The sequence below is a fragment of the Achromobacter sp. T5-5 genome (assembly GCF_055397965.1).
Genome location: NZ_AP027919.1, coordinates 4,905,140 through 4,961,436, shown reverse-complemented (window position 1 = coordinate 4,961,436; position 56,297 = coordinate 4,905,140). Strand labels below are relative to the sequence as shown.

Below are 56,297 nucleotides of genomic sequence, written 5' to 3'. Positions count from 1 at the left end.
GTGCGCCGGCGCACGAAGCGACAGCCCTGTCGGAATCGACGGAGATCATTCATGCGTAAACTTTGCCTCGCCATGGCCATGGCGGGAATGCTGGCCACCGGATTGGCGCAGGCCCAGTCCACCTTGCGTATCGGGCTGCAGGACGACCCGGACGTGCTGGATCCGGCCCGCGCCCGCACGTTTGTCGGCCGCATCGTGTTCGCGTCGCTGTGCGACAAGCTGGTCGACATCACCCCCGACCTGAAGTTCGTGCCCCAGCTCGCGCAGTCCTGGACCGTCGGCCCGGACAAAAAGACGCTGACCTTCAAGCTGCGCACGGATGCCGTCTTCCATGACGGCACGCCCGTCAACGCCGCCGCCGTCAAGGCCAACCTGGACCGTGCCCGCACGCTGCCGGACAGCAACCGCAAGAGCGAGCTGGCCACCGTCGCCAGCGTGGACGCGCCGGATGACCAGACCGTGGTGCTGAACCTGTCGGAGCCGGACGCCTCCCTGCTGTCCCAACTGTCCGACCGCGCCGGCATGATGATTTCGCCCGCCAGCTTCGACAAGGATCCCGGCGGCAAGCCCGTGTGCTCGGGTCCGTACCAGTTCAAGGAACGCGTGCAGAACGACCGCATCGTGCTCGAGAAATTCCCCAAGTACTGGGACGCGGCCAATTACCACTTTGACCGCCTCGTCTACACGCCGATTCCGGACAACACCGTGCGCCTGAACAACCTGCGCGCGGGCGACCTGGACATCATCGAGCGCGTGGCGCCCAGCGACGCCAAGGCCGTCAAAGACGATCCCAGCCTGCGTCTGGCGCCGGTGACCGGCCTGGGCTTCCAGTCCATCTCGGTGAACATCGCCAACGGCGCGCGCGCCGACCATCCGCTCGCCAAGGACAAGCGGGTCCGGCAGGCGCTGGATCTGGCCATCGACCGCGACGTGCTGAACCAGGTGATCGGCGAAGGCATGTTCCAGCCGGCGTACCAGCCGTTTCCGCCGGCCAGCTTCGCCTACAACAAGTCGTTCGACCGCGCGGGCCGCGATCCCAAAAAGGCGCAGGCCCTGCTGAAGGAGGCCGGCTATGACCGCGTCAAGTTCGAGATCACCTTCGGCAACAACACCACGATGCAGCAGGTCTTTGAACTGGTGCAGGCAATGGGCGCCGAAGCGGGCTTCGACATCACCCTGCGTCCCGTCGAGTTCGCCTCGCTGCAATCCTCGCTGGCGCGTGGCGACTTCCAGGTCGGCCAGAACGGCTGGTCCGGCCGTGTCGATCCCAGCGGCAATATCCACCAATACCTGAGCTGCAAGGGCAACCTGAACGACGGCAAGTTCTGCGACGCCGGCATCGACAAGCTGCTCAACGATGCCCGCGCCGAGGCCGACACCGCCAAGCGCCGCGCCATGTACGACCAGGTGCTGACCGCGATGCAGGACCAGCGTCCCATCATCTATCTGTTCTACCTGCCCTGGACGTTCGGCGTGCAGAGCAAGGTGGAAGGATTTGTGCCCTATCCCGACGGCCTGATCCGCCTCAAGGGCGTATCCAGGAAGTAAAGCCCCAGGCCCGCAGATGCGGGCCTCTTCACGCGCGGCGCACATTGCAGGTGTCTGACACCCACCCGCCCACAACAGGACCCACCATGTTTACGACTCGCCCGGAAATCCTCGGCACCTTCGGTGTCGTGACGTCCACCCATTGGCTGGCCAGTTCGGCCGGCATGTCGCTGCTGGAGCGCGGCGGCAATGCGTTCGATGCCTGCGTCGCCTCGGCGTTCGTGCTGCAGGTCGTCGAACCCCACCTCGTGGGGCCGGCCGGCGAAGTGCCGGCCGTCTTCTATTCCGCGCGCACCCGCAAGGTCGAGGTGCTGTGCGGGCAGGGCACGACGCCCGCCGCCGCCACGCTCGAGCGCTACCGCGCCGAAGGCCTCAAGCTCATTCCCGGCAACGGCCTGCTGGCCACCGTGATTCCGGGCGCCTTCGACGCCTGGATGCTGCTGCTGCGCGACCACGGCACGCTGCGCGTGCGCGACGTGCTAGAACCCGCCATCTACTATGCCGAGCACGGTCACGCCCTGATGCCGCGCATCTCCAACACCATCGCCGGCCTGAAGGACTTCTTCCAGACGCACTGGCCCACGACCGCCCAGGTGTACGTGCCGGGCGGCCAGGTGCCGCAGGCCCGCAAGCTGTTCCGCAATCCGGCGCTCGCCCGCACCTGGACCCGCGTGCTGCAAGCGGCCGAAGCCGCCGGCGCCGACCGTGAACGCCAGATCGAGGCCGCGCGCGACGCGTTCTACCGCGGCTTCATCGCCGAAGAAATAGACCGTTTCGCCCGCAACACCGACGTCATGGACGAAAGCGGCACGACCCACCGCGGCGTCATCACGGCCGACGACCTGGCCGGCTGGTCCGCCAGCTACGACACGCCGCTCACCTACGACTACCACGGCTACACGGTGGCCAAGGCGGGCGCCTGGAGCCAGGGCCCCGTGTTCCTGCAGACGCTCGCCATCCTGAAGGACATGGACCTGGCCGGCGTCAGCCCCACCAGCGCCGAGTTCATCCACCGCGTCACCGAGGCCATGAAGCTCGCCTTTGCGGACCGCGAAGCCTATTACGGCGATCCGGCCTTCATCGACGTGCCGCTGGACCATCTGCTTTCGGATGCCTACAGCGCCGAACGCCGCAAGCTGATCGGCGAGACCGCATCGCGCGACCTGCTGCCGGGCCGGGTGCCCGGCTTCGAGGCCCAGGTGGCCCGCGTCATGGACACGCTCGAACGCCTGTCGCCGGTGACCGCGCCGGGCAGCGCCACCAACGAGCCGACGCTCGCCGACATGCGCGCCTCGGCCAAGCGCGGCGACACCACGCATGTGGACGTCATCGACCGCTGGGGCAACATGATCTCGGCGACGCCTTCGGGCGGCTGGTTCCAGTCCTCGCCCGTCATTCCGGCGCTTGGTTTCGGCCTCAACACCCGCGCCCAGATGTTCTGGCTGGAAGAGGGCTTGCCGGGCACGCTTGCGCCGGGCAAGCGTCCGCGCACCACGCTGACCCCGTCGCTGGCGCTGCGCGACGGCGTGCCTTATCTGGCGTTCGGCACGCCGGGCGGCGACCAGCAGGAACAGTGGCAGCTGCTGTTCTTCCTGCGTCACGTGCACCATGGCCTGAACCTGCAGGAAGCCATCGACCTGCCCATGTCGCACACCATGCATTTCCCCACGTCCTTCTATCCCCGGGACCGCAAGCCGGGACACCTGGCGCTGGAGGCCAGCTTCGGCGCCGAGGTGATCGAGGCGCTGCGCCGCCGCGGGCACCAGATCGAGGAAGTGCCGGAATGGTCGGTGGGGCGGCTGACCGCGGCCTCGCGCGATCCCGACGGCCTGCTGCACGCGGCGGCCACGCCGCGCCTGATGCAGGCCTACGCGGTCGGGCGCTGAAGGGGCGGCTCACGGCTGCTCACGGCGGCGGACGGCGGCCCACGGCGGCCCACGGCGGCCCATGGCGGCGCGCGGCGATTCATCGGGACTTGAGGCGTCTTGTAGTGTCTTGTGGCGTTTTGTGGCGCCTTTCGGCATCTTTTGGGATGTTTTGGCGTCTTGCGGCGGCTTACCCGCATAGGGTATGTTTGTGGCATGACGCCATCCGAGCAGAGCCTGGCTACAGCGGCTCGACCCCTCACGGGAACAGAACCTCTTTTCATCGTCCTCAACACCGGATCGGGGCGCGGCGACGCGCAGGTCCTGCAGGACACCATCCGGCGCATCCTCGACGAGGCCGGGCGGCGATACGACCTGATGTCGGTGGACGATCCGTCGCGCCTGACTGACGTCGCGCGGCAGGCGGTCAAACGCGCGCAGGACGAGCAGGGCGTCGTCATCGCCGCGGGCGGCGACGGCACGCTCAACGCCGTCGCGGCCACGGTCCTGGGGCAGGGCGTGCCCTTCGGCATCCTGCCGCAGGGCACCTTCAACTATTTCGGCCGCACCTACGGCATCTCGCAGGAGACCGAAGTCGCCCTGCGCGGCTTTCTGAAAGGCCGCATCCAGCCGGTGCAGGTCGGCCTGCTCAACGGCCGGCCGTTCCTCGTCAACGCCAGCCTCGGCCTGTATCCGCAACTGCTCGAAGACCGCGAAGCCTACAAGCAACGCTACGGCCGCAGGCGCTGGGTCGCCCTGTGGTCGGGCCTGGTCACGCTGATGCGCGAACCGCGCCAGCTCAGCCTGCAGCTCGAGTTCGAGGGCAAGGCGCGCAGCCTGCGGTCGCCAACGCTCGTGGTGGGCAACAACAAGCTGCAGCTCGAGCACGTCGGCATCGACAACGAAGAGCTCGACCACAACCGGCTGGTCGCCATGGCCGCGCGCCCCGTGGGCACGCTTGCCCTGTACGGTCTGTTGCTGCGCGGCCTGCTCAGCCGGCTGGGCGAGGCCGAGCATGTCATCAGTTTCGCCTTCGACACTATGACGGTGCGCGTGCGCGGGCGCCGGCGGGTCAAGGTCGCGATGGACGGCGAGATCTCCTGGATGGACACGCCGCTCGAATTCAAGGTGGCGGACGATCGCCTGCCCCTGGTGGTGCCGACGGACGCCGAGTACCTGGACCGCTCATGACGCGGATCCTGCATCTGTCAGACACGCATTTCGGCACTGAGCGCAAAGCGGTCGTCGAGGCCGTGCTGGACGTGGCCCGGCAGGTGTCGCCGGACCTGGTCGTGCTGAGCGGCGACATTACCCAGCGCGCCCGGCGTGCCCAGTTCGCCGCCGCGCGCCGATTCATCGAACGCCTGTCACTGCCCGTGCTGGCGGTGCCCGGCAATCATGACATCCCGCTGTTCAACGTCTTCGCGCGGGTGCTCAACCCCTACGGCAATTACAAGCGCGCGCTGGGCCCGATCCTCGAACCCGTGTTCGAAAGCCCCGGCGTGCTGGCCATCGGCGTGAACACCACGCGGCCCAGGCGCCACAAGGACGGCGAAATCTCCGACGCCCAGATCGCCCGCGTCGCCCAGCGGCTGCGCCAGGCCCGTCCCGGGCAGTTGCGCATCGTCGTGGCGCACCATCCCGTGCGGGCGAAGGTGGAATCGGACCTGTCCAATCTCCTGATCGGCCGCGAGCGCGCGCTCGCCGCGTGGGCGCAGGCCGGTGTCGACCTCGTGCTGGGCGGTCACATACACTTGCCCTACGTGTTGCCGCTGACGGCATCGTCGGGGCCGGCGGGCTGGATCGTCCAGGCCGGCACCGCCTGTTCGCAGCGTGTCCGGGGCAGCGTGCCCAATTCGGTGGGCCTGATCACCCGGTCGGTCGAAGACGGCCAGCAGGTCTGCCACGTCGAGCGGTGGGACTATGCGGCCGGCGCAAGCGCCTTCGCACCCGTCGACAAAACGCTGGTCACGCTGGTGCAGTAAGCGCGCACTTCGCGCATTTTTTCAATTTGATGGCGTACTCATGACCGATGTCTATGCGGCATGGGCCGCGGCCCATGCCCTCCAATTGTTTGTCGCGCTGCCGCTCGTGGCCGGCGCTGTGGCGCTGCTGTTCATGCGCTGGCACGCCCGGCTGTCCGCCGGCGGCCGCAGCGCGCTCTTCGCCGCCACGGCCCTGGCAGCGTTCGGGACGTTTCTGGCGTTGGCCGTGGCCGTCGACAGCCGCGGGACGATCGTTGCCTTCGACAGCGCGCTGGCCGACGCGCTGAGCATGTCCATGTCTACGTCGATGCTGTGGCTGCTGTCCTGGATTACCTATCTGGGCGACCGCAACCTGCTCACGGTCTTCAGCGTGCTGATGACGCTGGGCCTGCTCTGGCGCGGGATGTGGCAGCTTGCGCTCTTCTGCGCCATCACAACCGGCCTGGGCGGGGCGCTCAACTGGCTGCTCAAGCACACCTTCGAACGCGTGCGGCCGGAACACGACCACGGCTACGCGATGGCAAGCGGCTGGAGTTTCCCCAGCGGTCATTCCTCGGCCGCCATGGCCGTGTACGGAACGGCCTGCTACCTGATGTGGCGGCTGGCCCCGCCCGCGTGGCGCATGCCCTGCGTGGCCGGCATGACCGCGCTCATCGTGGCGATCGGCCTGAGCCGCATCCTGCTGCAGGTGCATTTTGCGAGCGATGTGGTCGCCGGGCTGGCGGTGAGCCTGGGGTGGCTGGTGCTGTGCGTGGCGGCCTGCGAACGGCTGCACGTGTCAGGGGCGGCGGTTCAGCGCGTCCAGTAGGCGCGACCCGGCCCGGTCGTCGGCATCGGTCGGCAACGGCGCGCTCGTGTAGCGCCCGCCCGCGCGGGCGATGGCCCGGTCGAGTTGCCGCATCCGGTCGTCGGGCGGCGGGTCCAGATCGATGATCAGCTTGCCGGCGATGGGCGCCGTCACCTGGCCGTCGCTGAACCGCTCCAGGGTGCGGTCGATCTCGCGTTCCCGGGGCAGGGCCAGCACGATGGTGTCCGACTCCGCCAGCGCCTCGCGCGCCGACGTCGCCAGCGTCGCGTTGCCGCGGAACGCCTCGCAGCGCGCCGCTTTGACATCGTAGAGCGTCAACGCAATGTCGGGATCGGTGGCCAGCAACTGCCGCGCCGCCCGCGTGCCGATGCTGCCCATGCCGACGATGCTGACGCGCCGGCTCATGGCTTGGGCACCGACCACGTGCTCACGATATGGGCAAGCGGCTCATCCGAGCCATCGCCCGTCAGCACGACTTCCCCCGCGGACAGCCGGCCCACCTTCAGCAGGCGGGCATGGGCATGGATGGCGCCCGCCGGACTCTTGCGCAGGAAATTGATGGTCAGGCTGGCCGTGACGGCGTGGGCCTGGCCGGTCGCGCCCACCACGGCCGCATACATGGCCAGGTCGGCAAGTCCCATCAGCATGGGCCCGGCGACGATGCCTCCCAGTCGCTGGTGCGCGTCGCGCGCGGGCAGGACCGCGTGCGCCGTGCCGCGCCCGATATGGAGGACGTCGATGCCCAGCAGCATCGAGAACGGATGCTGTTCGGCCAGCAGTACATGAAAGTCGGCCAGGCTGATCAGCGGCGCACGGGTGTCGGGGGGCAGGGCGGTTGCGGTCATCGTCGTTCCAGGGCGTGGCAATAGTTGTCCAGCAGCGGTTCGGCCTGCTGGCCCAGGGACTTGAGGCGTCGGGTGTGCAGCAGCAGCAACAGCCCCATCAGATACGTAAAGACGTTCATCTGCTCGGTTTGCACGGCTTCCGCCTCCCAGGCCTTCGTGCGCGCCAGCGCATGCCCGAGCAGATCGATGCATTGCCGCAGCCGGGCATTGAGTTTCTCGTCCATGTCCCGGCCCAGTCCGCGCGGACCCAGCCCCTGGACCAGATACATTCCCAGCGAAAAGTCCGTGCGCCGTTCCGCGTAATAGCCAAAGAACGCGAGGATCGCGCCGCGCGCGGCCGTCTTGTCCTCATGCGCGGCGGCGGCCCGCTCCAGGTGCGCGTGCAACCGCTGCAACGACCCATCCAGCAATTCCCCATAGATCGCTTCCTTGCCCGCGAACCAGGGGTAAATGGCGCCCGTCGTGCAGCCGGCCTCCTTGGCGATCGCGCGGATCGTGGTCTTTTCCAGCCCATCGCGCTCGAAGACCCGCAAGGCGGCGTCCAGGATGATCTGCCTGCGCAGCGCACTCAGGCGTTCGTTGCGTTCGGCGCGCGGGGAGGGGATGGACATGGCGGTCTGGCTCGATTCGATGCCATCGATAATATCGACGATTTTTATTAATAACAACGTTATTCGCCCCGCCTGTGATTACGATGGTCTTCAGTGCCGGAGTCATCCCGGCCGCCTCCGATTTCCCTCGGACGGCAGCGGGAACCGTGAAGAAAGTCGCTTGACGAATGGGTTTTGGAATTGCCCGGAAAATTGGGGGCAGGGCCGAAAGTCGCATGGTTGCGCGCTCGGGCTGTTCGATAAGGGTAAGCCCTAGCGTTGCTCCGCCAGCATCAGTGGGATGTTGCAACTTCCCAACATGCCTGTCGCAAACCTGCACTTTTCTGATGCCGACCGTAGCCAGTCCCCCTGATTTTTGATGCAATAGCGTCAACTTCCCTTCGCGGAGTTAGGGGGGCGGCAGGCTGGTTTGCTGGATTGCTGCTCTTGTCACTCAAATCAACGGAGATTTCTTAAATGAAAAAGACTCTGCTCGCTGCCGCCCTGCTCGCCGGTTTCGCCGGTGTCGCCCAGGCAGAAACGTCTGTCACCCTGTACGGCATCATCGACACGGGCCTCGGCTACAACAAGATCAGCGGTGGTCCCGATGCCGTTAACGGCAGCCGCTTCGGCATGATCAACGGCGTCCAAAACGGTTCGCGCTGGGGTCTGCGTGGTTCGGAAGATCTGGGTGACGGCCTGCGCGCTGTTTTCCAACTGGAATCCGGCTTTGATTCGGGTAACGGCAAGTCGGCTCAAGGTGGCCGTCTGTTCGGTCGCCAAGCCACCGTCGGTCTGGCCAGCGACAGCTGGGGCCAACTGGACTTCGGCCGTCAAACCAACATCGCTTCGAAGTACTTCGGTTCGATCGACCCGTTCGGCGCTGGCTTCGGTCAAGCCAACATCGGCGTTTCGATGAGCGCTGCCAACACGCAACGCTACGACAACATGGTCATGTATCAGACCCCGTCGTTCAGCGGCTTCCAGTTTGGCGTTGGTTACTCGTTCAACGCTGACGACAACAACACCGCCCAAACCGGCTGGAAGACTGCCGACAACACCCGCGCCATCACGACCGGTCTGCGCTACGTCAACGGCCCGCTGAATGTCGCTCTGTCGTACGACCAACTGAACGCTTCGAACCGTCTGCCGACGGAAGCCACCGACGCCACCCCGCGTATGTACGCGATCGGCGCTTCGTATGACTTCGAAGTCGTGAAGCTGGCCCTGGCCTATGCTCGCACCACCGACGGCTGGTTCGCTGGCCAAGGCGTGAACACCGGCACGGGCTCCCTGAGCATCGGCACCAACATCTTCGCCGATGGCTTCAAGGCCAACTCGTACATGGTCGGCCTGTCCGCCCCGATCGGCGGCGCAAGCAAGCTGTTCGGTTCGTGGCAAATGGTTGACCCCAGCAACGACCGTATCAACGGTGCTGAGACGATGAACGTCTTCTCGCTGGGCTACACCTACGACCTGTCCAAGCGCACCAACCTGTACGCTTACGGTTCGTACGCCAAGAACTACGCCTTCGTGGAAGACATCAAGTCGACCGCCGTCGGCGTCGGTGTCCGTCACCGCTTCTAATCCAATGCAGGGCGCAAGCCCTGCCTGGATTTAAAGCTGACGCGAACGGGCTTCGGCCCGTTCGCATGAACCACCCATTGGGGTGGTTTTTTTTCGCCTGATGGTTGAATTCGGGCATACTGCGGCGACTTGTCTTTCAAGCCGTGTATCCTTCACAAGTGCTTGTGAAAGCTGCGATTGTTCCATTTGAGGAATGCAGTCTTTCGCCTGCTATTCAAGCTACAGAGTTCAGCCGGAAGTAACCGCGCGAATGCTACAATCCTAAGGTTTGCGCATTTGACGGACGCCTGAATGAACCTGCAACAGTATTTTCCCGTCCTGCTGTTTATCGTAGTGGCCACCCTTATCGGGTTCGCGCTTCTAACGGCCGGCTCCCTCCTTGGCCCGCGGCGTCCTTACGCTGAGAAGCTCTCGCCTTACGAGTGCGGCTTCGAAGCGTTTGAAGATGCTCGCATGAAGTTTGACGTGCGCTACTACCTCGTGGCGATCCTGTTCATTCTTTTCGACCTGGAAATCGCGTTCCTGTTCCCGTGGGCCATTGCCCAGGGCACTGTCGGGCTCGTCGGTTTCTGGACGGTCATGGTTTTCCTCGCCGTGTTGACCGTCGGCTTCATCTACGAATGGAAAAAGGGCGCGCTGGACTGGGAGTGACCTCCGGGTTCATTTCACAGCACGCTATCAGAGACGAATATGGCTATAGACGGCATTCTCAAGCAAGGCTTCATCACAACCAGCGCCGACAAGTTCCTGAACTGGGCGAAGACCGGTTCGATGTGGCCCATGACCTTCGGTCTGGCCTGTTGCGCGGTTGAGATGATGCACGCGGGCGCGGCCCGCTATGACCTGGACCAATTCGGCATCATCTTCCGGCCCAGTCCGCGTCAGTCCGATCTCATGATCGTGGCCGGCACGTTGTGCAACAAGATGGCGCCCGCGCTGCGCAAGGTCTACGACCAGATGCCCGAGCCGCGCTGGGTGGTTTCCATGGGCTCCTGTGCCAATGGCGGCGGCTACTACCACTACTCGTATTCGGTGGTCCGTGGCTGCGATCGCATCGTACCGGTAGACGTCTACGTGCCGGGCTGCCCGCCCACGGCCGAGGCGCTGGTCTACGGCTTGCTGCAGATGCAGAACAAGATCCGCCTGACCAACACGATTGCGCGCTGATGCTTCACGGGTTCGACGGCAGGCCCCGCCGCCTCGGACCCCGCGAAGCCAGCGTATCGGTTCACCTAAGCGTACAAGATGATGACCAGGCTCGAATCCCTGAAAAACAATTTGCAGACCACCCTCGGCGCGGACATCGCGCTGACCGAGGCGCTGGGCGAGCTGACGCTCGAAGTGCCCGCGGAGCAGTGGTTCTCCGTCTGCAACAAGCTGCGCACCGAAGCCGGCCTGCGCTTTGAAACCTGTATCGACCTTTGCGGCGTCGACTACCTGACCTGGGGCAACGGCACGCGCCAGCTCCCCGAGGAAGCCAACGTCCGGGTCCACCGTTCGCGTTATGCCGTCGTGGCGCACCTGCTCTCCATCGAGAACAACTGGCGCCTGCGCGTGCGCACGTGGGCACCTGACGACGAATTCCCGATGGTCGCCTCGCTGATGGAATGCTGGCCGGCCGTGGGCTGGTTCGAGCGCGAAGCCTTCGACCTGTACGGCATCGTCTTCGAAGGCCACCCCGACCTGCGCCGCATCCTCACGGACTACGGCTTCATCGGCCATCCTTTCCGCAAGGACTTCCCGCTGTCGGGCACCGTCGAAATGCGCTACGACCCCGAACAACGGCGCGTCATCTACCAGCCGGTCACGATCGATCCGCGCGAGATCACCCCGCGCGTGGTGCGCGAAGACACCTACGGCATGGGGCGTTGAATCATGGCAGACATCAAGAACTACACCCTGAACTTCGGTCCTCAACACCCGGCCGCGCACGGCGTGCTGCGCCTGGTGCTCGAGCTCGACGGCGAAGTCATCCAACGCGCCGACCCGCACATCGGCCTGCTGCACCGTGCCACCGAAAAGCTGGCCGAACACAAGACCTACATCCAGGCGCTGCCCTACATGGACCGCCTGGACTACGTGTCGATGATGTGCAATGAGCACGCCTACGTCATGGCCATCGAGAAGCTGCTGGGCATCGAAGCCCCGCTGCGTGCGCAGTACATCCGCGTGATGTTCGACGAAATCACGCGCCTCCTGAACCACCTGATGTCCCTGGGCTCGCACGCCCTGGACGTGGGCGCGATGGCGGTGTTCCTGTACGCCTTCCGCGAGCGCGAAGACCTGATGGACTGCTACGAAGCGGTCTCGGGCGCGCGCATGCACGCGGCCTACTACCGTCCGGGCGGCGTCTACCGCGACCTGCCGGATTCGATGCCGCAATACGGCGACACCAGCAAGTACCGCGGCGACAAGGAAATGCGCGCCATGAACGACGCGCGTTCGGGCTCGCTGCTGGACTTCATCGAAGACTTCACCAACCGCTTCCCGGCCTGCGTCGACGAGTACGAAACGCTGCTCACCGACAACCGCATCTGGAAGCAGCGCCTGGTCGGCATCGGCGTGGTCGATCCCGAGCGCGCCAAGGCGCTGGGCTTCACCGGCCCGATGCTGCGCGGTTCGGGCGTGGCCTGGGACCTGCGCAAGATGCAGCCCTACGAAGTCTACGATCTGCTCGATTTCGACATCCCCGTCGGCGTCAACGGCGATTGCTACGACCGCTATCTGGTCCGCGTCGCCGAGATGCGCCAGAGCAACCGCATCATCCGCCAGTGCGTGGAATGGCTGCGCAACAATCCCGGCCCGGTCATGATCGAGAACCACAAGATCGCCCCGCCGTCGCGCACCGCCATGAAGACCAACATGGAAGAGCTGATCCATCACTTCAAGCTCTTCACCGAAGGTTTCCACGTGCCTCCGGGCGAGGCGTACGCCTCGGTCGAGCATCCGAAGGGCGAATTCGGCATCTACCTGGTGTCCGACGGCGCCAACAAGCCTTACCGCCTGAAGATTCGGGCGCCTGGCTTCGTCCACCTGCAATCGCTGGATGAAATGTCGCGCGGCCACATGATCGCCGACGCCGTCACCATCATTGGCACGCAGGACATCGTTTTCGGCGAGATCGATCGCTGATCCGCCCAGACAGTCACGAGCACGCCCGCATAACCCGGATTCAAACTATGCTGCTTTCCGAACAGGCCTACCAGAAAATCGACCGTGAACTGGCCAAGTTCCCGGCCGACCAGCGGCAGTCCGCCATCATGGCCTCGCTTGCCATCGCGCAAGAAGAGAAGGGCTGGTTGGCTACCGAAATCATCGAAGATGTGGCCAAGTACATTGGCGTTCCGCCCATCGCGGTCCAGGAAGTCGCCACCTTCTACAACATGTTCGACGTCAAGCCCGTCGGCAAGAACAAGATCGCCGTCTGCACGAACCTGCCCTGTGCCTTGCGCGACGGCGACCGCGCCGGCGAATACCTCAAGCGCAAGCTGGGCGTCGACTACCGCGAGACGACTGCTGACGGCCAGTTCACCCTGGTCGAAGGCGAATGCATGGGCGCTTGCGGCGATTCCCCCGTGCTGATCGTGAACAACAAGCATATGTGCGTGCGCATGACCGACGAGAAGCTGGACGCGCTGGTCGCGGCCCTCAAGGTGCAAGGAGAGTCGGCATGAACGCGCCCGACCTGTACAAGCAGTTCGCCCAGGGGCTGGATCCCAACCCCCTGAACGATCTGTCCAATTCGATGTGCCTGCACGGCCGGCACCTCCAGCCGCAGATCATGGCCGACGTCGACGGCGCCAACTGGCGCCTGGAAGACTACGTCAAGCGCGGCGGCTACGAAGCCCTGAAGAAGATCCTCACCACCGGCATGAAGCCGGAAGACGTGATCGCCGAGGTCAAGGCCTCCGGCCTGCGCGGCCGCGGCGGCGCGGGCTTTCCGACCGGCCTGAAGTGGAGCTTCATGCCGCGCGCCTTCCCCGGCCAGAAGTACCTGGTCTGCAACTCCGACGAAGGCGAGCCCGGCACGTTCAAGGACCGCGACATCCTGCGCTTCAATCCGCACATCGTGATTGAAGGCATGGCCATCGCCGCCTACGCCATGGGCATCAGCGTCGGCTACAACTACATCCACGGCGAAATCTTCGAAGTCTACGAGCGCTTCGAGGAAGCCCTGGAAGAAGCGCGCGCCGCCGGCTTCCTGGGCGACCGCCTGTTCGGTTCGGACTTCAGCTTCCAGCTCCACGCGTTCCACGGTTACGGCGCCTACATCTGCGGCGAAGAAACCGCGCTGCTGGAATCCCTGGAAGGCAAGAAGGGCCAGCCGCGCTTCAAGCCGCCGTTCCCGGCCAGCTTTGGCCTGTACGGCAAGCCCACCACGATCAACAACACGGAAACGTTCGCGGCCGTGCCGTGGATCATCCGCAACGGCGGCCAGGCCTACCTGGAAGTCGGCAAGCCGAACAACGGCGGCACCAAGCTGTTCTCGATCACCGGCGACGTCGAGCGTCCCGGCAACTACGAGATCCCGCTGGGCACCCCGTTCTCGACCCTGCTGGAACTGGCGGGCGGCATGCGCGGCGGCAAGAAGCTCAAGGCCGTCATCCCCGGCGGCTCGAGCGCCCCGGTCCTGCCCGCCGACATCATGATGGCTTGCACGATGGACTATGACTCCATCGCCAAGGCCGGCTCGATGCTGGGTTCGGGCGCCGTCATCGTCATGGACGAGACGCGCTGCATGGTCAAGTCGCTGCTGCGGCTGTCTTACTTCTATTTCGAAGAAAGCTGCGGCCAGTGCACGCCGTGCCGTGAAGGCACCGGCTGGCTCTACCGCATGGTGCATCGCATCGAAAACGGTCAAGGCCGTCCGGAAGATCTGGAGCTGCTGGACAACGTGGCCGCGAACATCATGGGCCGCACCATCTGCGCCCTCGGTGACGCCGCCGCCATGCCCGTCCGTGGCTTCCTCAAGCATTTTCGCGACGAATTCGCGCACCACATCGAGCACAAGTCTTGTGTGGTCCCGCAATATCTGTAGGTCTCAGGAACAGCAATGGTTGAACTAACCGTCGACGGCAACAAGGTCGAAGTGCCCGAAGGCAGCATGGTCATGCATGCCGCCCAGAAAGTCGGGCTTTACGTGCCGCATTTCTGCTACCACAAGAAACTGTCCATCGCGGCCAACTGCCGGATGTGCCTGGTTGAAGTGGAAAAGGCGCCCAAGGCGCTGCCCGCCTGCGCCACGCCCGTGACCAACGGCATGGTCGTCCACACCTGCTCGGAGAAGGCTCGCGCCGCTCAGAAGTCGGTGATGGAATTCTTGCTCATCAATCACCCCCTCGACTGCCCGATCTGCGATCAGGGCGGCGAATGCCAGCTGCAGGATCTGGCCGTGGGCTACGGCGGATCCTCGTCGCGCTACCAGGAAGAAAAGCGCGTCGTGTTCCACAAGGACCTCGGCCCGCTCGTTTCCGCCGAGGAAATGTCCCGCTGCATCCACTGCACCCGCTGCGTGCGTTTCGGCCAGGAAATCGCCGGCGTCATGGAACTGGGCATGCTGGGCCGTGGCGAACACTCCGAGATCACCACCTTCGTGGGCCGCTCGATCGAGTCCGAACTGTCGGGCAACATGATCGACATCTGTCCGGTGGGCGCGCTGACCTCCAAGCCCTTCCGCTACAGCGCGCGCACCTGGGAACTGGCTCGCCGCCGTTCGGTCAGCCCGCACGACAGCCTGGGCGCCAACCTGGTGGTCCAGGTCAAGGGCGACCGCGTGATGCGCGTGGTGCCGTTCGAAGACGAAGCCGTCAACGAATGCTGGATCAGCGACCGCGACCGCTTCTCGTATGAAGGCCTGAACAGCGAAGACCGCCTGTCCGCCCCGATGATCAAGGGCGCCGATGGCAAGTGGCAGGAAGCCTCCTGGGCCGATGCCCTGCAGGCCGTGGCCCAGGGCCTGTCGCGCGTGCGTGACAGCTTCGGCGCCGGCCAGATCGGCGCGCTGGCCTCCGAGTACGCCACCACCGAGGAATACGCGCTGCTGGGCCGCCTGGTCCGCGCGCTGGGTTCCGAGAACATCGACTTCCGCCTGCGCCAGACCGATCCGGCCTTCGACGCCGCGCTGACTGGCGCGCCGTGGCTGGGCATGCCCATCGCCGAACTCGACAACCTGGACCGCGTCCTGGTCGTCGGCTCGTTCCTGCGCAAGGATCACCCGCTGATGGCCCAGCGCCTGCGCCAGGCCGCCAAGCGCGGCACGCAGGTCCTGATGGTCGACAGCGCCGCCGACGATCCCCTGCTGCCCGTGACCGCGCGCATCACCGTCGCGCCGTCCGAACTGGCGCGCGCGCTGGCTGAAGTGGCCGTCGCGCTGGCCCAGGCCAAGGAACAGGCCGTGCCGGCCGAATTCGCCTCGGTCACGCCGGGCGAAAACGCCAAGCTCATCGCCGCCAGCCTCGCGTCGGGCGCCAACACCGCCGTGCTGATGGGCAACCTGGCCGTCGCCAGCGCCCAGGCCACCACGCTGGCCGCCAACGGCCGCGCCGTGGCTGACCTGGCAGGCGGCAAGTTCGGCTTCCTGACCTCGGGCGGCAACACGGTCGGCGGTTACCTCGCCGGCGCCATCCCGGGCAAGGGCGGCAAGACCGCCGCCGCCATGCTGGCCGAACCGCTCAAGGCCTACGTGGTCCTGCACGCCGAGCCGCTGCTCGACGCCGACAACGGCCAGCAGGCCATCGCCGCGCTGCGCGGCGCGCAGTTCGCCGTCGCGCTCACGCCTTACCGTTCGGCCGCGGCCGAATGGGCCGACGTGATGCTGCCGGTGTCGCCGTTCACCGAAACCTCCGGCACCTTCGTCAACGCGCAAGGTCTTGCCCAGAGCTTCAAGGGCACGGTCACGCCGTTTGGCCAGACCCGTCCGGGCTGGAAGGTCCTGCGCGTGCTGGGCAACGTGCTGCACCTGGCGGGCTTTGACGACGAAACCTCCGAGTCCGTGCGCGACGCCGTGCTGGCCGGTGGCATCGAAGGCCGTCTTTCCAACGACATCAAGGCGCCGCTGGGCCTGGGCCAGGCGCTCACCGGCCTGGAGCGCGTCGCCGATGTGCCGATCTACCGCACCGACGCCATGGTGCGCCGTTCGGAACCGCTGCAGGCCTCGCCGGCTTCCAAGAAGCCCGCCGCCGCCATGAACGGCCGCACGCTCACCAGCCTGGGCCTGACGGCCGGCGTCAAGGTGCGCGTGTCGGGCGGGCAGGGCACCGTCGAACTGGAAACCGTGCAGGATGATGCCGTGGCCGATCGCGCCGTGCGCATTTCCGCAGCCTTCGAAACTACCGCTGCCCTGGGTGGCGCATTTGGTCAAATCAGCGTGGAGCGTGCCTGATGGAATGGCTCAATGTTCTTGAAAGCCACGGTCAGGCATTGCTGGGCCCGACGGTCTGGATGGTCCTCTGGACCCTCATCAAGATCGTGGTCATTGCCGTGCCCATCATCCTGTGCGTCGCCTACCTGACGTACTGGGAACGCAAGATGATCGGCGCCATGCACGTGCGCATGGGTCCGAACCGCGTCGGTTTCAAGGGGCTGCTGCAGCCTTTCGCCGACGTGTTCAAGCTGCTGACCAAGGAAGTCGTCGTTCCCAGCCAGGCCAACAAGGTGCTGTTCATCGTGGCCCCGGTGGTCACGCTGATGCCCGCGCTGGCCGCCTGGGCGGTCGTGCCATTCGGTCCGGACGTCGTGCTGGCCAACGTCAACGCCGGCCTGCTGTACATCATGGCCATCACGTCCATCGGCGTGTACGGCGTGATCGTCGCCGGCTGGGCCTCGAACTCCAAGTACGCGTTCCTGGGCGCGCTGCGCGCCTCGGCCCAGATGCTGTCGTATGAACTGGCCATCGGCTTCGTGCTGGTGACGGTGCTGCTGGTGTCGGGCAGCCTGAACATGTCCGAGATCGTGAACGTCCAGAACCGCGGCTGGTTTGCCGAGAAGGGCCTGACGTTCATGTCCTGGAACTGGCTGCCGCTGTTGCCGCTGTTCGTGATCTACGTGATCTCGGCCGTCGCGGAAACCAACCGCCACCCGTTCGACGTGGTGGAAGGCGAATCCGAAATCGTGGCCGGCCACATGGTCGAATACTCGGGCATGGCGTTCGCGCTGTTCTTCCTGGGCGAATACGCCAACATGATCCTGCTGTCGTGCATGGCATCGATCATGTTCCTGGGCGGTTGGGCTTCCCCGATCGATATCGCGCCGCTGACCTGGATTCCGGGTTGGATCTGGCTGGGTCTCAAGACGTTCGTCGTGGTCTCGTTGTTCGTGTGGTTCCGGGCCTCGTTCCCGCGCTACCGCTACGACCAGATCATGCGTTTGGGTTGGAAAATCTTCATCCCGCTGACCGGCGTCTGGCTGGTCGTGGTGGCGATCTGGATGCAGACGCCCTGGAACATTTGGCGCTAAGCCGCCAAGCAGAGGCACGATATGGAAGCGATCAAGGATTTCTTCGGCAGCCTGATGCTGACCGAGTTGCTCAAGGGCATGCGCCTGACGGGCAAGTATTTCTTCAAGCGCAAGGTCACCTTGCGCTACCCCCAGGAAAAGACCCCTGCGTCGCCGCGTTTCCGCGGCCTGCACGCGCTGCGCCGCTACCCCAACGGGGAAGAGCGCTGCATCGCGTGCAAGCTGTGCGAAGCCGTGTGTCCGGCGCTGGCGATCACGATCGAGTCGGACCAGCGCGAGGACGGCACCCGCCGCACGACGCGCTACGACATCGACCTGACCAAGTGCATTTTCTGCGGCTTCTGTGAGGAAAGCTGCCCCGTGGACTCCATCGTGGAAACCCATATCCACGAATACCACGGCGAAAAGCGCGGCGACCTGTATTTCACCAAAGACATGCTGCTCGCCGTGGGCGACCGCTACGAAGCCGACATCGCCCGCCGCCGGGCCGAAGACGCGCCTTACCGCTGAAGCCCAGGGTCCGATCCATGACTTTTACCACTGTCCTTTTCTACATACTGGCCGCCGTGCTGGTGATCGCGGCGTTCCGCGTGATCACCGCACGCAGCGCGGTCACCGCCGTTCTGCACCTGATCCTGGCGTTCGCCAACGCCGCCATGCTGTGGATGCTGCTGGGCGCGGAATTCCTGGCGCTGCTGCTGGTGCTGGTGTACGTGGGCGCCGTGATGGTGCTCTTCCTCTTCGTCGTGATGATGCTGGACATCCGCATGGACACCCTGCGCCAGGGCATGAAGACCTACCTGCCGCTCGGCCTGGTGATCGGCCTGGTGCTGGTGCTGGAAGTGTCCTTCGTGCTGGGCTCCATCTGGTACGGCTCCGGCCCCCAGGCGCAGCTCGCCAGCGACTACAACAACGCCCGCGCCCTGGGCGAGGCGATGTACACGCAGTACGTCTATGCCGTTGAAGTCGGCGCCGCGCTGCTGCTGGTCGGCATGGTCGCCGCGATTGCGCTGACCCTGCGCCGCCGCCGCGACGTGAAGTACAACGACCCGGTCGCCGCTGTCCGCGTGCGTTCGAAGGACCGCTTCCGCATGGTGAGCATGCCCGCCCAGAGCGAGCGCGCCCAGGCCAAGCGTGACGCTTCGAACGGCGTTGCCGCGCCCCAAGGAGAAAAAGAATGACGTTGACGCTGGCCCACTATCTGATCCTTGGCGCGATCCTGTTCGCCATCGGGATCTTCGGCATCTTCCTGAACCGCCGCAACCTGATCATTCTCCTGATGTCCATCGAGCTGGTGCTCCTGGCCGTCAACATGAACTTCGTGGCGTTCTCCAGCTGGTTCGGCGACACCGCCGGCCAGGTGTTCGTGTTCTTCATCCTGACCGTGGCCGCCGCTGAAGCGGCGATCGGCCTGGCCATCCTGGTGCTGCTGTTCCGCAACCTGAACACGATCAACGTTGACGAACTCGATCGCCTGAAGGGCTGACGGGGTATTGGAAGAAAATGTCTAGCTCACCCAATCTCTACCTGCTCATCGCGCTGGCGCCGCTGGCCGGAGCAATTCTCGCGGGCCTCTTCGGCACCGGGTTCCTTGGCCGTCCCATCGGTCGCCGCGCCTCGCACGTCATCACCATCCTGGGCGTGCTCATCTCCGCCATCGGTTCGGTGGTGGTGCTGGGCGACGTGCTGAACGGCCTGCGCTTCGACGGCGCGGTCTACACCTGGAGCCTCATCGGCCAGACCAAGCTGGAAATCGGCTTCCTGATCGATCCGCTCTCGGCCATGATGATGGTCGTGGTGACCTCCGTGTCGCTGATGGTGCACATCTACACCATCGGCTACATGGCCGACGATCCCGGCTACCAGCGCTTCTTCTCGTACATCTCGCTGTTCACGTTCTCCATGCTGATGCTGGTGATGTCGAACAACATGGTGCAGCTGTTCTTCGGCTGGGAAGCGGTGGGCCTGGTGTCGTACCTGCTGATCGGCTTCTGGTACACCCGTCCCACGGCTATCTTCGCCAACATGAAGGCGTTCCTGATCAACCGCGTCGGCGACTTCGGCTTCGTGCTGGGCATCGGCCTGTTGTTCGCCTACGCCGGCACCATGAACTACGGCGAAGTCTTCGCCCAGGCCGACAAGCTGGCCGGCATGACGCTGCCCGGTTCCGACTGGATGCTGCTGACCGTCGCATGTATTTGCCTGTTCATCGGCGCCATGGGTAAATCGGCCCAGGTTCCGCTGCACGCCTGGCTGCCCGACTCGATGGAAGGCCCGACCCCGATCTCCGCGCTGATCCACGCCGCCACCATGGTGACGGCCGGCATCTTCATGGTGGCGCGTTTCTCGCCCCTGTTCGAGCTGTCGGACACGGCGCTGTCGTTCATCATCGTGATCGGCGCCATCGGCGCGCTGTTCCTGGGCATCCTGGGCATCATCCAGAACGACATCAAGCGCGTCGTCGCGTACTCCACGTTGTCGCAGCTGGGCTACATGACCGTGGCGCTGGGCGCGTCGGCCTACTCGGTCGCGATCTTCCACCTGATGACGCACGCGTTCTTCAAGGCGCTGCTGTTCCTGGGCGCGGGTTCGGTCATCATCGGCATGCACCACGACCAGGACATCCGCAACATGGGCGGCCTGCGCAAGTACATGCCCATCACCTGGATCACCTTCCTGCTGGGCACGCTGGCCCTGGTCGGCACGCCGTTCTTCTCGGGTTTCTACTCGAAGGAAAACATCATCGAAGCCGCCGGCCACGCCAACGTGTGGGGCGCGAGCTTTGCCTACTACGCGGTGCTGATCGGCGTGTTCGTCACCTCGCTGTACTCGTTCCGCGTGTACTTCCTGGTCTTCCACGGCAAGGAACGCTTCGATACGTCCGACCATGGCCACGGCCATGACGCGCACGGCCACGGTCATGACGACCACGGCCACGACGACCACGGCCATGGCCACCACGGCGGCAAGCCGCACGAGTCGCCCTGGGTGGTCACGCTGCCGCTGGTGCTGCTGGCGATCCCGTCCGTGCTGATCGGCGCCTGGGCGGTCGACCCGATGGTCTTCGGCAAGTTCTTCGAAGGCACCATCAAGGTGCTGCCGCTGCAGCATCCGGCCATGCACGTGCTGAGCGAGGAATGGCACGGCTGGGTCGCCTACGGCCTGCATGCCTTCCAGACCCTGCCGTTCTGGCTGGTCGTGGCTGGCTTCGTCATCTCCTGGTACTGCTACCTGATCAATCCCAAGGTTCCGGCCGCCATCAAGTCCAGCCTGTCGGGCGTGAACAAGGTGCTCGAGAACAAGTACTACGTGGACTGGTTCAATGAGCAGGTGATCGCGCGCGGCTTGCGCTGCCTGGGCCGCGGCCTGTGGCAGACCGGCGATCGCGGCATCATCGACGGCATCCTGATCAACGGTAGCGCCCGCCTGGTGGGCTGGGTGGCAGCCATCAGCCGCCACCTGCAGTCCGGCTTCATCTATCACTATGCGTTCGCAATGATCATCGGCGTCATGGCGCTGGTGACTTTCTTTGTGCTGATTCCCCAATGATGGCAAGCGAGATGGCATCCAACACTTTTCCCTGGCTCACGCTTGCGATCTTTGTCCCGATCGTATTCGGCCTGCTGGTGCTGGCGGTGGGCCGCGACGATCGTCCCGGCCTGACCCGCGGCCTGTCGCTGGTCGGCTCGATCGCCGGCTTCCTGGTCACGATTCCGCTCTACACGGGTTTTGATTCCTCCACGGCTGCCATGCAGTTCGTCGAGAAGACCTCCTGGATCGAGGCCTTCAACGTCAACTACCACCTGGGCATCGACGGCATTTCGCTCTGGTTCGTGCTCCTGACCGCGTTCATCACCATCATCGTGGTGCTGGCCGGCTGGGAAGTCATCACCAGCCGTGTCGCGCAATACATGGCCGCCTTCCTGATCCTCTCGGGTCTGATGGTGGGCGTGTTCTGCGCGCTGGACGGCATGCTGTTCTACGTGTTCTTCGAAGCCACGCTGATCCCGATGTACATCATCATCGGCGTCTGGGGCGGACCGAACCGCGTGTATGCGGCGTTCAAGTTCTTCCTGTACACCCTGATGGGTTCGCTGCTGACGCTGGTGGCGTTCGTGTACCTCTGGAACGTCTCGGGCGGTTCGTTCGACATCCTGACCTGGCAGCAGACCAAGCTGGGCTACACCCCGCAGATCCTGATCTTCGTGGCGCTGCTGGCGGCCTTCGCGGTCAAGGTGCCGATGTGGCCGGTCCACACGTGGTTGCCCGACGCCCACGTCGAAGCGCCCACGGGCGGCTCCATCGTCCTGGCCGCGATCATGCTGAAGCTGGGCGCCTACGGCTTCCTGCGCTTCTCGCTGCCGATCGCGCCCGACGCCTCGCACAGCCTGGCCGGCCTGATGATCACGCTGTCGCTGATCGCCGTGATCTACATTGGCCTGGTCGCCATCGTGCAGGACGACATGAAGAAGCTGGTGGCCTATTCGTCGGTCGCGCACATGGGCTTCGTCACGCTGGGCTTCTTCATCTTCAACACGGCCGGCGTCGAAGGCGCCATCGTGCAGATGATCTCGCACGGCTTCGTGTCGGGCGCCATGTTCATGTGTATCGGCGTGCTCTATGACCGCATGCACTCGCGCCGCATCGCCGACTACGGCGGCGTGGTCAACGTGATGCCGCGCTTTGCCACGTTCTTCATCCTGTTCTCGATGGCCAACAGCGGCCTGCCGGCCACCAGCGGTTTCGTCGGCGAATTCATGGTGATCATGGGCGCGGTCCAGCACAATTTCTGGATTGGCCTCCTGGCAGCCACCGCCCTGATCCTGGGCGCGGCGTATTCGCTGTGGATGGTCAAGCGCGTCGTCCTGGGCGATGTCGCCAACGACCACGTGCGCGAGCTGACCGATATCAATCGCCGCGAATTCGTGATTCTTGGCGTGATGGCGATCGCCGTGTTGTACATGGGGATCTATCCCAAGCCCTTTACCGACGTGATGCACGTGTCGGTCGAGGCCCTGCTGCAACACGTTGCCGTCTCGAAACTGTAAGACAAGACAATGATGCAATCCCAAATCGATTTCGCCCTGGCGACACCGGAAATCCTTCTGCTGATTTTCGGCCTGGCTATCCTGCTCATCGACGCGGTCAGCAATCACCCCGAGCGCAAGCCGACGTTCCTGCTGACCATGCTTGCCCTGGGCGTGCTGACCGTCGTGTCCGCCGTGCAATGGAAGAACGGCGTGGCGGGTTCGACGTTCAACGGGCTGTACGTCACCGACGAGCTGTCGCATCTGCTGAAGATCGCCTCCTACGTCGCGGTCGCCGTGACGCTGATCTACGGCCGGGTCTATGCGCAGGTGCGCGACATGGTCAAGGGCGGTGAACTGTACGTTCTGACCCTGTTCGCGCTGCTGGGCCAGATGGTGATGATCTCCTCCGGGAACCTGATCTCCATCTACCTCGGGCTGGAACTGATGTCGCTGGCGCTGTACGCGCTGATCGCCCTGCGCCGCGACAACGTCGTGGCCACCGAAGCCGCCATGAAGTACTTCGTCCTGGGCGCGCTGGCCTCGGGCTTCCTGCTGTACGGCATGTCGATGATCTACGGCGCGACGGGTCACCTGGACCTGGCCGAGATCTCCAAGGTCATCGCCGCCGGCAAGGCCGAGAAGATGGCGCTGGTGTTCGGCATCGTGTTCCTGGTGTCGGGCCTGGCGTTCAAGCTGGGCGCCGTGCCTTTCCACATGTGGGTGCCTGACGTCTACCAGGGTTCGCCGACCGCCGTCACCCTGATCCTGGGCGGCGCGCCCAAGCTGGCCGCCTTCGCGATCACGCTGCGCCTGCTGGTGGACGGCCTGCACGGGCTGGCCGCCGACTGGCAGCCCATGCTCATGATCCTGGCCGTCCTGTCGCTGGCCATCGGCAACCTGACCGCCATCGCGCAGACGAACTTCAAGCGCATGCTGGCGTACTCGACCATCTCGCACATGGGCTTCGTACTGCTGGGCCTGATGTCGGGTTCGGTCGCGGGCAAGCCGGAACTGTCGTCCGCCGCCTACGGCGCGTCGCTGTTCTACATGCTGACCTACGTGCTGACCACGCTGGCCAGCTTCGGCATCGTGCTGCTGCTGTCGCGCCAAGGCTTCGAGTGCGAGCACATCGACGACCTGAAGGGCCTGAACCGCCGCAGCCCGTGGCATGCCGCCATCGTGCTGCTGCTGATGTTCTCGCTGGCCGGCATCCCGCCGCTGGTGGGCTTCTACGCCAAGCTGGCCGTGCTCCAGGCCCTGGTGAGCGCCGGTCATATTTCCCTGGCCGTGGTGGCGGTGCTGTTCTCCCTGATCGGCGCGTTCTACTACCTGCGCGTGGTCAAGGTCGTGTACTTCGACGAGCCGGCGGCCGACGCCGCGCCGATGGTGGCCACCGCTGGCCAGCGCGGCGTGCTGTCGATCAACGGCGCCCTGATCCTGGTGCTGGGCCTGCTGCCCGGCGGCCTGATGGCGCTGTGCGTGCAGGCCATCCGCTCGTCGCTGACCCTGTAAGGGACGGATCACAGCCATGAACCAGACGCTGGCGGTATGGCTGTTGATCGCGCTGGCGCTCGTCAGCGCGAACCTTCCCTTTCTGACCGAACGCGTGTTTGCCGTGCTGCCCTGGAAGCAGGGCGGCGCCACGGCGGTCAAGCCCTTCTGGGTCCGCCTGATCGAAGTCCTGGTTTTCTACGCGATCGTCGGCGCGCTGGGATTTGCGTTTGAATCCGCGCTGGGCAACCGCTTTGCCCAGACCTGGGAGTTCTACGCGATCACGCTCAGCCTGTACCTGGTGCTGGCCTATCCCGGGTTCGTGTACCGATATCTGTTCAAGCGGCACCCTCGCTTGCGCGTTTAAAGGCGCGGCAAGACCCCTAAACGCCCCGTCAGGGGCGTTTTTTCATTTGCGCATGAATAGCTGTGGCGCGTGCCTGGCGCGGCCTGTAGCGCGTTTTGGCGAGTCTGGCTGAAGGGCTGAGACGCCTATCCCTGGCTGCTACGAGCGGGGCCGTTCATGCGGGCCGGGGCGGGCCGAAGACGAGCGCTGCGCCCCGCGCGCGTTCGATCGCGGGCCCGCGATCCGCCCCCAAAAATCGGGCACTCTAAATCCTTCGAAAGTTCGCCCAGCAGTGTTGTTTTTTCATCTTTTGGATGAGGGGAATCGAATCATTCAGGTTTCATTCAGCCTCCCAGTTCAGAATCGCAAACGACAAAAAAACAAGAATCGTTGCTATTCACATTCTGGAGAAGTTGGTTTGAAGCCCCAAGATTCGTATTCGCTGAATACGCTCGCCACGTCGCTGGCCGCCGCCATCGCGGCGCCTGCGTTGTTCGTCAGCCCCTATGCCGCAGCGCAGTCCGCCGACACCGGCGTGACCCAGTTGTCCCCGGTCCGTGTCGAGGGCGAAGGCTCTCCCTACCAGACGTCCACGGCTCAGTCGCCCAAGTTGACGGCGCCCTTGCTGGATACGCCGCGCACGGTGCAGGTCGTGCCCCAGCAGGTGATCCAGGACCAGGCCGCTTCGTCGCTGCAGGATGTGCTGCGCAACTCGCCCGGCATCACCTTCGGCGCCGGCGAAGGCGGCCGGCCGGGCGGCGACCTGCCCATCATCCGCGGGCAGAACTCCGCGGGGAGCATCTTCCTGGACGGCATCCGCGATTCCAGCACCCAGATCCGCGACACGTTCAACCTGGAGCAGGTCGAGATCATCAAGGGACCGGATTCGGTCTATTCCGGCCGCGGTGGCGCGGGCGGCAGCATCAACATGGTCAGCAAGACGCCCAAGGCCACGGACTTCACCGAAGCCACGGCGCAGATCGGCACGGACAACAATTACCGCGCCACCATCGACAGCAACTGGCGCCTGGCGGACAAGGCGGCCTTCCGTCTGAACGTCATGGGCAACAAGGGCGACGTGCCCGGCCGCGACAACGGGGTGGACTTCGAACGCTGGGGCGTGGCGCCTTCGCTGATGCTGGGCGTCGGCACGCCGACGCGCATCACGCTCAGCTATTACCACTACCAAGACGACAGCATGCCGGATTACTCCATCCCGTATGACCCGAAGACGGGCCAGCCGGTGACGGAGACCATGGGCGTGAGCCGCAAGTCGTTCTACGGCCTGACCGGACGCGATTTCATGAAGACGCGCGACGACGTCGCGACGGTCGACTTCCAGCATGATTTTTCCGACAAGCTGCAGCTGCGCAACGTGATGCGCTACGGCCGCGGCACGACCGATTTCGCCGCCACCAATCCTGACGACAGCAAGGGCAACATTCCCAACGGGCTGGTGTATCGCGCGCTCAAGTCGGGCTACTACGTCACCAAGACCTTTGCCAACCAGACGGACCTGACCGGCGAATTCGAGACCGGCAGCCTGAAGCATTCGTTCGACCTGGGCTTCGAGTACAGCAACATCAAGCAGGACAAGGACGGCTACACCCAGACCATCGCCCGTGGCCCGATGGACTGCAAGGTCAGCGCGACGGACCTGTCGAATCCGGCGCTGTGCACGTCGCTGTGGGATCCGGATCCCAGCGACGACTACCCGGGCAAGCTGACCCGCAACGACAATCCTGCCCGCTACAACACGGACACGATCGCGCTCTACGGCTTTGACACCATCAAGTTCAACGAACAATGGCAGGCCAGCCTGGGCGCGCGCTGGGACAACTACCGGACCAGCGGCAGCAACATCGCGCGCGGCCGCAGCGATCCGGCCGGCACGCCCGCGTTCTACAGCACGAGCCGGGAAGACAACCTCTTCAACTACCAGGTCGGCCTGGCGTACAAGCCTGCGCCCAACGGCACGATCTACGCCACCTACGGCACCTCGTCCACGCCGTCCTCGGTGGCGGGCAGCGCGGTCAGCGATGCGACGTCCCTGTCGAACGCGTCGCTCGAACCCGAGAAGAGTCGGACGGTCGAGCTGGGCACGAAGTGGCAGGTGCTGGATGACAAGCTGACGCTCTCGGCGGCGGCCTTCCACGACATCCGCAAGAACACCAGCGTCGCCGTGTCCGCGACCGAAGTGGCGCAGGTAGGCGAGGCCAAGGTGCGGGGCATCGAAATCGGCTTCTCGGGCGCCATCACGCCCAAGTGGAACGTCTTCGGGGGCTACACGTTCATGGACAGCGAAATGACCAAGGGCGCGTACAACAACGGCGCGGTCGGCCAGGACCTGCCCAACACGCCGCGCAATGCCTTCAGCCTGTGGACGACCTACAAGGTCCTGCCCAAGCTGACGGTCGGCGGCGGCGCGTACTACGTTGACAAGGTCTACGGCAACTCGGACGCCACGAAGAATGCCGATGGCACGCCCAAGGCGCGCTGGGTGCCTTCGTACTGGCGCTTCGACGCGATGGCCGCCTACGAATTCAACGAGCATATCTCGGCGCAGTTGAACGTGCTGAACATCTTCGACGAAACGTACTACACCAAGGCCTATGCCGCGCACTACGCGGCGCTGGGCACGGGCCGGGCGGCGTTGCTGTCCCTGCGCATGCGGTATTGAGCATGGGGCGCCGCGCAGCCGGCGCCGACTCGCTACGAAAAAGCCACCTCATCTTGAGGTGGCTTTTGTCCTTTTGTGCTTTTGTCCTTTTGTGCTTTGGGATGGGTGTCAGACACCTGCGGATCAGGTCTCGAACCAGTTCAGCACGCCGTCCAGCCCCGACACGTTCAGGGCGTAGCGCGTCTGCTGCCGAACCAGCGGCTTGGCGTGGTAGGCCACCGGGAAGCCCGCGTTGGCCAGCATCTTCAGGTCGTTGGCGCCGTCCCCCATCGCGATGATCTGGTGCGTGTCGGCGCCGTGCGTGCGCGCGAACTCGCGCAGATGCGCGGCCTTGGCGTCGGCATCCAGGATGTCGCCCAGCACGCGGCCGGTCAGCACGCCGTTTTCGATTTCGAGGGTATTGGCGTGGGCGCTGTCCAGGTTCAGGCGGGCGCGCAGGCGCTCGGTGAAGAACGTGAATCCGCCGGACACCAGCAGTACCTTGATGCCCGCGGACTGGGCGGTGGTGATGAGGCGCTCGGCGCCCGGGTTCAGCCGCAGCTTTTCCTCGTAGACCTGGTCCAGCGCGCCGGCCGGCGCGCCCTTGAGCAGCGCGACCCGGCGCCGCAGGCTCTCGGCGAAATCCTTGATTTCGCCGCGCATGGCGGCTTCGGTGATCTCGGACACCTTGTCCTTCACGCCGACCACGCCCGCGATCTCGTCGATGCACTCGATGTTGATCAGCGTGGAGTCCATGTCCATGGCCAGGACCTTGCAGTGCGACAGCTTCAGGCCGGACGGCACGAAGGCGGCGTCGACACCGCGGGCATCGGCCCAGGCGGTGACCACGCTGCGGGTCTCGGCGTCGTGCTGCACGTCGAGCAGGCGGGCGGCGGTATTGCTAATGCGCGCGATGCCCTGGGCCTGGGCCAGGGCTGCGAGCTGTTCCGCATGTTCGATGGCAAGGCCGGGGGATTGGACGACGAGGTTGTGGGTAGTCATGGCGGGATGGGGAAGGGTGTCTGGGATTATTTCAGTGCGCGCAGGACCGCTCGCACGGCGTCGGCGCGGGCCGCAAGCTGGGGCGCCTTGATCTCGACGCGCAATTTGTCCTGCCCGGCGAGCTTGATGTGGCGCTGGCGCTGGACGAGATCGATGATCCGGCCGGGGTCGACCGTGGTCTTGGGACCGAACTGCAGCAGCGCCTGGCTTTCGCTGGCGTCGATCTTGACGATGCCCAGGGGCTGGGCCGCGAGGCGCAGGCGGTGCGTCGCGAGCAGGGTCTGCGCCGCCTCGGGCAGCTTGCCAAAGCGGTCGATCAGTTCTTCCTGGATGTGGATCAGGTCGTCCTCGTCGGCGGCGTGCGCCAGCCGCTTGTAGATGGCCAGGCGCGCATGCACGTCGGCGCAATAGTCGGACGGCAACAGCGCCGGCGCATGCAGGTTGACCTCGCACGCCAGGTTGAAGGGCGCGTCCAGGTCGGGTTCTTCGCCGGCCCGCAGGGCGCGCACGGCTTCGTTGAGCATCTCGTTGTACATCGAGAAGCCGACTTCCTGGATGTTGCCGGACTGCGAATCGCCCAGGACTTCGCCGGTGCCGCGGATTTCCAGGTCGTGCATGGCCAGGTAAAAGCCCGAACCGAGTTCTTCCATGGCCTGGATGGCTTCCAGCCGCTTCTTGGCGTTGGTGGTGATGGCGTCCTCGCCCGGCGTCAGCAGATAGGCATAGGCCTGGTGGTGGGAACGTCCGACCCGGCCGCGCAACTGGTGCAGCTGGGCCAGCCCGAAGCGGTCGGCGCGGTGGATCACGATGGTGTTCGCGCTGGGTACGTCGATGCCGGTTTCGATGATGGTGGTGCACAGCAGGACGTTGTAGCGCTGCTGGTAGAACCCCTTCATCACCTGTTCGAGTTCGCGCTCCGGCATCTGGCCGTGCGCCACGGCGATCCGGGCCTCTGGCACCAGTTCTTCCAGGCGGGCGCGGCGGTTGTGGATGGTCTCGACCTCGTTGTGCAGGAAGTAGCACTGGCCGCCGCGCTTGAGCTCGCGCAAGAGGGCCTCGCGCAAGGTGCTGCCGTCTTCGCGGCGCACGAAGGTCTTGATGGCCAGGCGCTTCTGCGGCGCGGTGGCGATCACGGAGAAGTCGCGGATGCCTTCCAGCGACATGCCCAGCGTGCGCGGGATGGGCGTGGCGGTCAGGGTCAGCACGTCGACTTCGGCGCGCAGCGCCTTCAGGGCCTCTTTCTGGCGCACGCCGAAGCGATGTTCCTCGTCGATGATGACCAGGCCCAGCCGCTTGAACTTCACGTCCTTGGACAGGATCTTGTGCGTGCCGATGACGATGTCGACCCGGCCGTCATTGATGCCCTCGATGGCGCTGGCCACCTCTTTGGGGGACCGGAAGCGCGACAGCTCCACCACGCGCACGGGCCAGTCGGCGAAGCGGTCGGAGAAGGTCTGCGCGTGCTGTTCGGCAAGCAGGGTGGTGGGGCACAGCAGGGCCACCTGCTTGCCGTTGGCCACGGCCAGGAAGGCGGCGCGCAGCGCGACTTCGGTCTTGCCGAAGCCGACGTCGCCGCACACCAGGCGGTCCATGGGGCGGCCGGACGTCATGTCGCTGATCACGGCCTGGATGGCGGCGGCCTGATCGGCCGTTTCTTCAAAGCCGAAGCCCTCGGCGAACGCTTCGTAGTCATTGAGCGGCAGGTTGAAGGCAAAGCCTTCGCGCGCCGCGCGCTGCGCATACAGCGCCAGCAATTCGGCGGCGGTGTCGCGGACCTGCTTGGCCGCCTTGCGGCGGGCCTTGTCCCATTGGCCGGAGCCCAACTGGTGCAGCGGCGCGGCTTCCGGATCGGCGCCGCTGTAGCGGGCGATCACGTGCAGTTGCGACACCGGCACGTACAGCGTGCTGCCGTTGGCATATTCGAGATGGAGGAACTCCATCTCGCCTTCGCCCATGTCCATATTGACCAGGCCGTGGTAGCGCCCGATGCCGTGCTGCGCATGGACGACGGGGTCGCCTTCGCGCAGTTCGGACAGGTCTCGCACCATGGCTTCGACGTTGCTCGCGCGTTCCTGGTCGCGCTTGCCGCGGCGTCCGGTGCTTGCCAGCCCGGGATAAAGATCGTTTTCGGTCAGGAACGCCAGGTTGGCGTCCGGCAGTTCGAAGCCGGTGCCCAGCGGCGAGGCGACGATGCCGAAATGCGCGTCCGACGCCAGGAAGGCCTCGATGGTGTCCGGCTGGGCGTCGGGCGTGACGCCGAACTCGTTCAGCATCTGCACCAGGGTTTCGCGCCGGCCGGCCGAGTCCGCGCACAGCAGCACGCGGGTATGGCGAGTCTGCACCAGCGCGCGCAGCTTGGCGATGGGGTCATCGGAGCGGCGCGCCACGCTGACGTCGGGCGCCGCGCGAAAGTCTGGATGCGGCTGGCCCGCGGCCAGCGACAGGCGTCGGAATTCCTTCAGCCGCCCATACAGCGCTTCTTTGTCCAGGAACAGGGCGGAGGGCGGCAGCACCGGGCGTTCGCGGTCGCTTTTCAGGAAGCCATGGCGGCTGGCGGTGTCCTGGCTGAAGCGCTGCATCGCATCGTCGATGTCGCCGACGGTGACCATGACCGTGCCTTCAGACACGTAGTCGAACAGCGTGGCGGTTTCCTCGAAGAAGAGCGGCAGGTAGTACTCGACCCCGGCGAACGGGATGCCGTTGCCGATGTCCTTGTAGGGCAGGGCGCGCGACGGATCGCCTTCGAAGACTTCGCGAAAGCGGGCGCGGAAGCGGTTGCGCGAGTCTTCGTCCATGGGGAACTCGCGGCCGGGCAGGAGCTGCACCTCGCGCACGGGGTACAGGCTGCGCTGGGTGTCGACGTCGAAGCTGCGGATGGTCTCGATCTCGTCGTCGAACAGATCCAGCCGGTACGGCACCACCGAGCCCATCGGGAACAGGTCGATCAGGCCGCCGCGCAGGCAGAATTCGCCGGGCGAGGTCACCTGGGTGACGTGGTTGTAGTTGGCCAGGGTGAGTTGCGCGCGCAGCGCCGATTCGTTCAGCTTGTCCTTCTGCTTGAACGAAAACGTGTAGGCGGCCAGGAACGAGGGCGGGGCCAGCCGGTACAACGCGGTGGTGATGGGCACGGTCAGCACATCCACCGTCTTCATCATCAGCGAATGCAGCGTGTTCAGGCGTTCGGAGATCAGGTCCTGGTGCGGCGAGAAGGCGTCGTAGGGCAGCGTTTCCCAGTCCGGCAGTTGCCTGACGCGCAGGCCCGGCGCGAATAGCTGGATCTCCTCGGCCAGGCGCTGGGCCTCCAGGGGCTCGGCCGTCAGGATCACCAGCGGCGCGCCGGCCTGGCGCGCCAGGTCCGCCAGCAGCCAGGCGTCGCCCGAGCCGGGCGGCCGGGGCTGCGCGTAGCGCGCGCCGGGCTTCAGCGCGGACAGGGTGGGGACCGTGGCGGGGACGGGCGGCGCGGCCGTGTCGAGGGAAGAAGGGGTGGGCATCAGGCTGGAAGCGGACATCAAGCGGAAGATTATAAAATCTCCGCACCATGTCTGACTCAATCATCGCGATCGTTCCCGCCGCGGGCGTCGGCGCCCGCGCCAGCCGCGCCGGGCACGAGGCCGTTCCCAAGCAATATCGTCCACTGTCCGGACAGCCCATGCTGCGCCACGCGGTCTGCGCCCTGCTGGCCGATGCGCGCGTGTCGCAGGTGCGCGTGGCGGTGACGCCGGGAGACGGCTGGGTCGACGCCGCGCTGGCCGGCCTGCCGCGCACCGTCTGGCGCGCCTGCGGCGGCGCGACGCGCGCCGATACGGTAGCGGGCGCGCTGGCCGACAGCGAGGTCGCCGATGACGCCTGGGTGCTGGTGCACGATGCCGCGCGGCCGGGCTTGCCCGCTTCGGCGCTGAGCCGCCTGATCGACGCCTGCCTTGCCGATCCGGTGGGCGGCCTGCTGGCCCTGCCGGTGGCCGACACGGTCAAGGGCGGGCACGAGCGCGTGGAGCGCACGCTGGACCGCAATGGCCTGTGGCTGGCGCAAACGCCGCAGATGTTCCGCGCCGGGGTGCTGCGCGATGCGCTGACCGCGGCCTGCGTGGACGGCGTGACCGTCACCGACGAGGCCTCCGCGATCGAGGCCGCCGGCTACGCGCCGCTGCTGGTGCCGGGCGCGATGCGCAACTTCAAGGTGACGTGGCCGGACGATTTCGAACTGATGGAAAAATGGCTATGAGCATTCCTTTCCGCGTCGGGCAAGGCTTTGACGTGCATGCGCTGGTCGAGGGCCGGCCGCTGATCATCGGCGGGGTCACGATTCCCCATACCCACGGCCTGCTGGGGCATTCCGATGCAGACGTGCTGCTGCACGCGATCACCGACGCGCTGCTGGGCGCGGCGGGCCTGGGCGATATCGGCCGGCATTTTCCCGACACCGATCCGGCCTTCAAGGGAGCCGACAGCCGCGTGCTGCTGCGCGAGGCGATGGCCAGGGTCCGCCGGGCGGGCTGGACGCCGGTCAATATCGACGCCACCCTGCACGCGCAGGCGCCGAAGATTGGTCCGCATGCGCCGGCCATGGTGAAGCACATCGCCGCTGATACCGGGTTGGACGAAGCCGAGGTCAACATCAAGGCCAAGACCAACGAGGGGCTGGGCTACCTGGGCCGCAAGGAAGGCATCGCGGCGACGGTGGTCGCGTTGCTGGCGCGCGTGGAAAGCTGACCCCGCGCGCCGCCATGTCCGTGGCGCCCGCGCCACGCGCCCCACGCCTTTTCAATGCCGCCTGCGTCGCAACGCCAGGCGGCATTTACGTTGGCATACATCTTTAACAAATGAATAAGCGGGTGAATTTGATCTGACTTACGCTGCGCCACTTGAAATCTGACTAATCAGGGACATTCAGATGCAATTACGGGGCGCGGGGCTATTTTTCGTTCTTGCCGCATTTGCCACCTCCGCGCACGCGGAGTATGAGCAGCAGCTCGGCCCGCTGGCAGGCACCGTCAGGCAGCAGCTTCTGCAGGGGTGGCACGTCGGCGAACAGGATGGCTGGTTCACCCTGCGCAACAGCGACGTGCCCGGCGGCGAGCAGACGTTCTATGTCAACGCGGGCCAGCCGCCCGAATCGGGCCGCATCATCGACGTCAACGTGGTGGTCAACTCAAAGAGCCCCAAGGCGTCCATTGGCGTTGCGCTCAACAACAATGCGCGCAAGAGCCTGTGCCTGCTGGAGATCCGGGCGGACCGCAACACGCTGCTGTTCTGTCTCGAGGGCCAGAAGCGGCGCGACATCGCGTCGGTGCCCAACGTCGCGAAGCTGGACGGCACGGACCGCATCAAGGTGGTTGAAGTGCCGGGCGCGGCGCGTTTCATCGTCAATGGCCAGAAGATCGCCGACGTCGAGAACGAGCCCGCGCTGGGCAGCGAAGTCGGCATCATGGCCTACGACGAAGGCACCTTCGGCATCGCCGATTTCACGATTAATTCCAATCTGGCCGCCCCGGCGGCCGGCGGCGGCGCGCAAGGCGGGGCAGGGGCAGGGGCAGGGGCAACCCGGGCGCCCGCCGCGGCGCCCGCGCCCGCGAACAACACGCCCGCCTTGCCCGGCGCGGGGCCCTATCCCCGGTTCGGCGGCGACACGCTGCGCATCGTCGGCGTCTACGTCGGGATCATGCGCAGCATTTTCCTGCACGAATTCGGCCACGCGCTGATCGGCGAGCTGGAACTGCCCGCGACGGGCGCGGAAGAAGACGCGGTCGACATGTATTCGGCGCTGCAGATCGTCGAGCCCACGATGTACCCGTCCAGCGACAAGGACGTGAACATCATGGCCCGCGAGGCGGCGACGTACGCCGCGCTGCAGTGGTACTACAGCGGCATGCTGGCGGAAAAGCGCGGCGCGTCGGCAAATTCGGCGTGGCAGGACGAGCACACGGGCGATCTCAAGCGTTTCCGCAACATGCTGTGCATCATGTACGGCGGCAACCCCTCGGTGTTCGAGCCGGTGGCCAAGCACGTGGGCTTCGAAGACCGGACCAAGGCGCGCTGCACGGACGAATTCAACAAGCAGAACCGCGCCTGGCGCCGGCTGCTGGCGCCGCACACCCGCGTCGGCGCATGGACGCCCGACGGCCAACAGCCGGCCGACGCGCCGGGCGCGCCGGTCAATGTGGTGTTCGAGCCGTCCAAGCGCAAGATCGGCAATCTCTTTGCGAACAACCTGTCCGAGGCGATCACCAACAATATCAAGCTGCTGGGCCAGACCTACGTGCTGCCGCGGCCGGTCAACGTGGTGTTCAAGGACTGCGGCCAACTGAACGCCTGGTACAGCCCGCGGGAAGGGTCGATCACGATGTGCTACGACCTGATCGAGAACATCGCGGTGATGATCTCCGACATTGAAACGGGCACCGTGGGCGGAGAAGTCGTGGCCAAGGATGGCGCGGCTCCCCGGCAGCCGTCAGCCGCCGGGCAGGGGATGCCCGCGCAGCCGAGCGGCACGTTCGATGAACTCAAGGACAGCGGCGTGCCGCCGACGTCCATGCTGTTCTCGTCCCCCTACAAGGGCCCGACGCCCAACAAGCACACCCGCGCCGAGGTCATCACGACCGCGGACCTGGTGCAGATGATCAACAAGGACAAGTCCATTCTCATCATCGACACCAGCGGCCTGCGGGACACGCTGCCCATCGCCTACCCGCTGGCGGACGCCGGCCAGGACGGCAGCGTCGCGGATCACCTGCAGGGCGCGCTCGACGCCTGGCTCCAGAAGAACACGGGCGGCCGGCGCGACCGACCCATCGTGTTCATGGGCGCGGGCATGAATGACCGTTCGTCCTATAACGCGGCGCTGCGTGCAGGGACACTGGGATGGCGCGCGTATTGGTATCGCGGCGGCATGGAGGCCTGGGTGGCCAATGGCCTGCCCACCGCGCCGGTCAAGCAGGCCGCCGGAAAGTAGCGGCGCGACGGGGGCGCCGTCGCGCCGCCGTCCATGACGCCCTCAAGCAAAAAGCCCGCCTGCGTCATGCAGGTGGGCTTTTTTCCGATCGGCGGAACCGCTTACTTGCCTTGGGCGGCCAGCGCCAGGGCAGCGGCGTTGACCACGGCGGCGATACGGCCGGCGTCGCGCAACTGTTCGGTCGACAGGCCGTCGTTCTTCAGGTTTTCATAGTGCGACGCAACGCAGAAGTGGCACTTGCCGATGATGGAGGCCACCAGGGCGAAGAGCTCGAAACGCTTCTTCTCGACGCCGCCATGGGTGGCGTAGGCGTTCATGCGCAACTGGGCCGGCAGGCTCTTGAGCTGGGCGTCGCCGGTCATCTCGACGTAGGGGTACCAGGTGTTGTTCATGCCCATGAGGGCGGATGCGGTCAGCGCGGCGTTCGCGTCGCCTTCCGACAGGCCGCTCTTGAAGGCTTCAACCAGCACCGGGCTGCGCGCGGCATAGGCGGCGGACAGGGCAGCGCCGATGGCGTCTTCGGGAGCCAGCGTCGAGCGGGCGATCACGGCGTCCAGATTCAGGCGGATGTCCTTGGCCCAATCCGGCAACTGTTCCTTAATGGTCGTAAGAAATTCCATAGTTTTTACCTATAATCTAGCGCAGTTAAAGCCCGGGCGGGGCCTGCGAACAGGCCCCGGGCCGGGCTGGAAATTACAGCGTGGCGCCGCCAACCGTACGGTTGCACGGGCAGAGCTCGTCGGTTTGCAGACCGTCGAGCAGACGCAGCACTTCTTCCGGGTTACGGCCGACGTTCAGGTTGTTCACCGAAACGTGCTGGATCGTGTTGTCCGGGTCGACGATGAAGGTGGCGCGCAGGGCAACGCCGGCACCCTTCTCGCGCACGCCGAGCTGGTCGATCAGCGCGCCGGTGGTGTCGCCGAATTGGTAGTGACCCAGCTTGTTCAGGTCCGGGTGCTCACGGCGCCAGGCCAGCTTGACGAATTCGTTGTCAGTCGAACCGCCCAGCAGGACGGCGTCGCGGTCTTCGAAGTCCTTGGCCAGCTTGTTGAAGCCGACGATTTCGGTCGGGCAAACAAACGTGAAGTCTTTCGGGTAGAAGTAAATCACCTTCCACTTGCCGGGGAAGGAGCTTTCGGTGATGTCTTCGAACGCCGACACGCCGTTTTCTTCGTGCTGGTTGAAGCCGGGCTTGACGCCGGTGACCTTGAAGGGTTCGAGTTTGTCGCCAACAGTTTTCATGTTTACTCCCGTAGTTGTTGGGTGGAGATAAGGCAGTGCCTCAAACCGTAAATTCTACGCTATGGATTATCGTTGTCTAATTGATAATTCCTAAACTTGGCTTTGGGCAGCTCTATCCTTGCGGTAAGGCCGCCACCCTCGCGCGGCAGCATGCGCAACGAGCCGCCGACGTGCTTGAGCAGGCGTTCGACGATGGCCAGGCCCAGGCCCGCGCCGCTGACCCCGGTGCGCGCGGCTTCTCCGCGGGAGAACGGACGCAACAGGCGATCCACGTCCTCGGGGGCGATGCCGGGGCCGCGGTCGGACACCTCGATGACGATCATGCTGCCTTCGGCCTGCAGCGTCATGTTCAGGTGCGCCAGGCCGTCGTCGGACCGGCCGTAGCGGCGCGCGTTTTCGATCAGGTTGCTGACGATGCGCTTGAGGTCCAGGGCGGTGATGCGGGCGCGCAGGCCGGGTTCCAGGACGGCTTCCAGATCGCCGCCCAGCGACGCGGTGTGGCTGCGCTCGCGTTCGTAGAGTTCGGCCAGCACCGCGGAAATGTCCGTGGCCAGTTGCGGCAGCGTGCCCGCGGGGCGGGCGTATTCCATGAGCTGGCCGATGCTGTGGTCGATCTGGCCGAGGTCTTCGTCGATGGCCTGGCGGGCGTCTTCGGACACGCCGCTCAGCTCGATTTCCAGCCGCATGCGCGCAAGCGGGGTGCGCAGGTCGTGCGAAATGCCGGCCAGCATGAGCTCGCGGTCGGCCTCGGCCTGGCGCAGGTCTTTGGCCATGCGGTTGAACGAGGCGTTCAGGTCGCGGATTTCGAGCGGCCCCTGTTCGGGCAGGGGGGCGGGCGTTTCACCGCGCGACAGGACCTGGGCGGCCCGGGCCAGGCGCGATAGCGGCCGGTTGACGAACCCGACGCTGACCGCGGCCCCGACAAGGGACAGCAGCAGCGCGGTGGCGCCCCAGCCCAGCCATTCGATGCCGCCGGTCAGGCCGATCTGCTCGCGTTCGAACACCAGCCAGTACAGGTCTTTTTCTATCTGGAAGCTGACCCAGAACCCCGGCACCTGGTTCACGCCCCAGGCGATCTGCGTTTCCGGACCGAAGCGCGTACGGATGTGCTGGGCCACGCGCTGCCAGTAGTCGTCGTCGGGGAGGGCTTCGGCAAAGTCGGTGACTTCGCGCGGATAGACCTGGATGCCTTCATTGGTGGCCAGGTCGAGCAGAAGTTTGCTGCGTTCGCCGTTATGCGAATAGATCAGCGCGGTGCGCGTGATATTGACGGCCGTGATCACCCGCTGCGCCATCTGATTGGCGCGCGGTCCCAGCTCCATGCTGAAAAATACTTGGAGCCACGCGCCCAGGCTGACCAGCATCAGTGCGGCGAGCAAAAGGAACGTGCGGCCGAATAAACCCAGCCGCAAACGTGATGTCAGGTTCCTGAATGTTCTGCGCAGGCGCGGCACGAAGCTGCGCTCCTGCCCGGGGCGGGCGAGTCGATCAGCTACCACCGTCCGGGACGAACACGTATCCCAGACCCCAGACCGTCTGGATGAATACCGGCTTGGACGGGTTCGGTTCGATCAGTTTGCGCAGGCGCGAGATCTGGACGTCGAGGCTGCGATCGAAGGCTTCGTATTCGCGGCCGCGGGCCAGTTCCATGAGCTTGTCGCGCGACAGGGGAATCTTCGGATGGCGCGCAAACACCTTGAGCACCGAGAATTCACCCGTGGTGATGGGCACCTGTTCGCCGTTGCGCGTGAGCGTACGGGTGGACAGGTTCAGCACGTAAGGGCCGAAGGCGATGGACTCGTTCTCCTGGCTGGGGGCGCCGGGGTGTTCCTCGGTGCCGCGGCGGCGCAGAATCGCATTGATGCGCGCCAGCAGTTCCCGGGGATTGAACGGTTTGGACAGGTAGTCGTCCGCGCCCATCTCCAGCCCGACGATGCGGTCGATCTCTTCCGCCTTGGCCGTGAGCATGATGATGGGGGTGTTGTCGTGACCACCGCGCAGCCGGCGGCAGATGGACAGGCCATCCTCGCCGGGTAGCATCAGATCCAGCACGAGCAGGTCGAAATGCTCGCGTTGCCAGAGTTTGCCCATCTCTTTGGCGTCTTCGGCGACGAAAACGTTGAATCCCTGTTCGGACAAGTACCGGCGCAGCAGATCGCGCAAGCGCGGATCGTCGTCAACGACGAGGATTTTTCGGGTGGGGGTGGTGTTTTGCGTATTCATGGCCGGAAATGTAACAGTGACAAGAACCAGCGGCTAGTGGGCGTTCACAAGATATTACACATTGCGAACCCTGGTTGAAATCCCCCTTACACCCGGGGGTAACAGCGGCTTATTTCGTACAATCTGCTTCTATGGAACTAAACCTGCTGGCTCTGGAAACGTCGTCGTCGCGCTGTGGCGTGGCCCTTTTGCGGGCGGTCGACGGCCGCCTGGACATCCGCGTGCGCGAACACGAAGGCGCCCAGGAACACGCCGAGCGCCTCCTCCCTATGGCGGATGAGCTCCTGGCCGAAGCCGGCATCCCGCCGTCGGACCTGCACGCCGTGGCGTTCGGGCAGGGCCCCGGGGGGTTCACCGGTCTGCGCGTGGCCTGCGGCGTGGCCCAGGGCATGGCCCTCGGCCTGGGGATCCCGGTGTTGCCTATTGTTTCGCACCAGGCGGTAGCCGCCGAGGTCGCCGGGACGCCGGCCGATGCCATCGTCGTGGCCCTGGACGCCCGCATGAACGAGGTCTATCTGGCAGTCTACCGCCGCCGGGACGCGGCTGGCGAGGATTCCGTCTGGGACACCCTGCAGGCGCCGATGTTGATCGCCGCGGCCGAGGTGGTGCCCTGGACCGCGCATCATCTGCCGAACTGGTCGGCCCAGGCGGGGCAGCCGCTCGAACCGCTCCTGGCCGGGGACGCCTGGGAGGCTTATCCGGCCGACATGCGTTGCCCCGCGCAATGGCGCCGGGCCGGCGACGCGCAGCGGCCGCAGGCGGCCAGTGTGGCGCGGCTTGCGCGCCTGGGCTGGCTGCGAGGCGAAACCGTGGCGCCCGAGCTGGCCGCGCCGCTCTATGTCCGCGACAAAGTGGCGTTCACCACCGCCGAGCGCCTGCGTGGCGAGGGGGGCAATCCGAAGGCGCAGCCCTCGCTGGCGCCGCAGATCCCGCAGCCCATGACGCAGGCCGACCTGGACGAGGTGGTTGCGCTGGAGGCGCACGTGCAGTCCTTTCCCTGGACTCGCGGCAATTTCACGGACGCCCTGGCGGCGGGTTACGGCGCCTGGACCTTGCGGCGCAAGGGCAGGCTGGCGGGTTTCGCCATTCTCATGTTCGCGCCTGACGTGGCGCACCTGCTGGTGATCGCCGTGGCCCGGGACCTGCACCGCCAGGGCCTGGGCGGCGTGCTGCTCGACTGGTGCGAACAGCAGGCGCGCGAGCGCGGGCTGGAGGGCCTGCTGCTGGAGGTCCGGCCGTCCAACACGTCCGCCATCAGTTTCTATAAGCGCCACGGCTATCTGCAGATCGGCGTGCGGCGTGCGTATTACCCGGCCGAGAAGGGCGGCCGCGAGGACGCCCTGGTCATGCAGAAACGCTTTGGCGACACGGGCGGGGGACCGGCATGAGCCCCATGGATGCCGTGCCGCGGCCGGCGCCGCCGCGTATCAACCCCTTGCAGCGCATCTGGCTGCGCGAGATCGGCATGGAGCGGCTTTGGCTGCGCACCCCGCCGGTTGCGCCGCCAGCCATGGCGCCGGTCACGGCGCGTGTCGTCGCGCCGGAGGCGGCGTCTGCGGTGCAGCCCGCCCCGCCAGTTCGATCGCCCGTCGCTCCCCCGGCGTCCACCGCCGAACCGGCCGCCTCACCCGCACCCGTACCCAAACCCGCGCCGGCTGCCGTGGCAAGCTCCACGGCCGAGCCGGCATCGGGACGCGCATCGGCCATCCCCGCCTCGATCCTGAACCGCAGCGGCCCGCCGCCGCGTCCGGCGCCGAAGGTCGAGATCAAGGACGAAGCGCCGCCGCCCATCCCGGTGGCCGAGGCGGTCAAGGATGCCGATCTGGAGCAATTGGCCGCGCAGGTCGTGGCGTGCGCCGCCTGCGGCCTGTGCCAGGGCCGTCGCCATGCGGTGGTGGGCCACGGCGCGCAGCCGACCCGCTGGCTGGTGGTGGGCGAAGCCCCCGGCGAACAGGAAGATCGCCAGGGCCAGCCCTTCGTGGGGCGGTCGGGCCAGTTGCTGGACGCCATGCTGGCGGCCGTGGGCATGAGCCGGGAGCGCGACGTGTTCATCACCAACGTGATCAAGTGCCGCCCGCCCGGCAACCGGAATCCCAAGCCCGAGGAGATCGCCGCCTGCAGTCCGTACCTGATGCGGCAGATCGCCCTGCTCAAGCCCGAACGCATCCTGGTGCTCGGCCGCTTCGCGGCGCAGACGCTGCTGGGCACCGACGCCACCATCGGCAGCCTGCGCGGCCGCGTCCATCATCTGAAGACGGACGAGGGTGCGCAGATTCCGGTCGTGGTCAGCTACCACCCGGCCTATCTGCTGCGCAGCCCCTCCGAGAAGGCACGCGCCTGGCAGGACCTGAAGCTGGCTGCGCGCGACCTGTAGCTTGCTCTGGCCACAACGAAAAACACCCGGGCGCGCCCGGGTGTTTTCATTGGCGGCGCAGCAAGTGCGCGCCGCAGGGGATCAGTGTGTCGAATCCAGCGCGCGGCCGTGGCCTTCCTGGCCGATCTGGTCGTGCAGGTCCGGATTGGCCAGCATGTTGCGCTTGCTCCAGCGCATGAACACGACCATCAGCACGGCCACGACGGTGCCGAAGATCACGATGATCACGTTGATCGGCAGCTCCAGCCAAAGCAGCAGCGTATACATGGCCACCATGAGCAGGATGTTGAGCTGTTCGTTGAAGTTCTGCACGGCGATCGAATGGCCCGCCGACAGCAGCACGTGGCCGCGATGCTGGAGCAGGGCGTTCATGGGCACGACGAAGAAGCCGGCCAGACCGCCCGTCAGCAGCAACAGGAGATAGACGCTCCAAGGCTGGTAGACCAGCGGCATCAGCAGCACGACCAGGCCCATGGCGGCGCCCACCGGCAGCACGGCCAGCGCGCGGCGCAGCGGGATGCGGCCAGCCAGGATGGACCCGACCACCGTGCCCAGCGCGGCCACGCCCATCAGCATCGAAGCCTTGTCGAGCTGGTAGCCCAGATGGCTGCGGCCCCATTCGATGACGATGAGCTGCAGCGTGGCCCCCGCGCCCCAGAAGAGCGTGGTGACGGCCAGGGAGATCTGTCCCAGCTTGTCCTTCCAGAGCACGCAGACATAGCCCCAGAAGGTGCGCACGAGCCGCACGGGGTTTTTCTGCTGCGGCGGATAGCGCACGTGCGTGTGGGGGATCAGCAGGTTGCACAGCGCCGCCAGCAGGTACACGAAGGCGATGACCAGGATGGCCGCCTCGGCGGGCGTTCTGACCAGCTTGCCAATGAAGGAATGGCTGAGCAGGGCGCTGGAGACGGACGACGATATCAGCAGTCCGCCCAGGACGGTGCCCAGGATGATGGAGAAGACCGTCAGGCCCTCGATCCAGCTGTTGCCCTTGACCAGCAGCGCCGGGGGGAGCATTTCGGTCACGATGCCGTATTTGGCGGGGGAGTAGGCGGCGGCGCCGATGCCCACCACGCCGTAGGCCGCGCACACCAGCCAGGTCTGGTATTGCGGGGCGATGCCCAGGCTGGCATACGAGAACATCAGCAGACAGCCCGCGACCTTGAGGGCATTGGTCGAGAACATGACGCGGCCCTTGGGATAGGAATCCGCCAGGGCGCCGACGAATGCGGCCAGCACGACGTAGGCCAGCGCGAACGACCATTTCATCATGGGCGCCAACCAGTCAGGACCGTGCAGTTCCTGTATCAAGGCGATTGCTGCGATGAACAGCGCATTGTCCGCCAATGACGAGAAGGCCTGCGCGGCCATGACCAGATAGAAACCACGTTTCAAGAATGTCCCCGTTCTTCGGCCAGAGGCTGACCAGTCCGCTTGAAGATGATGTGTCGTGCCAAAAAGTGTCAGGGAGTATAGCCGGAGCCTTGCGCCGGGCCATCGCGCGTTTGCCCGCGGGTTGACCGGTGCCAACCTCTGGGGACAGACCGCCTGCGGTATCATACGGTCCATATGAGAGCCGGCCCTTTTTGGGCCGGTTTGCAATCTGTGCGGCAGGTCCGTTAACGCCTTTCGTTCAACCCACCCCGTCGTCATCGTACTGTGCGCCTTACTCAGCTCAAACTCGCCGGCTTCAAGTCCTTCGTCGACCCCACCGTGATCCCCGTGCCCAGCCAGCTGGTCGGCGTGGTGGGTCCCAATGGCTGCGGCAAGTCGAACATCATCGACGCCGTGCGCTGGGTGCTGGGCGAGGCCAAGGCATCGGAACTGCGCGGCGAGTCCATGCAGGACGTCATTTTCAACGGGTCCGGCAACCGCAAACCCGCGGCGCGGGCGTCGGTGGAAATGGTGTTCGACAACAGCGAGGGGCGCGCCGCCGGACAGTGGAGCAGCTACGCCGAAATCGCGGTGCGCCGCGTCCTGACCCGGGACGGCACCAGCAGTTATTTCGTCAACAACCAGCAGGTCCGCCGCCGCGACATCCACGACATCTTCCTGGGCACCGGCCTGGGCGCCCGCGGCTACGCCATCATCGGCCAGGGCATGATCAACCGCCTGATCGAAGCCCGGCCCGAAGAACTGCGCGTATTCCTGGAAGAAGCGGCCGGGGTGTCGCGCTACAAGGAACGCCGCCGCGAAACCGAGAACCGGCTGTCCGACACCCGCGAAAACCTCACCCGCGTCGAAGACATCCTGCGCGAACTGAACAGCCAGCTTGAAAAGCTGGAAGCCCAGGCCGAAGTGGCCACGCGCTACCGCGAACTCCAGGCCGACGGCGAAAAGAAGCAGCATTCGCTGTGGTTGCTGAAGGAGACGGGCGCCCGCGAGGAACGCGCCAGGAAGGCGCAGGAAATGGCGCAGGCCCAGAACGAACTGGAAGCCGCGATTGCCGGCCTGCGCGCAGGCGAGGCGGCGCTCGAATCCCGGCGCCAGGCCCATTACGCCGCCAGCGACGCCGTTCACACCGCGCAGGGCGCGCTGTACGAAGCCAACGCCCAGGTCAGCCGCCTGGAGGCCGAGATCCGGCACGTCGTCGATTCCCGCAACCGCCTGCAGTCGCGCCGCGACCAGTTGCAGCAGCAGATCGCCGAATGGACCAGTCAGCGCGAGCATTGCACCGAACAGATCGCCCAGGCCGAGGATGACCTGGCCGCCGCCGCCGCGCGCACCGAAGAAGCGCGCGCCACCGCCGAAGACGCCCAGGCCGGCCTGCCGGCCGTCGAGCAGCGCGTCCGCGAAGCGGCCGCTGGCCGCGACGAAATGCGCGCCGCGCTGGCCCGCGTCGAGCAGAACCTCGCCCTGGTGGCGCAGACCCAGCGCGACGCCGACCGCCAGATGCAGACCCTGGACCAGCGGCGCGAACGCCTGCAACAGGAACTGCGCGAACTGCACAGCCCCGATCCCGAGCGCCTGGAACAACTTGCCGGCGACCGCGCCGCGGGCGAAGACCAGCTTGAAGCGGCCCAGGAAGAACTGGCGGTCCTCGAGGGCCGCGTGCCCGAGGCCGACGCCGAGCGCAGCCGCGCCCAGGCCGCCGCCCAGACCGAAGCCCAGAACCTGGCCCGCCTGGAAGCCCGCCTGTCGGCGCTGGTGAAGCTGCAGGAAGACGTGCAGAAGCAGGGCGCGCTGGAGCCCTGGCTGGCCAAACACGAGCTGGCCGGGCTGTCGCGCCTGTGGCAGAAGCTGCACGTCGAACCGGGCTGGGAAACCGCCCTGGAATCCGCGCTGCGCGAGCGCATGGCCTCGATCGAAGTGCGCACCCTGGACTGGGCGCGCGCCTTTGCCGAGGACGCGCCGCCCGCCCGCCTGGCATTTCACCAGTTGCCCGTCGCGGCCCCGACGCCGCCCGCGCCCGCCGGCTTCACGCCGCTGGCCAGCCTGCTGCGCATCACCGATCCCGACCTGCGCACGCTGCTGAACGAATGGCTGTCCGGCGTCTACACCGCCAATGACCTCACCCAGGCGCTGTCCCTGCGGGCCACCTTGCCCGCGGGCGCCGCCTGCGTGGTCAAGGCCGGTCACCTCATCGACGCGCACAGCGTGCGCTTCTACGCGCCCGACTCCGAACAGGCGGGCCTGCTGGCCCGCCAGCAGGAAATCGAAAACCTGCAGCGCGAGATCAAGGCCCAGCAGCTCATCACCGACCAGGCGCGTGCCGCGGTCGCCCGGGCCGAAGCCGCCTGGCAGCAGGTGTCCCAGGCCATCTCCCCGGCGCGCACGCGCGTGGCCGAGGTCACGCGCCGGGTGCACGACATCCAGCTCGAACATTCCCGGCTGCAGCAGCAGGCCGAACAGTCCGGCGAGCGCGCCTCGCGCCTGCGCCAGGACCTGGAAGAAATCAAGGCGCACGAGGAAGACCTGCGCGCCACCCGCGAAGAGGCCGAGGCCCGCTTCGAGGCCCTGGACGAAGAGCTTGCCGAGCACCAGTCCCGGTTTGCCGACGCCGAAATGGACGGCGAGACGCTGGCCGCGCAGGCCGAGGCGGCCCGCACCCGGCTGCGCGAACTGGAGCGCGCCGCCCAGGAGGCCGAATTCGCCGAGCGCGGCATCCAGGTCCGCATCACCGACCTGCAGCGCAACCGGCAACTGGCCGCGGACCAGAGCCAGCGCGGCGCGGTCGAGCTGGAACAGCTGATGGGCGACCTGGCGGAACTCGACGCGTCCGCGTCGCAGGCCGGCCTGCAGGACGCCCTGGAAATGCGCGCTGAGCGCGAGGAAGCGCTGTCGCGCGCGCGCCAGGAACTCGAAAACCTGGCGGCGCTGCTGCGCGGCGCCGATGAAGACCGGCAGCAGCAGGAGCAGACCCTGGAACCGCGCCGTGCGCGCATCATGGAATTGCAATTGCAGGAACAGGCCGCGCGCCTGGCCGAAGAGCAGTTCACCGAGCAGCTCAACGCCCGGGAAGTCGACCGCGAGGAACTGGCCCAGTTCCTGGCCAACCAGCCGGACGAATGGCGCCGCGCAAGCTGGCTGCAACAGGAAGTCGGGCGCATCTCGCGCCAGATCGAGGCCCTGGGCTCGGTCAACCTGGCCGCGCTGGACGAATTGAACACCTCGCGCGAGCGCAAGGGCTTCCTGGATTCGCAGCATCAGGACCTGATGACTGCCATCGACACCCTGGAAGACGCCATCCGCAAGATCGACCGCGAAACCCGCGAGCTGCTGCAAGAGACCTTCAACATCGTCAACGGGCACTTCGGCGAACTCTTCCCCAAGCTGTTCGGCGGAGGCGAGGCCAAGCTCAGCATGACCGGCGAGGAGATCCTCGATGCCGGCGTGCAGGTGATGGCCCAGCCGCCCGGCAAGCGCAACAGCACGATCCACCTGCTGTCGGGCGGGGAAAAGGCGCTGACCGCCACCGCGCTGGTGTTCGCGCTGTTCAAGTTGAACCCCGCGCCGTTCTGCCTGCTCGACGAGGTGGATGCGCCGCTGGACGACGCCAACACCGAGCGCTACGCGAACCTTGTTGCCAACATGAGCGAACAGACGCAGTTCCTGTTCATCTCGCACAACAAGATCGCGATGCAGATGGCCAAGCAATTGATCGGCGTGACCATGCAAGAGCAAGGGGTTTCGCGTATCGTTGCGGTAGACATAGATTCGGCCGTCCAGATGATGGCCTCCGAAGCGGCATAAACCCAATATTGAGAAAGGCGCCGCCTTCTGGCGCGGGATTTACACATGAGTGATTTGCAGATCGGGCTGATAGCCCTGGGCGTCTTGCTGATACTGCTGGTGTTGGGATTCAACTGGTGGCAGGACCGGCGCGTCCGGCGCAAGATGCAGAGCCATTTCCCCACCTCCGAACAGGATCCGTTGCTGGGTGCGGGCGCGGCCGGCGGCGCCGCGGCCACTGCCGCGGCCCGGCGCGAGCCCGGCATGGGCGGCGAACCCGCTCGCGCGCAGCCCGGCCAGCCCGCTCGCGTGGACCCGGGCAGCGACGCCGACGACACCGAAGACCCCGATCCCGCCTGCGAAGTCGTCATCGAGATCAACTTCGCCGAACCGGTGCGCGGCGCCGACCTGCTGCCCTACATGCAAAGCCTGCGCAGCGTGGGCCGCAAGCCGATGCGCGTGTTCGCCTCGACCGATCAGCGTCGCCACCGCGCGCGCATCCATGCCGGCGAGTCCTATGCGTCCATGCAGCTTGCCGTGTTGCTGGCCAACCGCAGCGGCCCCCTGACCGCGATTGAATGGTCGCAGGCCTGGGCGCGTGCGCAGGACATGGCCGAACGTTTCGACGCCACCATCGAGGGCCCCGACCAGCAGGCGGTCCTGGAGCAGGGCGCCCGCCTGGACGACACCTGCGCCGCGCTGGACACCCAGGTCGGCCTGACACTGCTGCTGGGCTCGGCCCAGCCGGCCGCCGAGGTGTTGGCCGTGGCGCGCGACGCCGGCTTTGTTCCCGACGGCAACCGCCTGGCCTGGCCCAACGAGAACGGCGTGACCCGCTTCACGCTGGCCCGCGCGGACGGCGCGGCCTTCGATGCGGGCATGGGGGGCATCGAACGCCTCTACCTGCTGCTCGACGTCCCGTGCAGCCCGGCGGACACCCGCGCCTTTGGCCGCATGGTCGACGTGGGCCGGGATTTGGCGGCGCGCTTGCGCGCCGAACTGGTCGACGACCAGGGCAAGCCCCTGGCCGACGGCTCCGAAGCGGTCATCGACGAACGTCTGCAGGTCTTGTTCGGCCAGCTTGAACAGGCGGGCCTGCCTGCCGGCAGCGAGCGTGCCCAGCGGGTGTTTGCCTGATGGTCAGTGGGGCCGGCGAGAATCCGGCGCAGGCGGCGGCGCGGCTGCGCGCCGCGATCGAACAGCACAACGTCCGCTATTACGTCTACGACGAGCCCTCCATCTCGGATGCCGAGTACGACGGGCTCATGCGGGAACTGCAGGCCCTGGAGGCCGAGCATCCGGAACTGGTGACGCCCGAATCGCCCACGCAGCGCGTGGGCGCGGCGCCCGTGTCCGCCTTTGGCAGCGTGCGCCACGTGGTGCCCATGCTGTCGCTCAACAATGCCTTCTCCGAGGAAGAGGTCGCCGCGTTCGATCGCCGCGTCACCGATACCCTGCGCGGCGCCGGCATGCTGGGCCCGGCGCAGCAACCGGATTACTTCTGTGAACTGAAGCTCGACGGCCTGGCGATCAGCCTGCGCTACGAGGACGGCCGCCTGGTGCAGGCCGCCACCCGGGGCGACGGGCAGACGGGCGAGGACGTCACCTCCAACATCCGCACGATCAAGGCGATTCCCCTGCAACTGAAGGGCGCGGCCCCGAAGGTGCTTGAGGTGCGCGGCGAAGTGCTGATGAATCGCGCCGACTTCGAAAAACTGAACCAGGCGCAGGCCAAGCGCGACGAAAAGGTGTTCGTCAATCCGCGCAACGCGGCCGCGGGCAGCCTGCGCCAGCTCGATCCCCGCATCACGGCCAAGCGGCCGCTGCGGTTCTTTGCGTATGGCTGGGGCGAGGTCCATGGCCTGCCCGGCACGCAGAACGGCCTGTTCGACGAGGCCTCGGCCGGCGCGGCGCAGGCCTCGCAGCTTCCCGAGAAATCCCACGGCGCGATGCTGGAATGGCTGGCCTCGCTGGGCCTGCCCGTCAACGTCGTGCACAACCACCGGGCCACGGGCGCCGAAGGCCTGATGGCCTTCTACGCCAAGGTCGGCGCCATGCGCGCCGAGCTGCCCTACGACATCGACGGCGTGGTCTACAAGGTGGATTCGCTGCCGGCGCAGAAGGTGCTGGGCTTCGTGGCGCGCGCGCCCCGCTTTGCGCTGGCGCACAAGTTCGCCGCCGAAGAGGCGACCACCACCTTGCTGGACATCGAAGTCCAGGTGGGCCGCACCGGTGCCATCACGCCCGTCGCGCGGCTCAAGCCCGTGTTCGTGGGCGGCGTCACCGTGACCAATGCCACGCTGCACAACGAAGACGAAATCCGCCGTAAGGACGTGCGCATCGGTGACACGGTCATCGTGCGCCGCGCGGGCGACGTCATACCCGAGGTGCTGGGACCGGTCCTGGACAAGCGGCCCGCCGATGCGCGGGAATTCGTCATGCCGACCGAGTGCCCGGTCTGCGGATCGGCCATCGAGCGGCTGGAAGGCGAAACGATCGCGCGCTGCACCGGCGGGCTGTTTTGCGGCGCGCAGCGCAAGCAGACGCTGTGGCATGCGGCCAGCCGCAAGGCGCTGGATATCGAGGGGCTGGGCGAAAAACTCGTGGATCAGCTCGTGGACAGCGGCCGCGTCAAGACGCTGGCCGACCTGTACGGGCTGCGTCCGCTGGAACTGGTCGGCCTGGACCGCATGGGCCAGAAGTCCGCCGACAACCTGATCGCCGCCATCGAGAAGGCGCGCTCGCCCGGCCTGGCCCGCCTGCTGTTCGCGCTGGGCATCCGCCACGTGGGCGAGACGACGGCACGCGACGTCGCAAGGCATTTCGGCAGCATCGACGCCATCATGGACGCCGACGAGGAAGCCTTGTCTTCGGTGCCGGACGTGGGGCCGGTGGTGGCGGCGTCGATCCGCCACTTCTTTGCCGAGCAGCACAACCGCGACGTGATCGAGCAGCTCAAGGCGCAGGGCGTGAACCCCGTGGCGGAAGCCGCGCCGCAAGACACCACGCTGGCCGGCAAGACCTTCGTGCTGACCGGCACGCTGCCGAACTGGACGCGCGAAGAAGCGTCCATGCACATCCAGGCGGCGGGCGGCAAGGTCAGCGGTTCGGTGTCCAAGAAGACCGCCTACCTGGTGGCGGGCGAAGAGGCCGGCAGCAAACTGACCAAGGCCCAGGAACTGGGCGTGCCGGTGCTGGATGAAGATGGCCTGAAGGCACTGCTGGGCATGTCCTGATCGGGGTCTCCCGATCAGGCCTGCCTGTCTGCCTACACCGCAAACGCCCGCGCGTCGCGCAAAAAAAACTGCCCGCTTCAAGCGGGCAGTTTTACGTCTGGCGGGGCCTTACTGGACCTTGGCCTTTTCGCGCAGTTGCTTCTGGTAGTCGGCCAGGGTTTGCTGGCGCATCATTTCTTCCAGTTGCGGGCGAACCTGATCCATCGGCGGGAATTCGACCGGGCGGGTGTCGTCAACCATGATGATGTGCCAGCCGAACTGGGTCTGGACCGGCTTGTCGACCACTTGACCCTTCTTGAGCTGCGTCACGGCTTGCGCGAACGGCTGCACGTAGTTGGTCGGGGGCGCCCAACCCAGGTCGCCACCCTTTTCGGCGCTGCCGGGGTCCTTGGAGTTCTTCTTGGCCAGGTCGTCGAACTTGCCCTTGTTGCTCTTGATCTGGGCCAGCAGGTCGTTCGCCGTCTTCTCGTCCTGGACGAGGATGTGGCGGACCTTGTATTCCATCTTGCCGGCCTGTTCCTTCTTGATCTTCTCGTATTCGGCGGTGACCTGGGCATCGGTGACCGGGTGCTTGGCCAGGTAGTCGGCCATCAGGGCGCGGACGAGGATGCCTTGGCGGGCCAGTTCGATCTCGGTCTGGACGTCCGCCTGCTTGGCGATGCCGCCGGATTCGGCGGCCTGCACGAAGATCTGGCGGTTGATCATTTCCTGCTTGACCTGTTCGCGCAGTTGCGGCGAATCGGTGGCGCCCTGGCCAACCAGGAGCTTGACGAATTGATCCAGGCTCTTTTGCGTGATGGCCTTACCGTTGACGGTAGCCACGTTTTGCGCAAAAGCAGGCACGGCGATGACGCAGGCCGCAGCCAGCATGACGATGCGTTTCATGAATATCCTTTTACTTTCTATTTGGGAGCCTGGGCGTCAAGCGCAAGCGCATGAATCGGATAGGGGATCAAATCTTGCAAATGATGATACACCAGCCTATGCCGCGCGACGGGCGAGAGCCCCGCGAAGCAAGGCGCCACGATGATCACGCGATAATGGCCGGCGCCGTTTTTACTGCCTTCGTGGCCGGCATGCAAATGGGAGTCGTCCAGGATCTCCAGGCTGAGGGGTTCCAGGGCGGCTAGCCGTTCCCGGATCAGGGCAATGCGATCGGTGGTTTCTGACATGGGAGCAAGGGGGAAGTTCCGGCGCGGCGGCCCCGCTTCGGGGGCGCGCGCGCCTGGGAAGAGAGTGGCGCAGGGGCGGCGCAGGAGGCTCAGGGCTTGCCGGGCGGCGTGGTGCCCGGGCCGGCCGGGGTGTTTTCCTCGGTCTGGATGTGCTTGCCCAGCCACAGGGACTGGCCGATCACGAAGACGATCATCAGGCCCATCAGGCCGAAGGCCTTGAAGCTGACCCACTGCGACTCGGTGAAGTGCCCGGAGAACGCGACGTAGAGGTTGAGGGCGCCGGCCACCAGAAAGAAGGCGGCCCAGAGCATGTTGAGCCGGTCCCAGGCCACGTCGGGTAATTGGATCTGCTTTTCCATCAGGCGGCGGATCAGGTTGCGACCGAACAACAGGCGGGCGAAGACCAGCGCGCCGCCGAACATCCAGTACAGCACCGTCGGCTTCCATTTGATGAAGACGTCGCTGTGCAGCCAGATGGTGGCGCCGCCGAACACCAGGATGACCGTCAGGTTGATCCAGTGCATGGCTTCGGTGGGGCGGCCGGTGGCCTTGAGCCAGACGATCTGCGCCACGGCCGCCGCCATGGCGACGCCCGTGGCGATGAAGATGTCCGTAAACCTGTAGGCGATGAAGAACAGGAGCAGCGGGAACAGGTCGAACAGAAACTTCTTCATCAGTCTTCTAGGGGTTCAAACGTCATCGACAGGGAATTGATGCAGTAGCGCAGGCCGGTGGGCTCGGGGCCGTCGGGAAAGACGTGGCCCAGGTGCGCGTCGCAGACATTGCACAGCACCTCGGTGCGCACCATGCCGTGGCTGGTGTCGCGTTCTTCGCGGACCAGTTCGGGATCCAGCGCCTGGAAGTAGCTGGGCCAGCCGCAACCCGCGTCGAATTTGGTGTCGGATGCGAAGAGCGCCGTGCCACAGCCCACGCAGCGGTAGATGCCGGGCGTGAAGGTATCCCAGTAGCGTCCGGTGAACGCGCGTTCGGTACCCTTTTGCCGAGTGACCACGTATTCTTCGGGGGAAAGCTGGGCGCGCCATTCGGCGTCGGTTTTGCGTACTTTTTCCATATGAGCTCTTGGAGTCGCGATGCCCGAAATGGTTCGGGCATAATCCCGCCCCATGTTAATCGAGTTTGACCAGGCGGTAGTATCCACGCCCCAGGCGGAAGTGTTGCGCGGGGTGAGCGTCACCCTGGCCGAACGCCGCATCGGCATCGTCGGCCCCAACGGCGCCGGCAAGAGCACGCTGGCGCGCCTGGTCAACGGGCTGGTGATTCCGTCCTCGGGCAAGGTGCGGGTGGACGGGCTGGATACGCGGCACGACCTGAAGGCCGTGCGCGCGCGCGTCGGCTTCGTCTTCCAGAACCCGGAAAACCAGATCGTCTTTCCCATCGTGCGCGAGGACTTGGCCTTCGGGCTCAAGCGCCTGGCGCCGGACCGGCGGCAGCGCGAGGCCCGCATCGAGTCCGGGCTGGACAGCCTGGGCGTCGGCCACCTGGCCGACCGCAGCAGCCATACGCTGTCCGGCGGCGAGCGCCAGCTGGTGGCCCTGGCCGCCGTGCTGGTCATGGAGCCCGCGCTCATCGTCTTTGACGAACCCACTACCCAGCTCGACCTGCGCAATCGCAACCGCGTGCGCGCCGCCATTGCCGGGCTGCCCCACGATGCCATCGTCGTCAGCCACGACCTGGAGCTGCTCGAGGACTTTGACCGCGTGCTGGTCGTGCGCGACGGCGCGATCGCGGCCGACGACACGCCTGCGGCCGCGCTGCGCTGGTACCGGGAGCACTGCGGATGATGGAGCCGCTGTACGTCCCGGGCGCCACGCCGCTGCACCGCCTGCCGGCGTGGGTCAAGCTGCTGGCCCTGATGGCGGCCGGCGCGGGGCTCTTCCTGCTGCGCGACCCGGTCTGGCTGGCGCTGGCGTTGGGATTTTCCGCGGCGCTGGTCTGGTCGACCGGCGTCGGCGCCGCCGCGGTCTGGCGCCAGGTGCGCGGACTGATCTGGATATTGCTGGCCGTGGCGTCGTTCACCGGCTGGTTTCAGGGGCCGGCCGACGCCCTGGCGGTCGTGCTGCGGGTGGCGGCCATGGTCGGCCTGGCGCTGGCCGTGACGCTGGCCACGCGCACCTCGGACCTGATCGCCGTCTGTGAAGGGGCGCTGCGGCCGCTGGAGCGCACGGGCCTTGTCGATGCCGAAAAGGTGGCGCTGGCCCTGGCGCTGGCGCTGCGCTTCGTGCCGGAAATCTGGCGTAATTTCCAGGAGATCCGCGAAGCCCAGGCCGCGCGCGGACTGGGCGCCAACCCGGTCGCGCTGATCGTGCCGCTGATCGTGCTGACCTTGAAGCGGGCCCAGGAAGTTTCCGAAGCGATCGATGCGCGCAGCGTCTGACGGCTGCGCGCCGTAAACAATCAACAAAGGGGGGAAAAGCCATGAAATCCAGTAACACGGTGCTGGTCGCGCTGTTCGCGGCGCTGATCGTCGTCCTGAGCCTGATGCCGCCGATTCCGATGCCCGGCATTCCCGTGCCCATCACCCTGCAGACGCTGGGCGCCATGCTGGCCGGGGCGATGCTGGGCCCGGTGCGCGGCGCGCTGGCGTGCCTGCTGTACCTGGCGCTGGCGGCGGTCGGCCTGCCGGTGCTGCCCGGCGGCCGTGGCGGCCTGGGCGCGTTCTTCGGTCCCACCGGCGGGTTTCTGGTCGGCATGGTGGCGGGCGCCTTCGTGACGGGCTGGCTCGCGCGCCGCCTGGCCGCCCGCAAATCGGGCACCTGGATGGGCCTGGCCGGCTATGTGGCCGCCTGCGTCGTGGGCGGCATTGCCGTGGTGTATGCGTTCGGCGTGCCGTGGCTGTCGGCGGTGGCGAAGATGGACCTGGCCAAGGCCGCGGCGGCGGTCGCCGTGTTCCTGCCCGGCGACCTGGTCAAGGCCGTGGTGGCCGCCTGGGTGGCGTCGCGCGTCGAGCGGGTGTGGCCGATGCTGGGCCGCTGAGGCCGGCCTTGCCCCCGATCATCCCAAGGGAATCCCCCAACTGACGCTCGTCACCCTTTCAAGTACAAGTTCGCCATTAACAAATGCGTTAGACAGATCGTGGTTTCCGGAGCACATTTCCGTAGCACATCAGGGAATTACCGTAGTTGCGCCAGGTCATCTGATACTGTTTTAACCATATAATATTTTTTTCTGTATAACTTTAAACAGGCTCGCTTCGCCTCGTTCGAGGCACACAAGAGCCATACACAGGAGACAAAAACATGCGCAAGCACTTCGGCTTGTCCGCGGCCGCCGCCGCTGTAGCCCTGACTCTGCCGCTTCTGGCGAGCGCACAGGTCAAGGTGGGCGTCACGGTGGCCAGCACCGGTCCCGCCGCCTCCCTGGGCATCCCCGAGCGCAACACCGTGGCCCTGCTGCCCAAGGAAGTTGCCGGCCAGAAAATCGAATGGATCGTCCTGGACGACGCCACCGACACGACCCAAGCCGTCAAGAACTCGCGCAAGCTGGCGTCGGACGACAAGGTCGACGTGCTGATCGGCACCTCCATCACGCCGGGATCGCTGGCCATGGTGGACGTGGCCGCCGAGGCCAAGGTGCCGATGATCAGCGTGGCGGCCAGCGCCAAGATCGTCGAGCCCGTGGACGACAAGCGCCGCTGGGTCTTCAAGACCCCGCAGAACGACGCGCTGATGGCAGGCGCCCTGGCCGACGCGATGGCCAAGTCCAAGGTCAAGACCCTGGGCTTCATCGGCTTTGCCGACGCCTACGGCGACGGCTGGCTGGACGTGATGCAGAAGGCCGCCAAGGCCAAGGGCATCGAGATCGTCGCCGTCGAAAAGTACGGCCGCACCGACACCAGCGTGACGGGCCAGGTGCTCAAGCTGGTCGGCGCCAAGCCCGACGCCATCCTGATCGCCGGCGCCGGCACCCCGTCCGCGCTGCCGCAAAAGGAACTGAAGGCGCGCAACTACGGCGGCACCATCTACCAGACCCACGGCGCCGCCAACAACGACGTGCTGCGCGTCTGCGGCAAGGACTGCAACGGCATGTTGCTGCCGGCCGGCCCGCTGCTCGTCGCCGCGCAACTGCCCGACAGCAACCCGGTCAAGAAGTCGGCCCTGGCCTACGTCGAAACCTACGAAAAGGCCCACGGCGCCGGTTCGACCAACACGTTCGGCGGCCACATGTGGGACGCCGGCCAACTGGTCGTGGCCGCCTTGCCCGTGGCCCTGAAGACGGGCGCCAAGCCCGGCACGCCGGAATTCCGCGCCGCAATGCGCGACGCGCTGGAAGGCGTGAAGGACCTGGCCGTTTCGCAAGGCGTGTTCAACATGTCGCCCACGGACCACGCCGGCTTTGACGAGCGTTCGCGCGTCATGGTCAAGGTGGAAAACGGCAAGTGGGTCTACCAGCCGGGCCTGTGATTCCCCAGATCGCCCGCGATCGGGTAGCCCTATCCCGGGCGGCCCGATCCACGGGCGCTCGGCGCGCGGCGGCTCACCGTTTGCCGCGCAGCCCGTCAGTACTTCGCACCGGCCTTTCCGGCCGGTGTGTCGTATCAGTGTTCCGAATGGGGTCGGGACACCAAGAAACCACAAGGTAGTTGTTCGATGGATTCATCAATTGCGCTGATCCTGCTGCAAGACGGTGTCGTCAACGGCGCCATCTATGCCCTGCTGGGCATGGCTCTGGTGCTGGTTTTCGCCGTCACGCGCGTCATTTTCATTCCCCAGGGCGAGTTCGTGGCGTTCGGCGCCCTGACCCTGGCCATGCTGGTGGACGGCAAAATGCCGGGCACCGCCTATCTGCTGCCGCTGCTGGGGCTCGTCTGCCTGGCGCTCGAACTGCTGCGGGCGCTGCGTACCCGCAACGCCGCGGGCCTGCCTCAAACCATTGCCACCTGCGTCGTGCTGCCGCTGGCGCTGTTCTGGCTGACCAAGAGCTACACCGCCCCGGACAACTCGCTGTGGCTGAACATGCTGCTGACGCTGTTCCTGGTGATCCCCATGGGTCCGATGGTCTATCGCATCGTCTACCAGCCGCTCGCCGAAGCCACCGTGCTGGTGCTGCTGATCGTCTCGGTCGCCGTGCACTTCGCGTTGATGGGCCTGGCGCTCGTGTTCTTCGGCGCCGAGGGCTGGCGCACGCCGGCGTTCGTCAGCGGGCAGGTCGACCTGGGATTCATGTCCTGGTCGGCGCAAAGCCTCTTCGTGGTCGCCACCTGCGCGCTGCTCATCCTGGCCCTGTGGCTGTTCTTCGGCAAGACGCTGTACGGCCGCGCGCTGCGCGCCACCGCCGTCAACCGCCGCGGCGCACGGCTGGTGGGCATCAGCACCAACATGTCGGGCTCGCTGACGTTCACGCTGGCCGTGGGCATCGGCGCGGTGTCCGGCATGCTGATCGCGCCCATCACCACCGTTTACTACGACACCGGTTTCCTCATCGGCCTGAAGGGCTTCGTGGGCGCCATCATCGGCGGCCTGGCCAGCTATCCCATCGCGGCGGCGGGCTCGCTGCTCGTCGGCGTGCTGGAATCGTTCTCTTCGTTCTGGGCCAGCGCCTACAAGGAAGTGATCGTCTTCACCCTGATCATTCCGGTTCTCGTCTGGCGTTCGTTCAGCACCCATCACGCGGACGAAGAGGAATAAAGCCATGAACCGCATTCTGCTTGCCGTATTTCTCGTCGTCCTGGCGGGCCTGCCGCTGGTCTCGGCCACGCCCG

At 66.0% G+C, this 56,297-nt stretch carries 50 protein-coding genes (1 of these 50 cut by a window edge); 36 read left to right on the top strand and 14 right to left on the bottom strand.

The window, feature by feature from the left end:
- Positions 1-51: 51 nt before the first annotated feature.
- The 5 genes from ACZ50Q_RS22505 (at position 52) to ACZ50Q_RS22485 (ending at position 6,206) form a co-directional block, all read left to right on the top strand.
- A complete protein-coding gene (locus ACZ50Q_RS22505; protein ID WP_464079589.1) occupies positions 52-1,548 on the top strand; it encodes an ABC transporter substrate-binding protein in 1,497 nt (498 codons plus the stop codon).
- A gap of 86 nt (positions 1,549-1,634) precedes the next feature.
- A complete protein-coding gene (locus ACZ50Q_RS22500) occupies positions 1,635-3,434 on the top strand; it encodes a gamma-glutamyltransferase family protein (RefSeq protein ID WP_464079588.1) in 1,800 nt (599 codons plus the stop codon).
- Positions 3,435-3,629: 195 nt separating this feature from the next.
- Complete coding sequence (locus tag ACZ50Q_RS22495) at positions 3,630-4,604, top strand: diacylglycerol/lipid kinase family protein (RefSeq protein WP_464079587.1); 975 nt, start codon at positions 3,630-3,632, stop codon at positions 4,602-4,604.
- Entirely contained in the window at positions 4,601-5,398 is a 798-nt protein-coding gene (locus ACZ50Q_RS22490) for a metallophosphoesterase family protein (protein ID WP_076519283.1), read from the top strand. The genes ACZ50Q_RS22495 and ACZ50Q_RS22490 overlap by 4 nt, the downstream gene beginning before the upstream one ends.
- A 40-nt stretch (positions 5,399-5,438) precedes the next feature.
- Positions 5,439-6,206, top strand: a complete 768-nt coding sequence (locus tag ACZ50Q_RS22485) for a phosphatase PAP2 family protein (protein ID WP_464079586.1) — start codon at positions 5,439-5,441, stop codon at positions 6,204-6,206.
- On the opposite strand, the gene ACZ50Q_RS22480 is transcribed toward ACZ50Q_RS22485, so the two are convergent.
- Genes ACZ50Q_RS22480 through ACZ50Q_RS22470 form a run of 3 tightly spaced genes read right to left on the bottom strand, consistent with a single transcriptional unit; the run spans position 6,177 to position 7,662 of the window.
- Complete coding sequence (locus ACZ50Q_RS22480) at positions 6,177-6,611, bottom strand: NAD(P)-binding domain-containing protein (RefSeq protein WP_464082030.1); 435 nt, start codon at positions 6,609-6,611, stop codon at positions 6,177-6,179. The genes ACZ50Q_RS22485 and ACZ50Q_RS22480 overlap by 30 nt on opposite strands.
- Complete coding sequence (locus ACZ50Q_RS22475) at positions 6,608-7,051, bottom strand: PaaI family thioesterase (RefSeq protein WP_076519286.1); 444 nt, start codon at positions 7,049-7,051, stop codon at positions 6,608-6,610. The genes ACZ50Q_RS22480 and ACZ50Q_RS22475 overlap by 4 nt, the downstream gene beginning before the upstream one ends.
- On the bottom strand, positions 7,048-7,662 hold the full coding sequence (locus ACZ50Q_RS22470) for a TetR/AcrR family transcriptional regulator (protein ID WP_464079585.1): 615 nt from the start codon (positions 7,660-7,662) through the stop codon (positions 7,048-7,050). The genes ACZ50Q_RS22475 and ACZ50Q_RS22470 overlap by 4 nt, the downstream gene beginning before the upstream one ends.
- Positions 7,663-8,118: 456 nt before the next feature.
- On the opposite strand from ACZ50Q_RS22470, the gene ACZ50Q_RS22465 reads away from it, so the two are divergent.
- From ACZ50Q_RS22465 to ACZ50Q_RS22385, 17 genes are all read left to right on the top strand, one after another.
- A complete protein-coding gene (locus ACZ50Q_RS22465) occupies positions 8,119-9,228 on the top strand; it encodes a porin (RefSeq protein WP_076519288.1) in 1,110 nt (369 codons plus the stop codon).
- A gap of 291 nt (positions 9,229-9,519) precedes the next feature.
- Complete coding sequence (locus ACZ50Q_RS22460; RefSeq protein ID WP_006217959.1) at positions 9,520-9,879, top strand: NADH-quinone oxidoreductase subunit A; 360 nt, start codon at positions 9,520-9,522, stop codon at positions 9,877-9,879.
- A gap of 39 nt (positions 9,880-9,918) precedes the next feature.
- Positions 9,919-10,395: a NuoB/complex I 20 kDa subunit family protein gene (locus ACZ50Q_RS22455; protein ID WP_006217960.1), complete on the top strand. Its 477-nt coding sequence runs from the start codon at positions 9,919-9,921 to the stop codon at positions 10,393-10,395.
- Between the two features lie 78 nt (positions 10,396-10,473).
- Positions 10,474-11,100: an NADH-quinone oxidoreductase subunit C gene (locus ACZ50Q_RS22450; protein WP_076519289.1), complete on the top strand. Its 627-nt coding sequence runs from the start codon at positions 10,474-10,476 to the stop codon at positions 11,098-11,100.
- A gap of 3 nt (positions 11,101-11,103) precedes the next feature.
- The gene (locus tag ACZ50Q_RS22445) at positions 11,104-12,360 is read left to right on the top strand and encodes an NADH-quinone oxidoreductase subunit D (RefSeq protein ID WP_076519290.1); all 1,257 of its coding nucleotides are present in this window, start codon (positions 11,104-11,106) and stop codon (positions 12,358-12,360) included.
- A gap of 47 nt (positions 12,361-12,407) precedes the next feature.
- A complete protein-coding gene (nuoE, locus tag ACZ50Q_RS22440) occupies positions 12,408-12,902 on the top strand; it encodes an NADH-quinone oxidoreductase subunit NuoE (protein ID WP_076519291.1) in 495 nt (164 codons plus the stop codon).
- Positions 12,899-14,266 carry an NADH-quinone oxidoreductase subunit NuoF gene (nuoF, locus tag ACZ50Q_RS22435; RefSeq protein ID WP_092577661.1) on the top strand — a complete coding sequence of 456 codons (1,368 nt, stop codon included), beginning with the start codon at positions 12,899-12,901 and terminating at the stop codon, positions 14,264-14,266. The genes nuoE and nuoF overlap by 4 nt, the downstream gene beginning before the upstream one ends.
- A 15-nt stretch (positions 14,267-14,281) precedes the next feature.
- Positions 14,282-16,609 (top strand): NADH-quinone oxidoreductase subunit NuoG, encoded by a 2,328-nt coding sequence (nuoG, locus tag ACZ50Q_RS22430; protein WP_464079584.1) that lies wholly within the window; start codon positions 14,282-14,284, stop codon positions 16,607-16,609.
- Positions 16,609-17,682 (top strand): NADH-quinone oxidoreductase subunit NuoH, encoded by a 1,074-nt coding sequence (gene nuoH / locus ACZ50Q_RS22425; protein WP_076519294.1) that lies wholly within the window; start codon positions 16,609-16,611, stop codon positions 17,680-17,682. Before nuoG ends, nuoH begins: the two co-directional genes overlap by 1 nt.
- Positions 17,683-17,703: 21 nt before the next feature.
- Entirely contained in the window at positions 17,704-18,192 is a 489-nt protein-coding gene (gene nuoI, locus ACZ50Q_RS22420; protein ID WP_092577664.1) for an NADH-quinone oxidoreductase subunit NuoI, read from the top strand.
- A gap of 17 nt (positions 18,193-18,209) precedes the next feature.
- Complete coding sequence (locus ACZ50Q_RS22415; protein WP_076519295.1) at positions 18,210-18,863, top strand: NADH-quinone oxidoreductase subunit J; 654 nt, start codon at positions 18,210-18,212, stop codon at positions 18,861-18,863.
- Positions 18,860-19,168 (top strand): NADH-quinone oxidoreductase subunit NuoK, encoded by a 309-nt coding sequence (gene nuoK, locus ACZ50Q_RS22410; protein WP_006217969.1) that lies wholly within the window; start codon positions 18,860-18,862, stop codon positions 19,166-19,168. Before ACZ50Q_RS22415 ends, nuoK begins: the two co-directional genes overlap by 4 nt.
- Before the next feature lie 17 nt (positions 19,169-19,185).
- Positions 19,186-21,231, top strand: a complete 2,046-nt coding sequence (gene nuoL / locus ACZ50Q_RS22405) for an NADH-quinone oxidoreductase subunit L (RefSeq protein ID WP_092577667.1) — start codon at positions 19,186-19,188, stop codon at positions 21,229-21,231.
- Positions 21,228-22,730 (top strand): NADH-quinone oxidoreductase subunit M, encoded by a 1,503-nt coding sequence (locus tag ACZ50Q_RS22400; protein ID WP_076519297.1) that lies wholly within the window; start codon positions 21,228-21,230, stop codon positions 22,728-22,730. The genes nuoL and ACZ50Q_RS22400 overlap by 4 nt, the downstream gene beginning before the upstream one ends.
- Before the next feature lie 9 nt (positions 22,731-22,739).
- Complete coding sequence (gene nuoN, locus ACZ50Q_RS22395) at positions 22,740-24,224, top strand: NADH-quinone oxidoreductase subunit NuoN (RefSeq protein WP_076519298.1); 1,485 nt, start codon at positions 22,740-22,742, stop codon at positions 24,222-24,224.
- 16 nt (positions 24,225-24,240) lie between these two features.
- Positions 24,241-24,570, top strand: a complete 330-nt coding sequence (locus ACZ50Q_RS22390) for a DUF2818 family protein (RefSeq protein WP_464079583.1) — start codon at positions 24,241-24,243, stop codon at positions 24,568-24,570.
- 397 nt (positions 24,571-24,967) lie between these two features.
- Positions 24,968-27,229 carry a TonB-dependent receptor gene (locus tag ACZ50Q_RS22385; protein ID WP_464079582.1) on the top strand — a complete coding sequence of 754 codons (2,262 nt, stop codon included), beginning with the start codon at positions 24,968-24,970 and terminating at the stop codon, positions 27,227-27,229.
- A gap of 123 nt (positions 27,230-27,352) precedes the next feature.
- On the opposite strand, the gene serB is transcribed toward ACZ50Q_RS22385, so the two are convergent.
- Together serB and mfd are read right to left on the bottom strand one after the other, a co-directional pair.
- Positions 27,353-28,210 carry a phosphoserine phosphatase SerB gene (gene serB, locus ACZ50Q_RS22380; protein WP_076519301.1) on the bottom strand — a complete coding sequence of 286 codons (858 nt, stop codon included), beginning with the start codon at positions 28,208-28,210 and terminating at the stop codon, positions 27,353-27,355.
- A gap of 26 nt (positions 28,211-28,236) precedes the next feature.
- Positions 28,237-31,719: a transcription-repair coupling factor gene (gene mfd, locus ACZ50Q_RS22375; RefSeq protein ID WP_464079581.1), complete on the bottom strand. Its 3,483-nt coding sequence runs from the start codon at positions 31,717-31,719 to the stop codon at positions 28,237-28,239.
- A gap of 29 nt (positions 31,720-31,748) precedes the next feature.
- Here mfd and ispD point away from each other — a divergent pair, with 29 nt between their 5' ends.
- From ispD to ACZ50Q_RS22360, 3 genes are all read left to right on the top strand, one after another.
- Positions 31,749-32,432 (top strand): 2-C-methyl-D-erythritol 4-phosphate cytidylyltransferase, encoded by a 684-nt coding sequence (gene ispD / locus ACZ50Q_RS22370; RefSeq protein ID WP_092577679.1) that lies wholly within the window; start codon positions 31,749-31,751, stop codon positions 32,430-32,432.
- Positions 32,429-32,920, top strand: coding sequence for a 2-C-methyl-D-erythritol 2,4-cyclodiphosphate synthase (gene ispF, locus ACZ50Q_RS22365; RefSeq protein ID WP_464079580.1), 492 nt, complete (start codon positions 32,429-32,431; stop codon positions 32,918-32,920). The genes ispD and ispF overlap by 4 nt, the downstream gene beginning before the upstream one ends.
- A 181-nt stretch (positions 32,921-33,101) precedes the next feature.
- Positions 33,102-35,159, top strand: coding sequence for a DUF4344 domain-containing metallopeptidase (locus ACZ50Q_RS22360; RefSeq protein WP_464079579.1), 2,058 nt, complete (start codon positions 33,102-33,104; stop codon positions 35,157-35,159).
- A 101-nt stretch (positions 35,160-35,260) separates the two neighbouring features.
- On the opposite strand, the gene ACZ50Q_RS22355 is transcribed toward ACZ50Q_RS22360, so the two are convergent.
- From ACZ50Q_RS22355 to risA, 4 genes are all read right to left on the bottom strand, one after another.
- A complete protein-coding gene (locus ACZ50Q_RS22355) occupies positions 35,261-35,779 on the bottom strand; it encodes a carboxymuconolactone decarboxylase family protein (RefSeq protein WP_076519306.1) in 519 nt (172 codons plus the stop codon).
- A 73-nt stretch (positions 35,780-35,852) separates the two neighbouring features.
- Positions 35,853-36,401, bottom strand: coding sequence for a peroxiredoxin (locus tag ACZ50Q_RS22350; RefSeq protein ID WP_006217982.1), 549 nt, complete (start codon positions 36,399-36,401; stop codon positions 35,853-35,855).
- 59 nt (positions 36,402-36,460) lie between these two features.
- Positions 36,461-37,855 (bottom strand): sensor histidine kinase RisS, encoded by a 1,395-nt coding sequence (gene risS / locus ACZ50Q_RS22345; protein ID WP_076519307.1) that lies wholly within the window; start codon positions 37,853-37,855, stop codon positions 36,461-36,463.
- A gap of 34 nt (positions 37,856-37,889) precedes the next feature.
- On the bottom strand, positions 37,890-38,624 hold the full coding sequence (gene risA, locus ACZ50Q_RS22340; protein WP_003813882.1) for a response regulator transcription factor RisA: 735 nt from the start codon (positions 38,622-38,624) through the stop codon (positions 37,890-37,892).
- 131 nt (positions 38,625-38,755) lie between these two features.
- Here risA and tsaB point away from each other — a divergent pair, with 131 nt between their 5' ends.
- Entirely contained in the window at positions 38,756-40,012 is a 1,257-nt protein-coding gene (gene tsaB / locus ACZ50Q_RS22335) for a tRNA (adenosine(37)-N6)-threonylcarbamoyltransferase complex dimerization subunit type 1 TsaB (RefSeq protein WP_464079578.1), read from the top strand.
- Positions 40,009-40,998, top strand: coding sequence for a uracil-DNA glycosylase (locus ACZ50Q_RS22330; RefSeq protein WP_464079577.1), 990 nt, complete (start codon positions 40,009-40,011; stop codon positions 40,996-40,998). The genes tsaB and ACZ50Q_RS22330 overlap by 4 nt, the downstream gene beginning before the upstream one ends.
- An 81-nt stretch (positions 40,999-41,079) precedes the next feature.
- On the opposite strand, the gene lplT is transcribed toward ACZ50Q_RS22330, so the two are convergent.
- Entirely contained in the window at positions 41,080-42,393 is a 1,314-nt protein-coding gene (gene lplT, locus ACZ50Q_RS22325; protein WP_464079576.1) for a lysophospholipid transporter LplT, read from the bottom strand.
- Positions 42,394-42,657: 264 nt separating this feature from the next.
- Here lplT and smc point away from each other — a divergent pair, with 264 nt between their 5' ends.
- The 3 genes from smc to ligA are packed head-to-tail and all read left to right on the top strand — an operon-like array spanning position 42,658 to position 49,406.
- Positions 42,658-46,191, top strand: a complete 3,534-nt coding sequence (smc, locus tag ACZ50Q_RS22320) for a chromosome segregation protein SMC (protein ID WP_092577695.1) — start codon at positions 42,658-42,660, stop codon at positions 46,189-46,191.
- Between the two features lie 45 nt (positions 46,192-46,236).
- The gene (locus ACZ50Q_RS22315; protein ID WP_076519312.1) at positions 46,237-47,307 is read left to right on the top strand and encodes a cell division protein ZipA C-terminal FtsZ-binding domain-containing protein; all 1,071 of its coding nucleotides are present in this window, start codon (positions 46,237-46,239) and stop codon (positions 47,305-47,307) included.
- Positions 47,307-49,406 carry an NAD-dependent DNA ligase LigA gene (gene ligA / locus ACZ50Q_RS22310; RefSeq protein ID WP_464079575.1) on the top strand — a complete coding sequence of 700 codons (2,100 nt, stop codon included), beginning with the start codon at positions 47,307-47,309 and terminating at the stop codon, positions 49,404-49,406. The genes ACZ50Q_RS22315 and ligA overlap by 1 nt, the downstream gene beginning before the upstream one ends.
- 108 nt (positions 49,407-49,514) lie before the next feature.
- On the opposite strand, the gene ACZ50Q_RS22305 is transcribed toward ligA, so the two are convergent.
- From ACZ50Q_RS22305 to msrB, 4 genes are all read right to left on the bottom strand, one after another.
- Positions 49,515-50,291, bottom strand: coding sequence for a peptidylprolyl isomerase (locus tag ACZ50Q_RS22305; protein WP_076519314.1), 777 nt, complete (start codon positions 50,289-50,291; stop codon positions 49,515-49,517).
- A 17-nt stretch (positions 50,292-50,308) separates the two neighbouring features.
- Positions 50,309-50,578, bottom strand: a complete 270-nt coding sequence (locus ACZ50Q_RS22300; protein ID WP_076519315.1) for a BolA family protein — start codon at positions 50,576-50,578, stop codon at positions 50,309-50,311.
- 89 nt (positions 50,579-50,667) lie between these two features.
- A complete protein-coding gene (locus ACZ50Q_RS22295; RefSeq protein WP_092577705.1) occupies positions 50,668-51,252 on the bottom strand; it encodes a septation protein A in 585 nt (194 codons plus the stop codon).
- The gene (gene msrB, locus ACZ50Q_RS22290; protein ID WP_076519317.1) at positions 51,252-51,650 is read right to left on the bottom strand and encodes a peptide-methionine (R)-S-oxide reductase MsrB; all 399 of its coding nucleotides are present in this window, start codon (positions 51,648-51,650) and stop codon (positions 51,252-51,254) included. Before msrB ends, ACZ50Q_RS22295 begins: the two co-directional genes overlap by 1 nt.
- A 52-nt stretch (positions 51,651-51,702) precedes the next feature.
- Between msrB and ACZ50Q_RS22285 the strand changes: the two genes are divergently transcribed.
- The 6 genes from ACZ50Q_RS22285 to ACZ50Q_RS22260 all read left to right on the top strand — a co-directional run.
- Entirely contained in the window at positions 51,703-52,380 is a 678-nt protein-coding gene (locus tag ACZ50Q_RS22285) for an energy-coupling factor ABC transporter ATP-binding protein (RefSeq protein WP_076519318.1), read from the top strand.
- Positions 52,377-52,973, top strand: coding sequence for an energy-coupling factor transporter transmembrane component T family protein (locus ACZ50Q_RS22280; protein ID WP_092577708.1), 597 nt, complete (start codon positions 52,377-52,379; stop codon positions 52,971-52,973). Before ACZ50Q_RS22285 ends, ACZ50Q_RS22280 begins: the two co-directional genes overlap by 4 nt.
- A 41-nt stretch (positions 52,974-53,014) precedes the next feature.
- Positions 53,015-53,572 carry a biotin transporter BioY gene (locus ACZ50Q_RS22275; protein ID WP_092577711.1) on the top strand — a complete coding sequence of 186 codons (558 nt, stop codon included), beginning with the start codon at positions 53,015-53,017 and terminating at the stop codon, positions 53,570-53,572.
- Between the two features lie 263 nt (positions 53,573-53,835).
- The gene (locus ACZ50Q_RS22270) at positions 53,836-54,999 is read left to right on the top strand and encodes an ABC transporter substrate-binding protein (protein WP_092577714.1); all 1,164 of its coding nucleotides are present in this window, start codon (positions 53,836-53,838) and stop codon (positions 54,997-54,999) included.
- Positions 55,000-55,185: 186 nt separating this feature from the next.
- Positions 55,186-56,223, top strand: a complete 1,038-nt coding sequence (locus ACZ50Q_RS22265) for a branched-chain amino acid ABC transporter permease (protein WP_464079574.1) — start codon at positions 55,186-55,188, stop codon at positions 56,221-56,223.
- 4 nt (positions 56,224-56,227) lie between these two features.
- Positions 56,228-56,297, top strand: the start of a protein-coding gene (locus ACZ50Q_RS22260) for a branched-chain amino acid ABC transporter ATP-binding protein/permease (RefSeq protein ID WP_464079573.1). The gene runs 1,766 nt beyond the window's last position; the window shows 70 of its 1,836 coding nt (coding positions 1-70); it begins with the start codon at positions 56,228-56,230; its stop codon lies off the right edge, out of view.

Excerpts from the sequence above, each read along its gene's own strand:
- ACZ50Q_RS22505 (WP_464079589.1), top strand. The coding sequence starts at position 52 with ATGCGTAAACTTTGCCTCGCCATGGCCATGGCGGGAATGCTGGCCACC.
- ACZ50Q_RS22500 (WP_464079588.1), top strand. The coding sequence starts at position 1,635 with ATGTTTACGACTCGCCCGGAAATCCTCGGCACCTTCGGTGTCGTGACG.
- ACZ50Q_RS22495 (WP_464079587.1), top strand. The coding sequence starts at position 3,630 with ATGACGCCATCCGAGCAGAGCCTGGCTACAGCGGCTCGACCCCTCACG.
- ACZ50Q_RS22490 (WP_076519283.1), top strand. The coding sequence starts at position 4,601 with ATGACGCGGATCCTGCATCTGTCAGACACGCATTTCGGCACTGAGCGC.
- ACZ50Q_RS22485 (WP_464079586.1), top strand. The coding sequence starts at position 5,439 with ATGACCGATGTCTATGCGGCATGGGCCGCGGCCCATGCCCTCCAATTG.
- ACZ50Q_RS22480 (WP_464082030.1), bottom strand. The coding sequence starts at position 6,611 with ATGAGCCGGCGCGTCAGCATCGTCGGCATGGGCAGCATCGGCACGCGG.
- ACZ50Q_RS22475 (WP_076519286.1), bottom strand. The coding sequence starts at position 7,051 with ATGACCGCAACCGCCCTGCCCCCCGACACCCGTGCGCCGCTGATCAGC.
- ACZ50Q_RS22470 (WP_464079585.1), bottom strand. The coding sequence starts at position 7,662 with ATGTCCATCCCCTCCCCGCGCGCCGAACGCAACGAACGCCTGAGTGCG.
- ACZ50Q_RS22465 (WP_076519288.1), top strand. The coding sequence starts at position 8,119 with ATGAAAAAGACTCTGCTCGCTGCCGCCCTGCTCGCCGGTTTCGCCGGT.
- ACZ50Q_RS22460 (WP_006217959.1), top strand. The coding sequence starts at position 9,520 with ATGAACCTGCAACAGTATTTTCCCGTCCTGCTGTTTATCGTAGTGGCC.
- ACZ50Q_RS22455 (WP_006217960.1), top strand. The coding sequence starts at position 9,919 with ATGGCTATAGACGGCATTCTCAAGCAAGGCTTCATCACAACCAGCGCC.
- ACZ50Q_RS22450 (WP_076519289.1), top strand. The coding sequence starts at position 10,474 with ATGATGACCAGGCTCGAATCCCTGAAAAACAATTTGCAGACCACCCTC.
- ACZ50Q_RS22445 (WP_076519290.1), top strand. The coding sequence starts at position 11,104 with ATGGCAGACATCAAGAACTACACCCTGAACTTCGGTCCTCAACACCCG.
- nuoE (WP_076519291.1), top strand. The coding sequence starts at position 12,408 with ATGCTGCTTTCCGAACAGGCCTACCAGAAAATCGACCGTGAACTGGCC.
- nuoF (WP_092577661.1), top strand. The coding sequence starts at position 12,899 with ATGAACGCGCCCGACCTGTACAAGCAGTTCGCCCAGGGGCTGGATCCC.
- nuoG (WP_464079584.1), top strand. The coding sequence starts at position 14,282 with ATGGTTGAACTAACCGTCGACGGCAACAAGGTCGAAGTGCCCGAAGGC.
- nuoH (WP_076519294.1), top strand. The coding sequence starts at position 16,609 with ATGGAATGGCTCAATGTTCTTGAAAGCCACGGTCAGGCATTGCTGGGC.
- nuoI (WP_092577664.1), top strand. The coding sequence starts at position 17,704 with ATGGAAGCGATCAAGGATTTCTTCGGCAGCCTGATGCTGACCGAGTTG.
- ACZ50Q_RS22415 (WP_076519295.1), top strand. The coding sequence starts at position 18,210 with ATGACTTTTACCACTGTCCTTTTCTACATACTGGCCGCCGTGCTGGTG.
- nuoK (WP_006217969.1), top strand. The coding sequence starts at position 18,860 with ATGACGTTGACGCTGGCCCACTATCTGATCCTTGGCGCGATCCTGTTC.
- nuoL (WP_092577667.1), top strand. The coding sequence starts at position 19,186 with ATGTCTAGCTCACCCAATCTCTACCTGCTCATCGCGCTGGCGCCGCTG.
- ACZ50Q_RS22400 (WP_076519297.1), top strand. The coding sequence starts at position 21,228 with ATGATGGCAAGCGAGATGGCATCCAACACTTTTCCCTGGCTCACGCTT.
- nuoN (WP_076519298.1), top strand. The coding sequence starts at position 22,740 with ATGATGCAATCCCAAATCGATTTCGCCCTGGCGACACCGGAAATCCTT.
- ACZ50Q_RS22390 (WP_464079583.1), top strand. The coding sequence starts at position 24,241 with ATGAACCAGACGCTGGCGGTATGGCTGTTGATCGCGCTGGCGCTCGTC.
- serB (WP_076519301.1), bottom strand. The coding sequence starts at position 28,210 with ATGACTACCCACAACCTCGTCGTCCAATCCCCCGGCCTTGCCATCGAA.
- mfd (WP_464079581.1), bottom strand. The coding sequence starts at position 31,719 with ATGTCCGCTTCCAGCCTGATGCCCACCCCTTCTTCCCTCGACACGGCC.
- ispD (WP_092577679.1), top strand. The coding sequence starts at position 31,749 with ATGTCTGACTCAATCATCGCGATCGTTCCCGCCGCGGGCGTCGGCGCC.
- ispF (WP_464079580.1), top strand. The coding sequence starts at position 32,429 with ATGAGCATTCCTTTCCGCGTCGGGCAAGGCTTTGACGTGCATGCGCTG.
- ACZ50Q_RS22360 (WP_464079579.1), top strand. The coding sequence starts at position 33,102 with ATGCAATTACGGGGCGCGGGGCTATTTTTCGTTCTTGCCGCATTTGCC.
- ACZ50Q_RS22355 (WP_076519306.1), bottom strand. The coding sequence starts at position 35,779 with ATGGAATTTCTTACGACCATTAAGGAACAGTTGCCGGATTGGGCCAAG.
- ACZ50Q_RS22350 (WP_006217982.1), bottom strand. The coding sequence starts at position 36,401 with ATGAAAACTGTTGGCGACAAACTCGAACCCTTCAAGGTCACCGGCGTC.
- risA (WP_003813882.1), bottom strand. The coding sequence starts at position 38,624 with ATGAATACGCAAAACACCACCCCCACCCGAAAAATCCTCGTCGTTGAC.
- tsaB (WP_464079578.1), top strand. The coding sequence starts at position 38,756 with ATGGAACTAAACCTGCTGGCTCTGGAAACGTCGTCGTCGCGCTGTGGC.
- ACZ50Q_RS22330 (WP_464079577.1), top strand. The coding sequence starts at position 40,009 with ATGAGCCCCATGGATGCCGTGCCGCGGCCGGCGCCGCCGCGTATCAAC.
- ACZ50Q_RS22315 (WP_076519312.1), top strand. The coding sequence starts at position 46,237 with ATGAGTGATTTGCAGATCGGGCTGATAGCCCTGGGCGTCTTGCTGATA.
- ligA (WP_464079575.1), top strand. The coding sequence starts at position 47,307 with ATGGTCAGTGGGGCCGGCGAGAATCCGGCGCAGGCGGCGGCGCGGCTG.
- ACZ50Q_RS22305 (WP_076519314.1), bottom strand. The coding sequence starts at position 50,291 with ATGAAACGCATCGTCATGCTGGCTGCGGCCTGCGTCATCGCCGTGCCT.
- ACZ50Q_RS22300 (WP_076519315.1), bottom strand. The coding sequence starts at position 50,578 with ATGTCAGAAACCACCGATCGCATTGCCCTGATCCGGGAACGGCTAGCC.
- ACZ50Q_RS22295 (WP_092577705.1), bottom strand. The coding sequence starts at position 51,252 with ATGAAGAAGTTTCTGTTCGACCTGTTCCCGCTGCTCCTGTTCTTCATC.
- msrB (WP_076519317.1), bottom strand. The coding sequence starts at position 51,650 with ATGGAAAAAGTACGCAAAACCGACGCCGAATGGCGCGCCCAGCTTTCC.
- ACZ50Q_RS22285 (WP_076519318.1), top strand. The coding sequence starts at position 51,703 with ATGTTAATCGAGTTTGACCAGGCGGTAGTATCCACGCCCCAGGCGGAA.
- ACZ50Q_RS22280 (WP_092577708.1), top strand. The coding sequence starts at position 52,377 with ATGATGGAGCCGCTGTACGTCCCGGGCGCCACGCCGCTGCACCGCCTG.
- ACZ50Q_RS22275 (WP_092577711.1), top strand. The coding sequence starts at position 53,015 with ATGAAATCCAGTAACACGGTGCTGGTCGCGCTGTTCGCGGCGCTGATC.
- ACZ50Q_RS22270 (WP_092577714.1), top strand. The coding sequence starts at position 53,836 with ATGCGCAAGCACTTCGGCTTGTCCGCGGCCGCCGCCGCTGTAGCCCTG.
- ACZ50Q_RS22265 (WP_464079574.1), top strand. The coding sequence starts at position 55,186 with ATGGATTCATCAATTGCGCTGATCCTGCTGCAAGACGGTGTCGTCAAC.